Genomic DNA, 54,517 nt, shown 5'->3' with positions numbered 1-54,517 from the left:
CTCGGCTTCGCGCCACAGGGGCCGGGCCAGCTCCGGAGCCAGGCGCGGCGCCGGGCCCGGGCGGCCCCCTTCGCGCCACGGGGCGTAGGCCCAATGGTCAGGAATTTCCGCCAGTTCTCCAGGGCCCAGCGGGCCCATGGCATGGGTCAGGGAATGGCTGCCGACCTCGAACAACTCGAGGTCGGCCAGTTCGCGCAACTCCGCACCCGAAAGCCAGGCCGAGCGGTCGCCACTCAGGGTGAAGGCCCGGTGGGCGGCGTCGGCGACGACCTCGCCCTGGTGGCAGGGGGTGTCGTCCGCGCGCAGGCGGTTGTTGATGACGAAAACCGTCCCGCGCAGGCCGAGCTGTGCGAACAGTGGCGCCACGCGGGTGTACAGGTCGCAGAAGCCGTCGTCGAAGGTCAGGCAGACCGCCGGGCCGGGCAGCGGCTCCCCGGCCAGCACACGGCGCAGCTCCGCCAGCGTCAGCGCCCGCACCCCGCTGGCCGCCAGCCAGCGCATCTGCTGCGTAAACGCCGCCAGGGGCACGCCGTTGCCGCCGATGTTGTGGTAGCAGAGCACCGGCACGCTGCTGCGGCCCAGCCACTCAGCCCAGGGCATGCAGGCGCGCCTCCAGGTCGCGCGCGGCATCGGCCAGGGCCTGCCCGCGCAGGGCTCCGTCGGCGGACACGGCATACGGCTCGCCGAAAATCACGCGGCAGGTGGAAAACGGCAGGGGCAGCTCGAAGCGGTCCCAGGCCTTGCGGAAGACGAAGGCCCGCGAGCAGCGCACCCGCGCGGGCACGAGCACGGCCCCGGCCTTGGCCGCCAGCAGCAGCACCCCGTCCTTGACCTCGTGGCGCGGGCCGCGCGGGCCGTCCACGGTAACGAAGCCGTTGACGCGCCCGCCGCCCTCGCGCATGGCGCGCACGGCCTGGCGCAGGGCCGCCAGCCCCCGGCGCGAGCTGGACCCCCGCGCGGTGCCGATGCCCAGGCGCTCCAGCACGCGGGCCAGTATCTCGCCGTCCTTGCTGGCCGAAACGATGGCCACCCAGTGCGTGTCTTCGCGCAGGGCCGGGAAGCAGAACAACTCGTTGTGCCAGCAGGCGACCACCGTGGGCCGCCCCGCGGCCCACGGCTCACGCAGGGCCTCGCTGTTCTCCACGCGGATGCGCAGGGTGCCGAGCAGCAGGCGATAGAGCACCGTCAGCAGCAGCGTCACCAGCCCCACGGGCAGGGGCAGCCTCACGCGGTCTCCAGTTCGCAGCCCGCCGGGGCGCCCTGGCCGGGCTCCTCGCGGAACTGCATGCTGTGCAGCCGGGCATAGAGCGGGCAGGAAGCCAGCAACTCGGCATGGGAGCCCGTGGCCACCACGCGGCCGCGCTCCATGACCACGATCACGTCGGCCCCGACCACCGTGGACAGGCGGTGGGCGATGACGATGCTCGTGCGGTTCTGCATCAGGTTCTCCAACGCCGCCTGGACCTTGCGCTCGGATTCGGTGTCCAAGGCGCTGGTGGCCTCGTCGAGGATGAGCAGCGGCGGGTTCTTGAACAGGGCCCGGGCGATGGTCAGGCGCTGTTTCTGGCCGCCGGAAATCTTGACCCCGCGTTCGCCGAGCACCGTGTCGTAGCCCCCGGGCATCTGGGTCACGAACTCGTGGGCGTAGGCCGCCCGCGCGCAGGATTCGATGCGCTCGGGGTCGGCGGCCTCGCCCTCGGCGCCGTAGGCGATGTTGTCGCGCACGGTGGTGTCGAAGAGAAACGCGTCCTGCGAGACGATGCCGATGCTGCGGCGCAGGGTGGCCAGGGTGTAGTCCTCCACTGGCCGACCGTTGAGCACCACCCGCCCGGCCTGGGGCACGTAGAAGCGCGGCAGCAGGTTGACCAGGGTCGTCTTGCCCGAGCCCGAGGGGCCGACCAGGGCCACACGCTGCCCGGCGCGCACGGTAAGGCTCACGCCGTCCAGCGCCGGGCGGGCGCAGCCCGGATAGGTGAAGGTCACGCCTTCCAGGCGCAGTTCCTCGAAGGGCCCGGAGAACTCCGTCCGCCCGCCCTCTTCCTCCACGATCTCGGGGGCGTCGAGAATCTCGAAAACGCGTTCGGCGCCCGCCAGGGCGCGCTGCACGTCCATGTTGTAGCTGTTGAAACGCTTGATGGGCTCGTAGATCAGCCCGGCGGCGGCCACGAAGGAGATGAACATGCCCTGGGTGATCTCGCCGTCCATGACCTGCTGCCCGCAGTACCACATGACCACGGCGATGCCCAGGGCGCCGACCATGTCCATGATCGGCGAGGACATCTCGCTGAAGATCACTTCCTTGCGGGCGATATCCACCAGACGGCGGTTTTCCACGGCGAAGCGCGCGTTCTCGTGGCGCTCGGTGGCGAAGGCCTTGACCACGCGGATGCCCGAGAAGGCCTCGTTGAGGATCACCGAGATGTCGGAGATCTTGCTCTGGTTCCTGCGGCCTATCTTCCTGAGTTTTTTCCCGAAATAAATGATGGGATACACGGCCAGGGGCAGCACGAACACCGCCAGGGTCGCCAGGCGGGGGTTCATGTAGAAGGCCACGCCGAGCAGGCCGACCACCTCCAGGCAACTGCGCACGAGCATGACCACGGCGGGCAGGCTGTTGCGAATCATGTTCACGTCCATGATGATCCGCGACTGGAGCATGCCCACCTGGGTGTCGTCGAAGAAGTTCATGGGCAGGCGCAGGATCTTCTCGTGCAGCTCGTTGCGCAGCCGCTCAAGCACGCGCAGGCCGCACATGCGCATCAGGTAGTTCTGCGCGTAGCGGAACACGCCCTTGACGGCGAAGACCAGGACCATGAGCAGCGGATAGAACACCAGCTTGGTCCGGTCGTGCTCGGCGAAGATGGAGTCCCACGCGGGCTGGAAGAGATAGGCCGAGGCCGAGGAACTGACGGCCACGATGCCCATGGAGATGACGGCCAGGGTGATGGGGCCCTTGTAGGGCGCGAAATAGCCCACGCAGCGCTTGAGCAGCGGCAGGCTGTGCAAATGGTCCTTTTTGGTCGATCCCATGAAATTCCTTGCTTTGCGGCTCGGGGGCGCCGGTGCGCCCCGTGACGCGCACTGGATACGCCAAGCGGCTCCGGAAATCCAGCCCGGCCCGGGCCGGGCGCGGGGGCCGCCCGGGAGCCGATGGATCGCGCGCCGAACCATCGAATTTTGCGATTTGACCCCGGGCGGCTCCAGAGGCTTCACTGGGACATCGTCAGCACAAAGGAGCGCCCCATGAGCAATTCCCCGTCCGGCCCCGTTCTCGACTGCGCGGGGCTGGCCTGCCCGCAGCCCGTCTTACAATGCAAACAGTGCGTTGACAACGATTCCCCCGCCGTGCTGGAGGTCGTCGTGGACAACGAGGCCGCCCGGGAAAACGTCACCCGCTACCTGGGCACCCGGGGCTACGCCGTCGCGGCCCAGGCCCGGGGCGGCACCTGGCGCCTGACCGCCCGGCGCGAAGGCGCCCCGGCCCAGGCCGCCCCCGCCGCAGCGCCCGCGCCCCGGGCCGCCGCGCCCCAGGAGCGGAAAGTCTGCGTGTTCCTGCCCTCGGAGTTCGTGGGCAGCGGCGACGACACCCTGGGCGCCAAGCTCATGGTCGCCTTCCTGGGCACCCTGCCCGAACTGGGCGACGAGCTGTGGCGCCTCGTGCTGGTCAACAGCGCGGTGAAAATGACCGTGCCCGGGCACCCGGCCTTCGACAAGCTCAAGGCCCTGGCCGACGCCGGAGTGTCCATCCTCGTTTGCGGCACCTGCCTGGACTTCTTCGGCCTTCTGGACCGCAAGGCTCTGGGCGACACCACCAACATGCTCGACGTGGTGACCAGCCTGCAGCTTGCCAGCAAGGTCGTTCGCGTCTAGTTTCGCGGCATGACGCCACGCACACGCCCCGGGCGGGAGCCGCAGGCCCCCGCCCCTTCTGTCACGTCCGGCCCTTCTGTCACGTCCGGCCCGGGCGCCGGTTCCGGCCCCGGCGCCCTGGTGCGCATCAACAAGGCCCTGGCCGATGCCGGGGTCTGCTCGCGCCGGGCGGCGGACGAACTGGTGGCCGCCGGGGCCGTCACCGTCAACGGCCAACCCGTGGCCAGCCCCGGGCTGCGCATCGACCCCGTGCGGGACGCGGTGGCCGTTCACGGGCGGGCGGTGGCCGTGCCCGTGCCCGGCGCGCGGGCCCACACGCTGGTCATGCTCAACAAGCCGCCCGAGGTGGTCACCACCGCCAGCGACCCCCAGGGCCGCAGGACGGTGCTCGACCTGCTGGGCCAGGATTTCGGCGCGGCGCGGCTCTACCCCGTCGGGCGGCTGGACTATTTCTCCCAGGGCCTGCTGCTGCTCACGGACCACGGCGAGCTGGCCAACCGCCTGACCCACCCGCGCTGGCACCTGCCGAAGGTCTACCATGTCCTGGTGCGCGAGGCGGTGCCTGCGGCGACGCTGGCCCTGTTCTCCCGGGGCATGATCCTGGACGACGACGGCCAGGCCCTGGCCCCGGCGCCCACACGGGTGCTGCCCGCCGCGCCCCGGCCCGGCGCCGCCCGGGGCACGCTGCTGGAAATGACCCTGACCCAGGGCGTGAACCGCCAGATCCGGCGCATGTGCCAGCAGGCGGGGCTCACGGTGCTGCGCCTGACGCGCGTGGCCCAGGGGCCGCTGGCGCTGGGCGACCTGCCCGAGGGCCGGGCCCGGGCGCTGACGCCCGGCGAGGCCGCCGCCTTGCTGCGCGCCGTGGGCCTGGAGCCCGGGGAGGGGGGAAAAACATCCTCGCAAGCGCCCGCCCCCGGTTCCCGGCCCGGCGCCATGCGCAGCCAAGGGCCCGGAGCCGGACCGGGCGCCAAATCAGGCGGCAAACCGAGCCTCAAGCCGGGCGGCACGCCGCGCTCCGGCTCCGGCCCGCAGGTCGGCCCCAAGCCCGGAAAAGCTTCAGGCTCCGGCTCCGAACCCGCCGCCACGCCGGGCCGCGGGGCCAAGGGCACCGCCCCGGGCGGGGCCAGGCGCCGGGGCTGACCCCCCGGGGCGTTCAAGCACCTGCCACCCCACTCCGCCGCACCGCGCGGGCCTCGACGCCCGGAACGGCTGCATCGAAGCCCCTCTTCGCCCGGCCAGCGGCTACTGGCCCAGGTTTTCCACGCCCTGGGCGCCCTTGTCGCGGTTGTCGAACACGTCGGCGCCCTTGGGCGGGCTGAAGGCGAACACGTCCGCCGGAAGCTCCACGTCGAAGGCCAGATTTTCCAGGGTCACGGCGTTGATGTTGCCGAAGAAGTCCACCAGTTCCATGCGCGTCATGACCATGCGTTGCGGGTCCACCCACACCGTGGCCTCGACCAGGGACGGCTCGGCCTTGCGCGGGATGAGGTGCAGGCGGCGCAGGCCCGCGTCCTCGCCCTGGTCCTCGACCCAGAAATCCTCGTCCAGCCGGGCCTTGCCCGCGATGAAGCGCAGCATGGTCCGCGAGTCGAGCACCTGCTCCACGGTGTAGCGGTAGGCGGTCTGCTCCAGCTCGTACCACGCCCAGACTTCATTCTGCCCGACCACCAGCAGTTCCGGCTCGGGGGTCATGGTCTGCCAGCGGATGAGCGAAGGCCGCTTGAAGCGCACGGTGCCCGTGCGCGTGCCGCGTTCGCCGCTGGCGGCGTTGACCAGGGTCTGGGTGAAGGCGGCCTCGAAGCTGTCCAGGGTTTCGTAGCGCCGCTGCATGGCCGCCGTGAGGGCCGCCGTGTCCTCCGCCAGGGCGGCCGGGGCGGCGTGGGCGGCGCCGGGGCCGTGCGGAGGCAGGGGTGCGGCCAGGATGGCCGCCAGAAGGAACAGGGTCATGAAACGGAACAGGGGCATAGGGCCTCCGGAGGGTGCATGGTTGCTCTTGCTGCCCGGAGGGTATATGCAGGCCCTGCCCCAGGCAAGGGGTTTGCGCGCCCCGGCGCCCGGCTCGCCGGGCCCGGCCCGCAGGCCCAAACGCCGCGTCGCCACCCGCCCCCGCACCCAGGAGCCGCTCATGACCACCACGCCCCCCGCCTGCGCCCCGGCCATCACCCAGTTCCAGCAGCGGCGCATCGAGGCCGAAATCCTGGCCGAAGTCCACGCCGTGCTGTGCGAGGACATGCCCGGGCCCGAGGCTGTGGCGGTCATTGCCCGGGCCACGGCCCGCGCGGCCCACGCCGCCGGGGCCGCCTTTGCCGCCGCCGCGCCCGGGGGCCCGACCCTGGAGCATTTCGCGGGGGTTGTCGCCCTGTGGCGCGCCGGAGGCGCGTTGGACGTGGAAGACGTGGCCCTGGAAGGCCGGGCCCTGCGCCTGAGCGTGACCCGCTGCGCCTACGCCGACCTGTACATCCGGGAGATGGGCCTCGCGCCGGAGCTGGCCCGGGCCCTGTCCTGCTCGCGCGACGAGGCCTTCGCCCGGGGCTATTCGCCCCGCCTGCGCATGGAGCGGCCCCGAACCATCGCCCAGGGCGCCCCGCGCTGCGACTTCCTCTACCGCTGGGGCGATTAAAGGTCCGGAGCCTGGGCATCCCGGGCCACGGCCCGGGCCAGGTCCGCGTCCGTCCGCCCGTCGGCGTCGGCCGCCGTCGCCTGCCCCGGCGCCACGCGCGGAAACAGCCTGCGCAGGGTGCCGTCCACCTCCTCCAGCCAGCGCGCGCGCTGCTGCGCGTCGGACAGGCAGACCACCCCGAAGGTCCGGCGGTGCACATCCTCCACGCCGCACAGGCCGAAGACGCAGTTCTTCCACAGCGTGTCCAGCGGGTCGCCGAACACGGCGGCCTCGCGCTCCTGCGGGGTGTTCGAGGTGTTGAAGACCACGGCCCGCCGCGCGCGCAAGAGCCCCTCGGGCACGCCCTCGCCCCCGTCCCCGGCCACGAAGCGGTAGGCCACGTCCACGCGCACCACGCGGTCTATCCAGCCCTTGAGCACTGCGGGCGGCATGCCCCACCAGTTGGGATGCACGACGACGATGCCCTCGGCGGCCACCAGGTCGGCGCAATGGGAGCTCACTTCGGGCGGCAGCTCCGCCCCGCGCGCGCTCTCCCCGTCCGGCAGCAGGGGGTCGAAGCCTTCGGCGCAGAGGTCGTGAAAGGTCACGGCGTGGCCCTCGGCTTCCAGGGCGGCAACGGCGGCGGCGGCGATGGCGTGGTTCAGGCTGCCCGGCGCGGGGTGGGCCAGAATGACCAGCATGTTCATGGAGCGCTCCTTGCGTCGGGGTGTGAGCGGGGCGTGTGCATGGGGCGGCATGCCCGGCAACGCCCGGGAAAGGATGAAAGAAAGGACCCCGGGCAACGCCGGAACCCGGGGCGCGTCAGCCCTTGAGCACCGTGCGGGGCTTGGCGCCGTCCGCCGGGCCGATGACGCCGTCCTGCTCCATCTGCTCCACGAAGCGCGCGGCGCGATTGAAGCCGATGCGGAAACGGCGCTGGATGAGGGAGATGGAGGCCTTGCCCTGCTCCATGACGAAGGCCACGGCCTCGGGGTAGACCGGATCGTCGGGGATGCCCTCCCCGCCTCCGGAGCCGCCTTCGATGCCCGCGTCCTGGGCGTCCTGGCTTTCGCGCGACCATTCGCCGAAGTCCAGCCCGTACTGCGGCTCGGCCCGGGCCTTCCAGAACTCGATGACCCGCCCGATCTCCTCCTCGTCCACCAGGGCGCCGTGCAGGCGCACGGTCTTGCCGCCGCCGGGCTTGAAGAGCATGTCGCCCTTGCCCAGCAGATGGTTGGCGCCCACGGTGTCCAGGATGGTCCGCGAGTCCTGCGGGGAGGTCACGGTGAAGGCGATGCGGCTGGGGAAGTTGGCCTTGATCAGCCCGGTGACCACGTCCACCGACGGGCGCTGGGTGGCGATGATCATGTGGATGCCCGCCGCGCGCGCAAGCTGCGCCAGGCGCACGATGGAGGTCTCCACCTCCTTGCGCGCCGTGAGCATCAGGTCGGCCAGCTCGTCGATGACGATGACCAGCAGCGGCAGGGGCACGAGGTCCGCGAATTCCGCGGCCTGTTCGGTGGACAGGCCCGCAAGCTTGCGGTTGAAGCCCTCGATATTGCGCACGCCCAGGCGGGCCATGGCGTCGTAGCGCTTCTCCATCTCGTACACGGCCCAGTCCAGGGCATTCTTGGCCAGGGCCATGTCCGTGACCACGGGATGCACCAGATGCGGAATGTCCGCATAGACCGACAGCTCGATGCGCTTGGGGTCCACCAGCAGGAGTTTCACCTGCTCCGGGGTGGCTTTGTAAAGGAAAGACAGCAGGATGGAGTTGAGGCAGACGCTCTTGCCCTGGCCCGTGGCGCCCGCCACGAGCAGGTGCGGCATGCGCGCGAGGTCGGCCACGTGGGGCCGGCCGTGGATGTCCTTGCCCAGGGCCAGGGTCAGCAGGGACTCCGAGCCCGTGAACGCGGCGGACTGCATGATCTCGCGCAGGTAGACCGTCTGGCGCCGGGCGTTGGGGATTTCCACGCCCACGGTGTCGCGCCCGGCCAGGGGCGCCTCGATGCGCACCGCCGAGGCCTTGAGGGCCAGGGCCAGGTCGTCGGACAGGCCCGCGATGCGGCTGATCTTGACCCCCGGGGCGGGCTTGTACTCGAACATGGTCACCACCGGGCCGGGCACCACGTCCTGCACCTCGCCCTGGATGCCGAAATCGTTCAGGCACGATTCCAGGCTGCGGGCCTGGGTATCCAGGGTTTCCTTGGGAATGGCCGGGCCGTCGGCGGGCGGCTGGCGCAGGAAGTCGATGGGCGGCGGCCCGGCCGCGCGGGCGGCCTCCGCCGGGGCCGGGGCCGGAGGCTGCGCGGGCAGGGCTTTCGCAGGCCGGGAGCGCTTGCGCAGCACGGGCATGGCCTCGTCGGGGTCCGCCGCCAGGGCCTCGCGGGCCGGGGCGCGGCCCGCGCCGGTTTCGCTCCGGCGCTGGCGGCGGCTGCGCCGCTCGGCGAGCTTGTGCCCCAGGTCGAGCAGGCCGCCGCGCAGGCGCTTGAACAGGCCGCCCCAGGTCAGGCCGACCAGCAGTTGCAGCGCCGCCACCAGGGCAAAGGCGCCCAGCAGCCCGGCGCCCACGGGCCGCAGGTAGAACAGGGTCTGGGTGTGCAGCACCTCGCCCAGCAGCCCCCCGCCGGATACGGCGCCCAGGTGCGGGGGTGCCCCGGCCCACTGCCCGGCGCAAAGCCCCGTCACGCACAGCAAAAGCAGCAGCAGCCCCACCCAGCGCCACCACGGGGCGAACAGCCGGGGCACGAAGTTGCCCACGGCCAGCATGGCGAAGGCCACAGGCACGAGGAAGGCCCCCAGGCCGAAGAGCACCACGAGCAGGTCCGCCGAATAGGCCCCCAGCAGGCCCACGGCGTTGACCACCCGGTAGCCCCGGCTCACGGCGTTGTTGAAGCTCGGATCGGCGGGGCTGTACGTCGCCAGGGACGCCAGCAGCGCCACGGCCCAGAACAGCAGGGCCATAGCCGCGATCTCGCGCAGCAGCTTGGGGGTATTCGTCGTCCTGTCCTCCCTGGGGGGCGGCGCGGGCCGCAGGGGCCCGCGCCGGTGGCGCCCGGGGGCGCTATTTCTCGCGGCTGATGTAGGAGGCGGTGCGCGTGTCGACCTTGATGCGCTCGCCCTGCTCCACGAACAACGGCACCTGGACCACGACCCCCGAGGACAGCTTGGCGGGCTTGGTGGCGCCGCTCACGGTGTCGCCCTTGATCCCGGGCTCGCACTCGGTGATCTCCATGACCACCGAAGCCGGGATGTCCAGGTCCAGGGGCGAGCCGTTGTACAGCAGCACCTTGACCTCGGAGCTCTCGACCAGGAAGCCGCCCTTGGAGCCGCACACCGAGGCCGGGATCTCGGTCTGTTCGTAGGTGCTCATGTCCATGAACACATAGGCGTCCCCGGCCTGATAAAGATACTGCATGGTCCGGGTTTCCAGGTCGGGCTTGTTGACCTTCTCGCCGGAGCGCATGGTGTTGTCGATAACCCGGCCGTTGAGCAGGTTGCGCAGCCGGGTGCGCATCATGGCGCCGCCCTTGCCGGGCTTGTGGTGCTGGTGTTCGAGGATTTCATACGGCACGCCGTCGATCTCGATCTTCATGCCGTTCTTGAACTCGCTGGTGGTGATCATTGCCATGGACTATCCTCCGGAACGTGGTGTCTTCAGGTGGTTGAGGTTTTGTGCAGATGGCGCACCAGGGCGGCCACGCCCAGGGCGTAGGAATCGATGCCGAACCCGGCGATGACCCCGACCACGCAACGGGCCATGTGGCTCTCGTGGCGCACGGCCTCGGGCCGGGCCCAGACGTTGGAGACGTGCACCTCCACGGCGGGCACGCCGATCCAGGCCAGGCAGTCGGCCAGGGCCAGACTGGTGTGGGTGTAGGCCCCCGCGTTGAGCACCACGCCGTGGACCCCGTCGGCCCTGGCCTGCTCCAGGCGGTCGATGAGCTGGCCCTCGCCGTTTTTCTGGTCGAAGGTCAGGGCCACCTCGTCGGCCTGGGGCCCGAGCAGCGCGCGCACCAGCCCGGGCACGGCGTCCATGCCCTGGCGGCCGTAGATCTCCGGCTGGCGCTGGCCCAGGTGGCCGAGGTTCGGGCCGTTGAGCACCAGGATGTGGTATCTGGCCATGGGTCGTCCTGTGGGGTTTGGGCGGGCGGGCCGCCGGGTTGCACCCCTGTGTATATGTTTCGCGCACGGTTGGCAAACACGGCGATGCTGTGCATACTGCCCCGCACGGCGCCGCCGCCCGGCGCGCCGCACCAGACACCGGAGCCCCCCGTGACCCGACCGACCCTGGAACTGGAACGTACCGTCTACCTGCTCGACCAGCTCGCCCCCCTGCCCGCGCCGCAGATCGCCCTGGCCGGGCGCTCCAACGTGGGCAAATCCTCCCTGGTCAACGCCCTGGCCGGGCGGCGCAAGCTGGCCAAGATCAGCGCCACCCCCGGCAAGACCCAGAGCCTGAACTTCTACCGCGTGGTGCCCTCGGGCTTTTATCTGGTGGACCTGCCCGGCTACGGCTACGCGCGGGTCAGCAAGGCCGAGCGCGCCAAATGGGCCCGGCTGGTGGACGCCTACATCGAGCGCAACCCCTGGCTGCGCGCCGTGGCCGTGCTGCTCGACGCGCGCCACCCCCCGCAGAAGAACGACATGGACCTCATCGGCTACATTCAGGGCAAGGGCGTGGCCGTGCTGCCCGTGCTGACCAAGGCCGACAAGACCAAGCAGCGCGACCGCGAGACCGTGCGCAGGCAGTGGGCGCTGCTGCTCGACAGCGACAAGCCCCTGGCCACCTCCAGCCAGACGGGCCTGGGCATGGACGCCCTGTGGGCCGTGCTGCGCGAGGTCGCCCTGGGGCCCGAGGCCCGGGAGCCGGAAGAGGAGGAAAAAACAGACGCAGCCGGGAACTCCCCCGAAGCCGCACCCGACACCGCGCCCGGAGCCGAAACGCCCGGCAAGCCCTGAGCCGTACCGTCGCCGGGCGCCAAAGCGCAGCCCTCGCGGCCGCGAGGCCGGGGCCGCGCTACGGCGCCGTCGCCCCGGGCCGGTGGGGCCAGGCCGTCCAGGCCAGCCGCCCGGCCGCCAGGGTGTAGAAGACGAGATTGCCCAGCCACGCGCCCATCCAGGGCGGCAGGATGCCTTTCTGGCCCAGGGTCACCCCGACCATGAACACCGCGTAGTAGGCGAAGGTGACCACCAGGGACAGGGCCACGTTCAGGTACACGTTCTCGAACAGGGTGACCATGGCCAGGGCGATGAGGCCCATGGCCAGCACGCTGAAGGCGTAGGCCCATTTCATATGCCACGAGGTCAGCAGGCGCTCGACGTTGGAGCCCGAGGCGTCCAGCTCGCCGATGACCCGCGAGAGCGTCCACAAGGGCAGGCGCGAGGGATCTGTTGCGGAGTCCACCAGCAGGAAGGTCGCCGGGTCCTGCTGGAAGGGCAGCACGAGGTCCTTCATGGGCGTGACGCTGAAGTCCCCGGGGTGCATCTCCTGCACGCCGAGCAGCCGCCAGCGGCCCGGGGCGGCCTGGGCGCGCTGGGCGGTGAGGATGCGCGTCAGCGCCTGACGGTCGGGGGTCATTTCGAACACCGTGACGCCCGTGGCCAGGCCGCGCGCGGGCCACAACTGCCCCAGCTCCACCACGCTGTCCCCGTCCTTGAACCAGACGTTGGCCAGGACCTTCCTCTCGGCCAGGTTGCCGCGCACCTGCTCGGACCAGATGCGCGCGGCCTCGCGCTCGCCGTACACGCCCACGAACTGCGAAAACACGAGCTGCCCCAGACACCAGAAGATGGAATACAAAACCACGAACCACGTCAGCGACGCCAGGGACACCCCCCCCGAGCGCAGGGCCAGCAGCTCACGGCTGCGGGCCATGAGGCAAAGCTGCACCACCACCGAGACCAGGAACACGGCGGGCATGATCTGCGAGATGATCAGCGGGATCTTCACCGCGAAATAGCGCAGGGCCGTGGCCATTCCCAACCCGGCTTCCATGAAGTCGTCCAGGCGGTCGAACAGGTCGCTCATGAGATAGAGCGCCGTGCCCACGGCCAGGGTGGTCAGCAGGTAGAAGAGATTCTGGCGCAGCAGGTAGCGGGAGAGGACCCTAGCGCGCACGGCCGCCCTCCTCCGCCGTCGGGCGGCGGCGCAGCAGGTGGCCCAGGCGCCCGACGATGTCCACCCCGCGCTCGCGCGCGGCCTGCACCAGCCCGGTCACCCCCGCCGCGAGGAACAGCGCGTTGGGCAGCCACAGGCCGACCACCGGCGCCAGCACCCCGGCCTCGCCCAAAGACAGGCCCAGGGACAGCAGCGTGTAATAAAAGAGGAAAAAGCCCAGGGCCAGCATGAGCCCCCAGTGGCGGTGCAGCCCGCCGAAGCTGGCGGCCATGGGCAGGGCGAACAGCCCGAGCACGAAGCACGCCGCGGGCAGGGCCATACGCTTTTGGATCTCGACCTCCACCTTGCGCAGGGTCCGGCCGCTTTCGTCCTGGACGGTTTCGGGCGCGTCGCGCAGTTCGTGCAGCCGCTCCCAGCTCATTTCCTTGGGCCGCACGCTGCCCAGGTCGTAGTCCGACAGCAACCGTGAGAGGTCCATGCGCACGGCGTAGGTGTCGAAGCCGACCACGGACAGGCCCGAGGCCTCCTGGCGGTAGATGCGGCCGTTTTGCAGGCGGAAGATGATCTCGCCCCGGTCGGTGTCGGTATTCACGTGGCCCGTGGGCGCCAGGATGGTGGCCGTGACGCCCTCGTGAGTGCGGTCCTGCACGAAGACGGTGCGCAGGTCGCCCCGGGCGGGGTCGGCCTGCTGGGCGTAGATGGTCAGACCCGGGAAATCGCGATTGAAGACGCCACCCTGGAGCACGAGCTGGGTCCGGGTCCGCGCCATGTCCAGCACCGTGGCCCGGAAGTTCTCCATGCCCCAGGCCACCCCCCAGAAGGACACCGCGCACGCGGCGGCGGTGCACAGGGCGCAGAACACCAGCGGCGCGGGCAGCATCTGGTACAGGCTGACCCCCGAGGCGCGCAGCGCCACGGACTCCAGGTCCGTGCCCATCCTCAAAAAGGTCAGGAACACCGCGAGCATGCAGGCGATGGGAATGAGCAGCAGCAGGAAGAACGGCGAGAGATAGGCGAACATGCAGAGCATGTCCCAGAAGGTCAGGTTCTGGGACAGCAGCAGCTCGCGCAACTGGAGCATGCGCCCGATGAGCAGCAGCGTCAGCAGCGAGCCCGCGCACAGGACGAACACGCTGAGCAGTTCCAGGAAAATCTGCCTGTGCAACAGGCGGGGCACAAGGCTAGGCAGGACCGTCCCCCTGGGGGGGCCGCTGGCGGAAGAAGCGCGTCAGCGCCTCCTGGTCCAGGGGGCCGAGGTTGAAGCGCACGGCGGCCTCGTCGATGATCCGGGGCGTCGGGGCGGCGTTCTCGCCGCTCTGCTCGCAGATCCACGCGACGGCGCGGCGCAGCAGCTCGCCCTCGGGCATGATGGTGGACATGGGGCCTCCTTGGGGGGCCCGGCGCGCGGCCTGCGCCCCGGGTGAGGGCCTTTCTCTACACCATGGGCCCGGCAGTGGCAACCGCGCAGCGCCGGGCGCGGCGCGGCGCGGGCCGCGCGGTGGCCGGAGGGCGCCGCCGGGCCGGGCCTCCCGCCCCTTGCCCCGGCGGGCCAAACCGCGCATACTGCGCCGGTTCCGCCGCCCGGCCGGGCGGCCCCACCGCAACCAAGGACGCCCGCAGCCCATGGATTCCCTGCTCACCGCGCTCATCCTCGGCCTCGTCGAGGGCCTGACCGAGTTCCTGCCCGTCTCCTCCACCGGCCACCTGATCCTGGCCGGGCACCTGCTGGGCTTCACCGGCGAAAAGGCCGCCACCTTCGAGGTCGTCATCCAGCTCGGGGCCATCCTGGCCGTGGTGGTGCTCTATTTCGACCGCTTCACGGGCCTGCTGCGCACGGACCCGGCCCGGGCCTTCTCCGGGCCCCGGGGCCTGTGGCTGCTGTTCCTGACCAGCCTGCCCGCCAGCGTGGCCGGGCTGCTGCTGCACGGGTTCATCAAGGAGCACCTTTTCGGCCCGCAGACCGTGGCCTGGGCCCTGGCCGGGGGCGCCCTGGCCATCTTCGCCGTGGAGGCCCTGCCCCGGCGCGCGCGCGTGGAGCGGCTGGACCAGATGACCCCGACCCTGGCCCTGGGCATCGGCATGTTCCAGTGTCTGGCGCTGTGGCCGGGCTTCTCGCGTTCGGCGGCGACGATCATGGGCGGCATGATCCTCGGCGCGCGGCGCGGCGTGGCCGCCGAATACTCGTTCATCGCCGCCGTGCCGATCATGGTCGCCGCCACGGGCTACGACCTGCTCAAGAGCCACGGCCTGTTCACCCTGGCCGACCTGCCCTTCCTGACCGTGGGCTTCGCGGTCTCGTTCCTGTCGGCCTGGGCGGCGGTGCGCCTGTTCATCGGCCTGCTGGCGCGCACGACCCTGCGGCCCTTCGCGGTCTACCGGCTGGCGCTGGCGGCCATGGTCCTGGTATTGCTGGTGGATTGACCCCGGCCCCGCCCGCTCCGGGCCCGGAAAAAAGTGCTCCCGGCCCCTTGCAATTTACGGCCGAAGCCCTTATAAGCCTGTCTCCCCGACGCGGGAACCACGTGGCGAGGTAGCTCAGTCGGTTAGAGCATGCGGCTCATATCCGCAGTGTCGGAGGTTCAAGTCCTCTCCTCGCTACCAAGAAAAGCATAACCCCCTGTTGACGCAGGGGGTTTTTCTTATGGAAACGCAGGGCCCGGTCCAATGGCCGGGCCCTGCGTTCTTTCAAGGCCGGTTTGCCGATCTCCGCAGCGGCGGCGGCGATCAGGCGGGTTTTTTCCGCGCGATATCGAGCCGGAACGTCCCGCCGCTTGTCCGCAGTTCGCGGCTGTGGACGCAGGCGAAACCGCTTTGCAGCATGGTTTCGGCGATGAGCCCGTCGGGCATGGCCATCGGCCTGCCGTAAACCAGGCCGATGGCCATGCATTCGAGGGGATACGCCGCGATGTCCCGCCCGTCCGAAAGGCAGGACCGGGTTTCGCCCGCAAAAGCGGGCGGCGCGTCGTGCAGGCTGACGCAATACCCGCCGGGCACGAGGGCCGCGTGCAGCTTGTCCATGACGAGCGCTGTGGAGGCGTCCGGCAGGGTGAAGTTCAGCGTGCAACTGGCGAGGGCGACATCGTAGCCGCCGGGTAGCCTGTCGCGGACATAGTCGCCCGGCACGGTCCGGACCCTGTCCGCGAAACCCCATTCGGCGATGTATCCGGCCGCGCTCCGCAGCGACGCGGGCAGGTCGTAAACGTCGACATCCAACGCGGGCAGCGCCTCGGCGGCATACAGGGAAAACACCCCGTGCCCGCCGCCAAGGTCGAGCATGCGCCGGAACGTCTCCGCCCCCGGCAGGGCCGCCAGGATGGCGGCGACCTGCCCGGCGACGCCCCGGAACGCCCAGCAGGCGCTGCCCTCCACGCCGCCGGTCCCCTCGTCGGACGCGCCCCGCTCCGCCGGGGCGGCAGGAGGGGGCGGCGTCCCCGGTCCCTCCCGCAGGATACGCCTCAGGTCCTGCATGGGCAGCAGCACGCCTTCGGCCATCTCCCGCACCAGGGGGGCGATGTCGGCACAGGCGCCGTCGCCGAGCAGTTCCTGCGTGCTTACGGCATTGCGGTATGCATCGGCATTCCGGCACACGACACCGCAGAATTCCAGAAGGTCGAGAAACCGCTTCGTGCTTTCGGGGTGCAGTCGCAGGCGCGACGCCACGTCCTGCGCCGTCCGCCAGTCCGAAAGCTGGGAGAACACGCCGCAGTCCACCGCGGCGGCCAGGGCATTGGCGGCGACGGCGTTGCGCATGAGGGCGAAGACGCCGTTGGTGCCCGAAAGGGCGCGGGGCAGCTTTTTCATGACATTCTCCTGGGTGGCGCCGGAGCCGCCGCGCGGGCATCGGCCCCGGCGCCGCCGCTGCTAGAAATGATAGCACACCGTCGTGCCGACCACCCGCCCCGGCGTGGCAACGCCATACGTACCGCCGAAGGCGTTCACGTAGTCGTGCCGCTCATCGAAAACGTTGTCGGCGAAAAGATACACGTCCAGATTGCCGAACTCCCAGCCGATCTTGGTGTTGACCGTGGCATAGGCCGGGATGTTTCCGTCGTTCCTGCTGTCCAGGTATGTCCTGGACGCGCCCAGTATCTCGGCCCGGGCGAAGAAGCCGGACCCGTGCCGGTATTGCGTTCCCAGGCTGCACGTCCACTCCGGCACGTACGGAATGCTGTTGCCCGAATGGTCGCCCGTGGCGTCCGTAAAATCGTCGAACCGCATATGGGTATAGCCGACGGAGCCGAACAGCTCCAGCCCGGCGAGGGGCATGACCGTCAGCTCCACTTCGCCGCCCAGCCCTTGCGGATCGCCGACGTTCTCGATGCTCGGCATGGGGCTGAACACGGTGGTGTAGTAGCTTTCAAGCTGCATGTTCTTGAACTTGTGATAGAAAAGCGCCGCGTTGAGCCGGGCCTTGCCGTCCCACAGGGTATTTTTCGACCCGACCTCGACGGCCCAGAGCTCCTCTTCGTCGAACTCGTACTTGCCGGGGCTGCCCTGGTAGGCGTCGAACCCGGCGGCCCGGAAGCCGCGCGAGCCGCTGACGTACACGAGATTGTCGTCGGTAACGGCATATTCCAGCGCGAGCTTCGGCGAGAAGCTGTTCCATGAGCCGGACGCGCTGTAGCCCGTCTCCTCTTCCTGAAACTTCGAGTCGTAGTAATCGAGGCGCGCGCCCGCCGTCACGGCCCATTTGTCCCAGAACGGCACCTTGAGCTGCCCGAAGGCGGCGTACTGGTTGGTCTTGTCCGTGGCGTGGTGCTTCGTGCCCATGTTATAGTAGGTGTACCGTATCTTCTTGTCGTTCCTGTTGTATGTAAGCCCGAAGACGCCGGAAACGCCGTCCTGCTCGTAGTTGAGCCGAACCTCCTGGCCGATGTCCATGTACCTGTCGTATTTATGCACCTCGTACATGGGCATGGTGGAGAAATCGTAGTCCATCGTATAGTTCAGGTCCGATTCCTTGCGCGTCGTCACGGAAGTGAGCTTCCACAACGACGACAGGTCGTACCCGACGGTCAGCGACTGGTCGTTGAAGGCGCTGCGGTTCCTGCCGGGGTCGTTGGAGTCCGTGTGGCGTTCCTCCGACATGCTTTGCAGGTTGTACATGCCGAACGATCCCTCGTCGTATTTGACCATGCCGTAGGCGAAGTTCACCTCAAGGTCGTCCGTCGGCGTATACCGCAGGCGCCCCCTTCCGGAATACTCCTTCTTGTCGTCCACCGGGTTGGCCCCGGAGTCGTTCTCCACCCAGCCCTGCTGCGTGAAGTACTGCATGGCCAGCCCCGCGAAAAGGGTGTCTTCCACCATCTCGCCGGAAAGGGCTCCCGTCGTCCGCCCCAGCTCCTTGCTGCCCCCGGTGAGGCTCAGGCGACCGGTGGTTTCGCGGTCGGGCTTTTTCGTGGTCACCTTGATGACGCCCCCTTCGGCGTTGCGCCCGTAGAGGGTGCCCTGCGGCCCGCGCAGCACCTCCACGCTCTCGACATCGAAAAGCTGGGCGATGTACCCCGCGTTGGTCGTCACGGGCACGTCGTCGATGTACATGGTCACGGCGGGCGTGTTGCTGTGCGGGTCGGAGCGCACCCCGCGCATGGACGTGAGGTTGATCATGCCCATGCCGCCGGTGGAGAACGACAGGTTGGGAACGCGCAGCCCGAGCTTGTCGACGCTGGTGACCCTGGCGTCGTCCACCTGCCGGGCGGTGATGGCGGTAACGCTTTGCGGAATCTTCTGCGGATCCTCCTCCTGCTTGTTGGCCGTCACCAGAACCACCGGCAGCATAACGGAGGATTCCGTTTCCTGCGCGTGGGCGCAGGAAACGGAAAAACACAACACGGCACACAGTGCCCAAAGGCTGGTTTCCATCTTCATGGGGATCTCCTGAATGAGCATGAATTTCATTGGCGGAGACCGTACATGAAGCCGGAAGCAGGCGCGCACCCGTTCCGGTCAAAAACCGACCCGTCCGGGCGCCCTAGCGGATTTTTTTCGGCGGATGCCCGAAATGCCGGGCAAAGGCCCGGGCGAAATGCCCGGGGGTGGCATAGCCCACGCGGAAGGCGACCTCGGAGACATTGCCGTCGCCACGGGCCAGCATGGCCCGGGCCGCCTCCATGCGCCGCGCCTGGAACCAGCCGAAGATGGACATGCCGTAAACGTCCCTGAAAGCCCGCTTGAGGGTCGATTCGCTCAAATGCACGTGGCGGGCAAGCTCCGCAACGGTCAGCGGCGCCTCAAGATTGGCGGACAGGAGCCCGGCGGCCTCGCGCACCTGCCTCGCGTGGCCCCGCCCCGCAGCCGCGGCGGGCCGCTTCATGAAAAGCTGCTCGATCTCCTCGACCAGGAGTTCGAGCGCCTTGCTTTCCAGATAGCAGGAGGCAAGCGTCCCGGTAAACGGATTGGCCAGCATCTGCCCGGCGATGACCCGGGCCTTGGCGCCCGGTTTCCTGCCGAAGGCGAACGGCGCATCGCCGACGAACATGGCCCGGCGCAGGGCCGTATCGACGCGCAACTCGTTCTCGTCGAGAATCGGCTCCAGCATCTCGCGCCGCACGCCGATCTCCAGCCAGGCATGGCGGCCTTTTTCCAGGGTCACGACGACCGGCGCGCCCGTCTGCCGCCACATTCCCGCGCAATCGCCGCGCACGCGGTTGCGGAAACGCGCCGTGGACACAACGCATTCGAGATCGCCCTGAAGGCAGAAATTGTAGCCGATCGCCGGGCATCCGTCCTCGACCACGAAGGTTTCCCGGCAATCCGCCTCGCAGGCCACATGCCGGATACGCAGGCCATGGCTGGACCGCTGGTCGAAAGCAACCGCAACGCGTGGCATATCGCCCTCCTTCTCGCATGATATTGATTTTCGTTATCAAGTTCATACGGCAAGGGCAACGGAAAATCCGGCCCGTCGGCGTCCGCCCTACCCCAGGCTCCCGGCCAACAGAGTGATGCCCAGGGCCAGGACGGCCAGGGCGCCGAGGATGGACAGGGCGCGGTCCAGGGCGGCGGTGCGACGGGAGCGCGGGGCGGCCAGGGCCGCGACGCGCTGGCGGCACAGGGCGGCCAGCACCGCCGCCGTGGCGATGGTCGCGCCCATGCCCAGGGCCATGGCGGCCACGGCGCCCAGGCCGATGCCCGGCGCGCCCAGGGCCAGCGCGAAAAGCAGCACGATGGCCGCGCCCGGGCAGGGCACCAGCCCCGTGGCCAGCCCGGTGGCCACCAGCCCCCGGTCCGCCGCGCCCCGGGCGCCCTCCTCCTCGTCGCCGCGCACGGCACGAACCAGCAGCCACAGAGCGATGGCGCAGACCAGGGCGTAGCTCGCTCGCTCCAGCCAGAGGCCCTGGGCCGTGAAGCGGGCCATGAGCGAGCGCTCCAGGATCAGGTACAACCCCAGGACCAGGGCCACGGCGCTGGCCGCGTGGGCCGCTCCCATGATGGCCCCGAGCAGCGCCGCCCGCCCCGGGCCCTCGCGCCGGGCCAGGACGTAGGACACGGCCACGGCCTTGCCGTGCCCGGGCCCGGCGGCATGCAGGGCGCCGTAGGCCAGGGCCAGGGCCAGGAAGGCCAGAAGCCCCGAAACCGAGGCACCGTCGCGCAGCTCGCGCACGCGGTCCGAGAGGCCCTGGCGCAGTTCGCGCTGGGTCTGGGCCAGGGCCGCCAGCAGGCCGCCGCCCGGCCCGGGCACGGCAAGGGCCGCCCCGGCGCCCTCCCCGCCATCAGGGCCGGACGCGGAGCCCGGGGCGCCGGTGAAGGGGCTGGCGGACGGCAGCCCCCCCGGGCCGCCGGGACCGCCGGGAACGGGCGCCCCGCTGAACGGGTCGACGGCTCCGGCCGGGAGCCCGCCCTGCGCGCCGCCCGCGTCGTCGGCAGCCGGGCCGGGCGCGGCCGGGGCGGCCCCGGCGCCGGAATCCGGCCCCCCGGTGAACGGATTGGCCGCCCGGGCCGGGGCGGCGCAGGCCGAAAGCAGCAGCAGGGCCGCGAAAACGGAAAAAATCAGGGCGCGCATCCTATCTCCGCCTGAAGGTCAGATGGATTTCCGGCAGCCATGCCTCGAAGGGCGAATAGGTCCGCTCGGGGTTCAGGGCCACGGAGGTCCGCACCTCGAAGGCTCCGGCGTTCTCCAGCTCCGGGGCCTTGTCCTCGGGGGAATACACGTCGGCGTAGTACTCCGGGTCGTGCACCGAGAGCAGCACCCGGCGCTCCCCGGCCCCGGCGGGCACGGGACACGGCACGTAGAACTCGTAGATCAGCCGCCCGGCGCTGATGCGCGCCGAGAAGTCGTCGACCTGCACGGTCCGGCGCGCGGCGCCGTCGATCCACACGAACGTGAACCAGTCCGAATGGCGCAGGTAGTCGAACACCTCGGCCTTGAGCACGGCCAGCTCCCCGGGGCTGAATTGCCCGTCGCCGTCGCGGTCGTAGTCCTGGATGATGGTGGTGCCGAACATGTCGTCGAACAGCCAGGACAGCCGGAACCCGGCCAGACCCTGCCCGTCGAAGACGAACGTGGTCAGATTGTCCATGAACACGTGCGGATGCGCCGGAGCCGGGCGCGGCGCGGCCAGCAGCACGGCCGACAACACGGCCAGGGCCAGCAGCGCCTGGCGCAGAAGCGTTTGCGGCGCGCGAAAGCCTGACCTGGGTGCGGGGAAAGACGCGACGGAAAGCATGGCGGGGGGCGAACCTCGGGACGAACCCGGGGCACGGGCCGCAAGGCGCGGGCCCGGCCACGGGGATGGCGACAGGAGATCAATGCGCCGCGCGCGGGTTCCGCCCCGCAGGCCACGAACGCTCCGGGGCCTGCCTACCATCCCCGGGCGCCGAGGCCAAGGGAAAAGCGCCCTGCTCCGGCGGGCTGCCCCGCTCATGCCGGGTCGGCCGCCGCTCCGGGCCGCCGCGCCGCCCCAAAAAACAAGCCCCCGCCCAGGGGCGAGGGCCGTTCGCTTCCCGGGGAGAAGTCGGGGGCGTGCCGGGTTCGTCCGGGGCGCCCCGGTGGTTTCCCAGGGCCGCCCCGGGCCCCCCGGGCATCCGGCGCCGGACCATCCGGCGCCGGGGAGTGCTACTTCATATCCATTACTTCATGTCCACGGCCTTGACCCAGATCACGGCGTCCTGGGACAGTTCCTTGCCGTTATACTCGGTCTGCGGGCCGACGCCCAGGGCCGCGAAGCCCCACCACCCGGCCTTGGGGATGCCGAAGGTGATGTAGCCGTCGGCGTCGGTGAAGATGGTCTGGGTGACGAACGCATCGTGCGGGTATTCGACGATGCCTTCCTTGGCCACGGCGTTGGCCTTGTAGTCGGGCATGTGGTTCAGGAACTCGACCTCGACCTCGGCGCCGGGCACGGGCTTGCCGTCGGAAAGCACCTGGGCCTTGAAGACGTTGCCGGTCCACAGGCCGTAGGGCTTGATGAGCGGCACGATCTCGCAAGGCAGCCCGGCGGGTTCGGCCCAGTTGCCCGGGATGCCGCCCACGTTGGCCACGAGCTTGGTGATCTGCTGCATGTACACGCCCTCTTCCTCCTCGAAATAGAACCCGGGGACGAAGACGAAGGTGTAGTCGCCCATGGAGCGGACTTCCTTCTTGGGAATCAGGGCCGAGTAGCCTTTGCCCTTGGACTCGGGGTTGGCCCAGCCGATTTCCTTCAGGTAGCCCTTGAGGTCGGTTTTCACGGGCTCGGCGTCACCGCGCTGATAGAGGACGTAGAAGTCCTGCACACCGCCCATGTCCATGATGTGCCCGGCCTCGGCCGGGTGGGTGAAGACGATGCGGAAGTCCATGTCGTCGCCCTTTTCGTTGGCGATCTCGGGGGTGTGCATCATCATGAAGTGCGCGCCGGCCGGGCCGGCCAGGGTCAACACCGCCAGCAGGGCCAGGGCCCAGGTCATTTTCTTCATCGGATCCTCCGTGGTTTGAAATTGCCGTTGCGTCGTATGAACAAAGTTACCGAAGGGGCCCGCGCGGCTACTGGACGATATTCTCGCCCTTGATGACCACGCCGTGGCCCTCGCCCGCGTCGAAGGTCACGGAGTACGCGCCTTCGGGCTTGGGGAAGGTGAACTCGCTGTTGGCGTCCATCTTGCCTTCCTGGATCACGGCGCCGCCGCCGTCCTTGACGGTCATGGCCACGCCCGCGGCCGAGGAGCCGTCGGAGAAGCCGCCTTCGCAGGTGATGGTGTTGTCGCCGTTGTCGAAGCAGTCGCACAGGGCCGAATGGGCGAAGGCCGAGGACGACACGAGGCAGAACGCCACGAGCAGCAGCAGGTGTTTGATGAATTTCATGATGCCAGACCCTCCTTGGGTTGTTTTGTTTGTGGTCCGGAAAGCTCCCGGGCCGATTTCTCCGGAATGAGGGCCATGCCCACCGTGGCGGCGACGCACAGCCCGTAGAACGCCCACATGGCCTGGAAGCCCGTCAGCCCCAGCGTCTGCCCGCCCGTGAAGACCAGGGTGGCCACGAACAGGCCGAGCAGCGTCTGGTAGCCGATGGAAAACAGCATCCACTTGCTGGAGTTGGACTGCATGCGGACCATGATCGAGGCCGGGATGCAGGGCGGATACAGGGCCATGAAGAGCATCAGCGCCAGGGCGTGCAGGGGCGTGAAGCCCTCCTCCCCGGCCTGCATGCTCTGCTCCACCGAGCCGCCCTCGCCTTCCGAGCCGTCCAGCCCGTAGATGGCGCCCAGGGTGGCGGCGCTGTTCTCCTTGGCCGCGAAGGCCGAAAGCAGCGCGATGTTGATGCGCCAGTTGAACCCGGCCCACTGGGTCAGCGGCTCCAGGGCCCGGCCCGCGACGCCCAGGAAACTGGCCTCGAAGCGCTCGGCGCGCATGGTCCGGCGCAGTTCCTTGCGCGTGTTGGCCACGCCCTTGAGGGCCCGGTTCAGCGTCTTGCCGTCCTTGCCCTCGCGGCTGGCGATGGCATAAAAAACCGGGTTCTGCCCGGCGAAGCGCGCGTTGATGGCGTCGGCCTGGGCCTGGTCCGTCACGCCGCGCTTGGCGTTCTTCATGTCCTCCTCGAAGAGCACCAGGGCGGTCACGTCTTCGGGAGTGAGCTGGTCCTTGTAGGCGGTCTTTTCGACCTCGGCCATGAAGGCGGCCGTGGCGGCGTCCTGCCGGGCGGCGTAGTCCGCCAGGCGCTCGCGGCCCAGGTTGGGGAAGTTGATGAGCATGAACACGATGACCGCCACGGCCACCACGACGGTGACGATCTTCTTCACGAACAGCCAGACGCGCTCCAGGGCCCGGCGCAGCACCCCGCCCACGGTGGGCAGGTGGTACGGCGGCATCTCCATGATGAACGGCGCGCTCTCGCGGCGGCGCAACACGGTCAGCGACAGGGCCTTGGCCACGGGCAGGGCCATGAACAGCGTCACCGTGGCGATGAAGAACATGGCCAGCCCGGCCTGATCGGCGAAGTAGGCGCCGATCAGGATGAGGTACAACGGCACCTTGGCCAGGCAGTTCATCATCGGGGCCACGAGGATGGTCGCCAGCCGGGCGCGTTCGTCGGGGATGGCCTTGGTGGCCATGACCGCCGGAATGGCGCAGCCGCCCACGTACACCCCGCCCAGAATCAGCGGCAGCGTGGACTGGCCGTGCAGCCCGAAACGGCGGAAGAGCCGGTCCAGGATGAAGGCCATGCGCGGCATGTAGCCGCTGTCCTCCAGGATGGCGATGAGCGCGAAGAGCAGGAAGAAGATGGGCAGATAGTTGAGGATGGCCGTGACGCTCTTGACCGTCCACATGCCCAGGGAACGCAGCAGGGGATCGTCCAGGAACCCGGCGGCGGGCAGGACCCCTTCGGTAAAGCTCTCCAGCGAACCCCACACCGGCCAGACCTGCGCGGCCACCCAGCCGCCGAAGACGATGGAAATCTGATACAGCGCCAGCAGGATGCACAGCAGGATCACCGGCCCGGCGAAGCGGTGGCAGACGACGGCGTCGGCCTTGTCCGACAAGGTGCGGCGCTTTTCGCCCGGAACGGTGACGAAACGGCGGAAGATGTCCGCGCAGACCCGGTGGCGGGTGAAGGCGATGTGCCGGTCCGCGGACAGGCCCGCGCCAAGCTCGAACTCCGCGCGCAGAGCCTGGACCCGCGCGGCGATGTCCCCGGCTCCGGGGTGCTGGCGCGCGAGCAGTGCCCCGGCCTCGGTGTCGCCCTCCAGAAGCTTGATGGCCAGCCAGCGCGTGGGGTAGGCCTGCGCGACCTGCTCGTCCGTGCCCAGCAGGTCGCCGAGCACGGCGATGGAAGGCTCCAGGGGCCCGTAGTCCACGGCGAACGGCGCGCCGGGGGCGGCCCCGGCCAGGGCGGCAACGGCGGCCTTGAGCTGCGGGCCGCCAGCGCCCTTCTTGCCCACGGTGGGCACCACCGGGGCGCCGAAGTAACCCGCCAGACCCTGCACGTCCACGCCGATGCCGCGCCGCTCGGCCACGTCCATCATGTTCAGGTTGAGCACCACGGGGGTGCCCATCTCGAAGAGTTGCAGGGTCAGGTAGAGATTGCGCTTGAGGTTGGAGGCGTCGGCCACGTTGATGATGGCCCGGGGCTTCTCGTAGAGAATGAAATCGCGCGCCACGCGCTCCTCGAGGGAGTAGGACGTGAGGCTGTAGGTGCCGGGCAGGTCCACCAGTTCCACGGGGTGGCCCTCGGCGGAAAAGCGCCCGCTTTTCTTCTCCACGGTGACGCCGGGGTAGTTGGCCACGTGCTGACGGGCCCCGGTAAGCATGTTGAAGACGGTGGTCTTGCCGCAGTTGGGCTGCCCGGCCAGGGCGACCAGAAGCTTGTCCTGACTCACTTACTCCACCTCCACATGGGCGGCCTCGTCGTGGCGGATGCTCATGTGGTATCCGTCAACCTCCAGTTCCACCGGGTCCACCAGGGGCGCGTTGCGCACGACCTGGATCACGGCCCCCGGGAAGAAGCCCAAGTCCATAAGCCGCTGCCCCAGGGCTCCACCCGTGTTCAGGGCCTTCACGGCGCGGGCCTCCCCGGGCCGCATTTCGTTGATCGTCATCGATTTCCCCTCGAAAACATGTTTGCCGCGCCCGGCGGGCTCAGGCCACCAGAACCCTGCTGGCAATCCCGGCCTCGACCATCACGCGCCCCTGGCCCACGGAAACGAGCATCGGCCCGCCGCCGTTGGCCAGAACGTCCACCTCCACCCCGGGCAGAAGCCCGAGGGACTCCAGGCGCGACTGCACCTTGCATCCGGCGTCGATGCCCACGATGAAGGCCTTTTCCCCGGCGAGCACGGTCTTGAGCGTTCTTGGGCCAGTCATGGCTTGCCTGCTCCTTTCCCTTGCGCGGCGCCGCGGGGCCCCGCCCCGCGCCGACTGCGCACCCCAATTGAGGTTGATAATGAAAGTCAAGTTCCTCTTTAGGCGGCGCCCGGAGATGCGTCAAGGATAAAAACAAAAGAGCAGGCCGCGCATGGGCTTTGGCCCGGCGGGCGGGAACGGAGACGGCCCGTCGGGGCCGCTGTCAGACGGATCGGAAACGCCGCAACGGAAGGAAGACGAAACCCGGCCCGGGGTGCCGGAGCCGCTCCGCTCTCCTCCCGCCGGGAACAACACGTATTCCCCGTGAATTCCCAGAGAAGAGCTTCCGCCGTCCGGCCGTGGCCGCCACGGTTCACCCCGGCGCGAGGATCGCGCCGTCGTGCAGGCAGACCGTCCTGGTGGCGACCCGGGCGAGGAATGCGTGATCGTGGGACACGAGCACCAGGGCAAGCCCTCCCGTCACGAGGATTTCCTCAAGCCGGGCCACGCCTCGCGCGTCCAGGTCGTTGGTGGGTTCGTCCAGCAGCACGGCCCGGGGCCGCATGGCCAGCACGGTGGCCAGGGCCACGATGCGCTTCTGTCCGCCGGACAGGGTGTGCGTCGGCGCGTGGGCCAGCCCGGCCGCGCCCAGGGTGCCCAGGGTTTCCACGGCCCGCGCCCGGGCCTCCTCCTGGCCGCAGCCCAGGTTCAACGGCCCGAAGGCCACGTCCTCCAGCACCGTGGGCAGGAACAACTGGTCGTCCGCATTCTGGAAGACGATGCCCACATCCCGGCGCAACCGCCGCAACTGCTCCCGCAAGACGACCTGCCGGCCACCGTGGAGCAGCCGCCCCGAGGCCAGGGGCCGCAGCCCGGCAAGGGCCAGCAGGAGCGTGGTTTTCCCGCTGCCGTTGTCGCCCGCCAGCCCCACGCGCTCGCCCGAACGTACGGCGAAATCCACGGCGCGGAGCGCGGCGTCCGGGCGCCCCGGGTAGCGCACGACGGCCTGTTCCAGAGCCGTTATGGCCGTCATGGCAGCCAGCCCCGGTCCAGCAGCGTCAGGCCGAGGCCGAGGGCAAACAGCAGCCCGACGACCGCGGGCCCGGTCGACGAGGGTGCGGCTTCGGGTTCCAAGGTGCGGAAATGGCCGTCGAAGCCGCGCGCCACCATGGCATCCTGGATGCGCCCGGCCCGGTGCAGGCTGCCCGCGAGGGTCTGGGCAAGCAGGTTCGCGATGGTCCGGTAGGTGTGCAGGTTCATGCCCGGCTCGAAGCAGCGCGCCGTGCAGGCCAGGCGCAACCGCTCGAACTCGCCCGCCGTGATCCAGATCTGCCGGTAGGAAAAGGCCAGGAGCAGCACGAACTTGCGCGGCAGCCCCAAACGCTGGAGCCCCTGGGTCACCGAGGCCGCGGTGCAGGTGCCGACCAGGGCCAGCAGGACGCAGAACATGGCGTTGCCCTTCACGATGATCCGCAGGCCGAGCAGCAGGCCGTCCTGGCTCACGGCGGGCCACAAGGGCCAGGGGCGCCCGGGGTACGTCAGGGCAAGGGCGGCCAGCATGAACGCGAAGAACCCGTTGGGCGGGACCAGACGCCGCAACACGCCGCGCAGGGGCACGCGCCCGGCCGCGAGCAGCGCCAGCCCCAGCCCCAGGGCCGCGAAAGCGGCGCCCTGCGTCCGCAGGGGGGCCATGGCACAGGTCAGCCCCGCGGCGCCCAGGAGCTTGTGACGGACATCCAGACGCGCCAGGGGGCCGGAGGTGGGCAGCGGCACGTCGCGGAGCATCACCCGACGGAGTCCTTGCGGCGCCGCCGGGTGTCCGCCAGGGCCGCCACCCCGGCCAGGCCGAAGATGTAGCCGATGCCGCCGAGGATGGCGCTCAGGTCCGGGCCGGTCCTGGCCTGGGCCGTCAGTTCGCGGCGCAAGGGCTTCATCTCCTCGCGCACGGCTTCGCGCATCAGGGCCTTGAGGTCCTCGGGGGCGAAGCCGGAGGCGGCGGCAAGGGCCGCTCCGCTCTCTTCGCCCTTCCCCGCTTCGACGGCGGAATCGGGCCCGGGCGCGGCGGGCACCGCCCCGGCGAACTCGTCGATGGGCACCATCGCTTCGGCCTGATGTCCGGCGCCCGCGTTGCCGACCACACGCAGGTCGTTGCCGCGCGCAAGGGCCGCACCCGGCACCTCCGCCTCGAAGAATCCCGCCTTGTCCGCGACTCCGGACAAGATCTCCTCGCCCGTGGTGCCGTCCAGGACCGTGATCTTGGCTCCGCTGCCCGCGCTGCCGTCGCTGAACCCGATTTCCGCCACGACCATGGCGCCCTCGGCCCAGGCGTTGAGCAGAACCTTGTGCGCGCTGGCGGGCAACGCGGAAACCGTAACCAGCAAGACGGCGAGCAGCACGCGGATCAGCATGGCGTGACCTCCTTGGAAGCGGCAGGCCGGAATCCGTCGCCCAGCCCCAGAATGGTTGGATGGGTCCTGGCCAGGGCACCTACGGCGAACATGGTCACAAAGCCCTCGATGAGCATGACCGGGACGTGTGCGACGACGATGAGCCTGGCCGCGTCGGCAAACCCCTCGTCCGTGAAGGCGACCGAAAGCGCGGCCATGAGCGCCGTGCCCAACACGGCGCCCGCCCCGCCCAGGAACCCCGCCACGGCGGCCCGCCGCCCTCCGGCCCGGACGTGCCCCGCCAAAAGGAACCGGCACAGGAGGGCCGGGACGGCCACGTTCATGGTGTTCACGCCGAGCACCGTGATGCCGCCGAACTGAAAAAGCAGCGCCTGGAGCAGCAAGGCCACCAGGATGCAGGGGAAAGCGGCCCAGCCGAGGATCATTCCCAGCAACCCGTTGAGCAGCAGGTGAACGCTGCTGGGGCCGAGGGGCACATGGACGAGCGAACCGACGAAGAAGGCCGAAGCCAGGGTGGCCGCAGTAATCAGGTGGTCGTAATCCAGCCGCCTGAGGCCGACCCACGTGCCGAGCAGAGAAACGCCGCCGCCCGCGAGCAGCACCGGGGCGGACAAAACGCCTTCGGAGATATGCATGGCCTATGCTCCCTGCGTGGCAGGCTGCGGCGCCACGGCCCGATATGTCGTTTCCAGATGCTCCAGCCACAGGGCGCGGTACGGGCCGTGCTCCATGGTGCCGGTCATGCAGGTTCGCACGTCCAGCCCGGCGGCGGTCATGCGGCTTTTCCAGGAATGCGGGCCGTCCCCGGCGATGTCCACGCGTACATGGTGGCCCGGGGCGCTCATGAAGGGCAGCAGCCAGACCCGCCGCGCCCCCGCCGCCCGGACCCGCCGGATCACGGCCTCGCAGCCCGGCTCGCCCATGAGCGTGCCCATGAACAGCAACGGGTCGTCGCGGCGGGCCAGGGCCTCGAAGTCCAGGTAGCGCCGGTGCCCTTCGTGGTAGGTGCCGTGGCCCACGAGGACCAGAGCATCGCCCGGGCCGCGCTCCGGGGGCGGGTATCCTGCCAGGGCGGCCAGGGCGGCGGCCAGGTCCGCCCCGGCCATGAGCATCGGGCCGCCGACCTCCACCTCGAGGAAGCCCTTGCGCGGGTGGCGGAAGACATGCGCCTGGTCCCGGGTCCAGTGGTATTCCACGCCGGGCACCGTATGCAGCGACTGCACGGCCAGGTGCGTCACGCCCTCGTCGTGCAGCCGCGAGAGGGCCACGGCCACGGAATCGTTCTCGAAGCCCCGGGCGGCGAGCTTGCGGCGGATCTTGTGCGCCGTGTAGGCCCAGCGCACGGGCACCCCGGGGAAGCGCCCGCGCACCTCGCGCTCCATGGCCTCGTAGCCCGCGCGGGCGTCGGGCAGGGCCACGCCGAAGGCCGCCAGCAGAATGCCGGGGCGTGCCGGGCGCGGGCGATGGTGGTGGTGACCGTGATCGTGGCCGTGACAACAGTGGTCGTGATGGTCGTGACCGTGGGCATGGCCATGCTCGTCACGGCCGGGGTCGTGATGGTCGTGGTCGTGGTCGTGGTGGTGGATATGGCCATGGTCGTGGCCATGCTCGTGGTCGTGGTCGGCGTGGGACATGCCCCCTCCTCGTGGGTTCCCATGGCACCGCCGACGGGGCGAGGAGGAGCGGCCCGCAGGGCGCCGCCCTGCCGTGACCAGCCCCCCGCCGCAAAGACCCGTTGCGGTGCTCGGGAGATTCGGACGGCAGGTCTTCTGGCTCCCCGGACGGCGCCCGGCCTTCCCGCCCCGGCAAGGGGCAGTGGCATCGTGGGGCGCCGCGGCCTCCCGCGCAAGGCGCGCGGGCCGGGTCACAGCGGCGGGTCCGCTCCGGTTTCACACCGGATTCCCTTTTCATCTCCTTGCGGAGAACCATCCGCCGGAAGGCTAGCCGCTGGTGCCATGCGCTGTCAAAACCTAAAGTCGTGCTCCCCGCGCGCCAAAGGGCCCGCAACCGGCCGCGGCTCGCCCGCCCGCGTGGTTCTTGCCGGAATTCCGGGGCATGGGCATGCAGCCCAAAAAGAACAAGGGCACGCGACAACGCCGCATGCCCTTGTTCCCATCCCGGCGCGCCCGTTACGGCTTTTGCCGCCAGCGCCGCAAAAGCCGCCCGAAGGCCTCCGCAACGTCGGCATAGCGCGCGTCGGCGTCCGTGCCGAAGGTTTTGGCCTTGCGGCTGGCGAGAATGAGCACGGCATGCAGGCCATGCTCCGCGTAAAAGGGCCGCGCGTAGTACGAACGCACCCCCTGGGGCGCAAAAAGCGCCCAGTCCACGGATTTGACGCTGTTCAGCGTATCCTCCACCAGCAGGGAACCGAGATCGAAGCGCTCGATGTCCTGGGCGATGGTGCCCTCGTAGGCATGGGTCGCGCCCCATTCCAGGCTGGTGAACGCCCGCCCCACGCCGAAGACCGTCACCTTGCCGCTGCCCGCCTGGATGTGCGAAAGCATGAGGCCGTCCACTTCCGGGCCGCATGCGTTCCAGAGGTTTTCCAGGGCCGGTTGCAGGTCGCCGGGGCGCAGGGCTTCGTCCCTGGCGGTGTCGAAGGGCCGCAGCAGCGTTTTCGCCTCCACGCAGACCAGGGCCACGCGCACCACCCGGTCTTCCGGCCCGCCCCAGGGCGTCAGCCGCACATGCGCCGAAAACAGACCGCGCTCCGCATTGCCGAGCATGAGCTTGCCCGACCACGCGTCGCTTCGCACGGCCTGGCGCGCGGCGTTCATAAGCTGCGCCCCCAGATGCTGCGGCGCCACGTCCGCCATGGACAGGCGACCGGCATCGTCCGCCCGGCGCATGAAAAGACCGTCGGCCGCCGCGTTGGCCTCCCTGATGGCGCAGCCTTCCAGGTCGATGGTGAACACGGGGTAGTCCGCATCGCCCACGCGCATGCTGAGCTGGGCGTTGTAGCATTCCGAACCGTAGCCGCCGGGAAGGAAGGCCCCTTTCAGAAAACCGCTGTACACCTCCTCGCCGGGCTCGGGCCAGCCCTGGAGCATCAGCGGCTTGCGGCCCGCGTCGGCCCGCAGCCGGAAAATGGCCGCCGCCGGGCGCGCGGCGTGGATCATGTCCCAGAACTCCACCAGCAGGGGATAATCCTCCGGCATGACCGCCTGTTTGCGATAGCCGGCATTCTTGAGCAACAGGGAAACGTCCACGCCGTCCACCTGCCACCGCGTGAACAGCTTCAGACGCGACTCCCGCCGCCAGATGCTCCACAACAAGCCCGGAAACCCGTTCCGCCACTGCGAAAAACGCGGCATGCAAACTCCTTTGTCCCCGTCGGACGCCCCCGGCTCCGGCTGGCTGACCTGGCCCTAGATTAGATGCCCACCCGGGGCAAGCCTTTTTACTTCAAAATTGGCTATACCAATCTGGTTAACTCGCAATCAAAAACAGAATAAAAGCAGTATCAGGCCCGCGAAACAGTCGCAACAGGCAGGTTCAAGATTCTTTGGTCATACCAAATTGCAAAACGTTTTCTTTTAATATCAAAGTGTTAAAACCATTTCAAAGCACTAACATAGAAATATTGCCACACTATTGGCCAATGTGCAGAATCATTTCGTAACAAATTTGTAGGGGAAAGCCATGACCACACCCGCCAACACGGAACGCCGCCTGGAACAAGCCCTTCTCAAGGGCCGCTGGAGCCTGTTCGAGCGGCTGCCCGCCGAGCGCCTGCTGGCCGACGAGCTGGGAGTAAGCCGCCCGACCCTGCGCACCGCCCTGCGAACCCTGGTGGGACGGGGCATCCTCGAAACGCGGCGCGGCAGCGGAACCTTCGTGCGCGCCCTGCCCTGCCGCGCCGACAACGCGAGCCTCGCGGACAGCCTGCGGGCTTTTCGCATCGTCATGCCGCACCTGCTCACGGCGGCGCAGCCGTCCTTCGCGCCGTCGGTCATGCTGACGCTGGAACGGCAGTTGCCCTCGACGGGCATGGCCCTGCACGCGGGCGACATGCACCTGTTCGCCCAGAACCATCTGCAATTTTTCTCCATCCTGCTGCAGGCCACAGGCAACGCCCGGCTGGCCCAAGCCGGGGCCGCCACCCTGCCGGATGTCCACGCGCTCACGCGGCTGCTGCTGGACTGCCCGCCCGCGCGCCTCGAAGAACTGTTCAAGCATCTTGCCCGAACGCTGCACGGCCTGCGCCACGCGGATCCGCAGTCAGCGTCGGCCGCCGTGGCCGCATATGCAACCTGCCTTTTGCAATGCATGGGAGAAGAGACATGACCACGTTCAGCCGGAGGAATTTCCTGCGTGGGGCATGGCACGCCCCGCCTTCCCCCGTTGCGGGCGAAACGCTTTTTCCGCAGGCCGGGCAGGGGGCGTCCTGCGCCCTCGCCGCCCTGCCGCCGGAATTTTCGCCCGCCATGTTGCGCCTGGAGGGGCGGCGCCTGGGGCTGCCCGTGGAAGCGATGCATGAGGAAGAACTGGCCCGGGCCGTTTTACGGGCCATGCGCGCCGGAGCACGACGCGCAAGCCCCGCAGCGGCCCATAACCTCAGAGGAGGACAAGATGGCTGATCACGACATCCCCTATCTCGAGGAGCGCAAGCTCATCAAGCGTTGGCGCGGCCCCCTGCCGATGTTGGCCAACCTGGCCCTGACCCTGGTCATCTTTGCCGTAACATGGTGGATTTTCCAGGATCCGCGCGGCGTCATGCGTTTCTACACGCCCTATGTGGGCTACAACTACTGCCGCTGGTGGCTGATCATCCTGATCTGGATGGCCTACATCTTCGACTTCTGGCCGTTCAGGAAGGACTGGGTGCGCAACGCCCACCCCGTGCAGAAGGGCATCGTGCTGACCCTGGTTTCCGTGGGCGTCATGATCCTCATGATCCACGGCTTCTTTGAAGGCGTGCTCGGCAACACGGCGTTTGCCTACTTCAACCCGGAGCAGTTGCAGAAGCTGCCCGGAATCACCGAATTCTATGCCGTGGAATACGCCGCCCAGGCCAGCATGATGTTCGCGGTCATCGCCTCGTGGATCAGCCCGGCCTGGATCGTGGCCCTGGAAGGCCGCCCGTGGGAGAACCAGAAGCAGCCCGTCAAGGGCTTCAGCATCTGGCTCGGAACATTCTGCCTGAGCCTGGTCATCTACTTCATGACCATGCACAACCACATGGGCATCCTGTACTACCCCTGGCAGTACTTCACCGCCATCACCCCGCCCTACTGGGAGAACTTCGCCCATACCGTGTCGGCCAACTTCCACGTGGCCTGGATCATGTGCTGCACGGTTGTGGTCTGGTTCATGGAGGGCGTCTGGGAGCGCTATCCGTTCTGCCTCATCAAGACCCCGTGGTTGCGGCGTTTTGCCATGTTCTTCGGCATCATCGCCATCTCCGTGTCCCTGTGCTTCTTCTTCTGGTACATGCAGGAACTGGTGTGGGGCGACGCCATCCGTGGGCACCGCCGCGACGCCGCGCCCGACTGGCGCTGGCTGCACGTGGGCGAAACGGCCATCTTCTTCCTGGTTCCGGCCCTGTTCCTGCAATTCTACGGCGGCAACTGGCCCAACAAGTTCAGCACGCCGGTGAACGTGCTCATCCGCACGCTCATCGTCATCGCGGGCGGCATCGCCGTGTATTGCCTGTACTACAAGTACGCCCACTTCCTGCTCGGCACGCAGAAGGGCTTCTCGCACCCGCAGCAGTTCCCCATGATCCCCATGATCTGGCTCATCGACATCTGGCTCATCAACTGGTGGTTCATGGACGGCTGGCCGGGCTGGCGGTGCGAGCTGCGCAGCGCAGAGGAAGTCCGGGCCCAGGAGCACGCCATCCAGGTGCGCGACACCTGGACCCCCGCCATGGCCCCGGGCCTCGTCGTGGGCATCCTCGTGGGCGTGGTCGTGTACTTTGCCATCGTGGCGGCGCTGCCCTGGTTCAGCGCGCACTTCACCCTGGTCCAATAGGGGGACGACATGAACAGACGCGAATTCATCAAGGGCGCGGCCCTGGGTGTCGGCGTGGGCGCCATCGGCGCCATGGGCGTGTATTCCTACTCGCCCATGCGCCGGGCCTTCCTCAAGGAAGTCAAGCGCGGCACGGCGGACATCGGCACGTGCAAGGCCGTGCGCATCACCAACATCTCGGAAACGAGCTGGTTCGACAACGGCATCTTCATGCAGGACGTGACCGGCGCGGGCGGCCTGCTCGTCGACCAGTACACCTTCAACTGGCCGCCCTTCGGCAACGGCAAGGGCGTGGGCAAGGGCAGCTATGCCGACGGCATCAAGCAGATCAAGCACCTGCTGCCCGGCAATCTGGAAGAGGCCTGGGCCATCGCCAAGGAAAAGAGCGTGCACGCCGACAACGCCGGAGGCTTTTCCTGTCTCGTGGAAATCGAGGACCTGGAGGGCAACGTCACCAAGTACCTCTTCGACACCGGCTGGAACTACGCATGGATGGATACCTGCTACAAGCGCGAAGGTATCGACACCATGCTGGCCAACAACGAAATCAAGGCCATGATCCAGACCCACGAGCACATGGATCACTTCTGGGGGCTGCCCGCCGTCACCAAGTACAACCCCAACATCAACATCTACACCCCCAGCACCTTCTACCCCGAGGGCAAGCAGTACATCAAGGACTGCGGCCATGTGGGCCAGGTCACCGAAGTGCCCAAGGGCCTGCACAAGATTCAGGACGGCGTGGCCCTCTACGGCTTCGACTGCCCGATCATCTTCAGGGTCTTCGGCGAGATCTCCATGTACTGCAACGTCAAGGACGTGGGGCTCGTGAGCATCACGGGCTGTTGCCACCAGGGCATCATCCTCTTCGCCGATACGGCCTACAAGGAGCTGGCCTATGAAAAGGACCAGTTCTACGGCCTCTACGGCGGCCTGCACATCTCGCCCTTCGACGACTGGGATCCGAAGTACGACGACCTCGTCATCGGCCTGAAGAAGTGGGACCTGCAAAAGGTGGGCTGCAACCACTGCACCGGGCTCATCACGGCCCAGAAGTTCGTCGACGCTGGTTACCCCGTGGTCCAGGGCTCGGCGCGCTTCCGCTCCAAGACCAAGAACTACCTCGGCAACGGCGACGTCATCAAGTTCCCCTCCTGATCGCAACCTCCGCCCCGGGGCCGTGCCGCCACGGCCCCGGGGCGGGAAACCGGGCGGCGCGGCGCCGCGCCCGCAGCCCGGGGAGCCGCCATGCGTCTGCACACCCTGCTGCCGCGCCCGCTGGACCCCACGACGAGCCCGGAAAGCCCCTCCATCCTGACGGCCCTGCTTTCGGGCATCCACCTCGACCGCAGGCAGGCCCGCGCCCTGGGCTGGCGCGGTGTCCGCCCCTCGGCGCTGTACGGTCCGGCCTGGACCTGCCGCGTGGCGCCCCTGGCCCATGTCTTCGGGTTGGTTTTCCTGGATGAACACGTGGACAATGACGCCCTGCGCGGAACTTTTGCGGCCTCTGTGTTCCCCGCCGCGCAGAGCGACCTTCTGGACAGCTTCCCCCTGCGGGCGCTGGAAATCGCCCTGGGGCCGGACTACGCCGATGCCGTGCGCGAGCTTTCGGCGCATGCCGAGGCCCTGGCCCCCTTCTGCCTGGGGCATCTGGACCTTGCCGCCGCGCTGGACGGCTCGTGGCTGTCCCTGCGCCTGTCGGCCCCGGCGCGGCTGCGGGTGGTGTCGGCGGCGGGCATCCCCATTCCGCCGGAAGCGGACGGCGGCGGCAGCGGCGCCCAGGCCGTGCCGCAATGGCTGGTGCCCCCGGGCGGCCTGGAGTGCGACGTGCCCGCCTTCCGTTTGCTGCTGCGCCTTTTCGCCGCCCTGGCGGGCACGGCAGCCCATCTGCTGGATGCTGAGCCGGACGTGCGCCTGCACCGGACAGCCCTGGCGGCCCAGGAAGGCCCCCAGGCGCCGGAGCCGGGCTGGCGGATGCACATCGCGGCCGTTTTCGGCGGCGCCCCGCACAGCGCCGCCGCCCCCGGCAAGAAGCTCTCCCGGCTGCCGGGGCGCTATGCCCCCCGCCCGGACGAACTGTCCAGCCTGCCCGTCATGCACGTGCTCACGGGGTTCCTCGGCTCGGGCAAGACGACCTTTCTGCGCCGCTGGCTCGACTTTCTCAACGGGCGCGAGCGCTATGCCGCCGTGATCCAGAACGAATTCGGACAGATCGGCCTGGACGCCGCCCTGACCCGCAGCGAAACGCGGGTCGAAGCGCTCGACGAAGGCTGCGTCTGCTGCTCCCTGGCCGACACCCTGCGCCCCGGCCTGCAACGGCTGCTGGCCGCGGCCCCGGCGGAGCAGGTCATCCTGGAAACCACGGGGCTGGCCAACCCCGCCAACATACTGCGCTCCCTGGGCGACCTCGCGGAGTTCGTCCAGCCGGGGCTGGTCGTCACCGTGGTCGATGCCCTGGAATGGCGGCGCGGCGGGTATGCGGCGCGGGGCGTTTCCGGGGTGCGTCTGGCGCAGGTCGAGCAGGCGGACGTCATCATCGCCAACAAGGCCGACGCCGTGGCGGAAAGCGACTTCGGGGACATCCTGCGTGCCTTGCGCGCCTGCAACGCCAAGGCCTGCATCCTGCCCGCCGTGCAGGGCAACATCGCCTTCGCCCGGCTGGACGCCTTCCTGGCGGACTGGCAGGACGCGCGAACGCGCCCGCCGTCGCGCCAGCCCCGGCTCCACACCCTGGCGCAGGCTCAAGACGGCCTGGGCACCCATGTGGAGGAAGGGTTCACCTCGCACACCATCCCCATGCGGACCCCGGTGGATGAAAACGGGCTGCGGCAGATGCTGGACGCCGCCGGGCCCGGGCTGTGCCGGGCCAAGGGCATCGTGAACTTGCTGCACGACGGGCGCGTTGTGCCCGCCGTGGTGCAATACGCGGCGGGCCAATTGGAATTCGAAGCGGCCCCGGAAGACGAGAACTCGCGGTATCTGGTTTTCATCGGCATCGATCTGGCGCCCCGCGAGGCGCTGGCGGACGCCCTGGCCGGGGCGGACCCGAGCGGCCCCGCGGCCTGACGGAACCGGATGCCGGAGCATGTCCGGACCGCCCGGCGACGGCCCGGATCACCCACCTGACAGCGGAGAAAGACAGATGAATCTCATGACTCTTGGGGGCTGGATGATGTGGCCGCTGCTGGCGGTCTCCATCATGGCGCTGGCCGTGATCGTGGAACGCGCCCTGGCCTTTGCCGCCTGCCCCCTGCCGGACGAGGCCCTGGACAGGCAGCTCCAGGCCGCCCTGCGCCAGGGCGACATCGCCCCCGTGGCGGAGCGCATGCGCGCCGTGCCGCTTTTGCAGAACTTTGCCGGAATCATGGCCGCGCCCGCGCTGCCAAAGCGCGAGGCCGCCCTGCGCCTGGCCGGGGAGCAGACCCTGGGCCAACTCGAGCGCAGGCTTTCGCTGCTGGCCACCCTGGCGCGGCTGGCTCCGCTCATGGGCCTTCTGGGAACCATCACGGGCATGATCGGCACCTTTTCCCATATCGCCAGCGCCACGGCGGGCGTGGACATGACCCTGCTGGCGGCAGGCATCTGGCAGGCGCTCATCACCACGGCGGCGGGCCTGTGCATCGCCATCCCGGCGCAGTTTTCCCTGTCCGTTTTCTCCGGACGCGCGCGGCGCGTGGCGCGGATGCTCGACGCGGCGGGCAATACCGCCCTGATGGTCGAGGCCGGTGCCGCCGCGCCCGGCCCGGAGCGGGAAGGAGCCTGACATGCTGCGCCTGTCCCAGCGCGCGGCCGAAGCGCCGGATGAAAGCGCCCTCACGCCGCTCATCGACATGGTCTTCATCCTGCTCATCTTTTTCGTTCTGGCTGCGGCCTTCACCGTGCGCGGGCTGGAGGTGGAGCTGCCCGCCGCCCGCAGCAGCCAGCCCCTTTCCGGCCGCGTGGTCGAGCTGCGCCTGCTCGAAGACGGCGGCATCACCTGCGAGGGCGTCGCCCTGCCCCGGGACATGGTCCGCGACAAGCTGCGCGACCTGGTCACGGGTTTCCGCGAAAAGCCCGGCAGGCTGGTGCTCATCGCCGCACCCAAGGCTCCGGTGGAGGCGCTCATTTTCCTGGTGGACGAGGTGCGCATGCAGGGCGGCGAGAAGATGCTCATCGCCACCTCCAGCCCGGCGGACGCGGTGCGGCCGTGACGGACCGGGAACGGCTCTGCGCCGGGCTGGTCCTCTCCTGCTTCCTGCACTGGGGCGCGGCGCAGCTCGCCCTCGGCCTTGTGCAGCAAAACGGGGAGGGCACGGAGTATCTGGCGCAGATCGACATGGATTCACTGGCGCTGGCGCCCATGGACGGGCAGACAGGCAGCATCGGCATGGAGGCCCCGCCTCCGGGCTATGTGGAGCAAAGCCGCGCGGCCGACCGACGGCGGCGGGCCTTCTTCGACTATCTCGACGCGGTGGAGGCCGCCGTGCACGCCCGCAGGCTGGACGGCGGCGAGGAGAATCTCATCGGCGTGGCCACTTTCGCCTTCGTAAGCTTTGCCGACGGCACCTTCAGCCCCCCCACCCTGCGCCAAAGCTCCGGCTCCGCGCCCCTCGACGCCGCCGCGCGCCGGGCCATCGCGGCCGCCAGCGGCGTGGTGCGCCGCCCAGCCCTCCTCGGCACGGGCGACATCCCGATCCTCCTGCAGGTCAAATACCAGTACGGGCTCCGCTGAGGCGCGGCCGGGCGCCGCTTCGGCCCGCCGTTCCGGGTCGCCGGCCCGGCCCGATGGCCGCGGGCCGGGTGAAGCGCGGGGCCAGGGCCGATTTACACTTATACGAAGAACTTTTCCCACGACGCAAGTTGGAAAATACAGTTCTCTGCTTCCTGCTCCATCCGAAAGAAGAGGGGGGCAGGCAGAGTAAGCGTCATGATATCGTCCCGGAAACGTCTGTGCATGACCTCTCGACCATCGCTCCCCAGCATGCCCAGCACCGCCCTGGGAGCCGCGAGTTCCGCCTCGGCATAGGCAAAAGCCGCGATGCTGCAACAGTCGGTGCCCTGGGGAGCCCGGAGGGGATCGGTTCCGCGCATGACCGACCCCGCGAGCGTCACAAGGCCGGCCAACTCAACCGGATTGACCGGGAAGATGACGGCCCGGATATTTTCATCATCAGAGGTGAGGTTCATCGGCTTGAACAGAACATACCTATACCCTATGTCGTAGCGCGGAAATTCACGAAGAATCCACTCTCTGGCCAATTCCGTCGTACAGTGCCTGCGCTCGCCATACTCGTACATACTGCGCCAGTTTTTTGGCGCAGCCTCTATTTGTAATTGATAGGCGGTCAGGTTGTTTGTGGATTGAAGCCCCTTGCTGAACAGGGCGGCATGCAGATCCAACTGCTCGTCCGATATATCGAAATCGCACCCAAAGCCCAAAGCCGCGCGACCTCCGGTGCAGGTGATGCTCTCACGGCTAGCGCCCGCAATTCTGCCGTCTACGCTTGCCGCTGCGAATAAATAGAGGACACACCCGAATTTGCCTTTTTTGAACTGAAATGCATCCGCAGGCAGGGTGTCGCTCCAAACAACAGCCACCGGATCAAACTCCGGGCGGAGTTTTTTGGCGATCAAACTTTCCATAGTAGCTCCTTTTATAAAATACTTACAGTGTGTATTCAATGGCCGACATTTTTTGAGAACATATTTATGATCACAACTCCGGTCATTATCATTACAATTCCTATTATTGCTGGAATATCAGGATGCTGATCAAACAGGATTGCCCCGATTATGACAATGAGCGATATCCCAACTCCTGACCATATTGCATAGGCAACACCTACTGGTATTGTCTTAAGCACGAGAGACAACATATATAGCGATACTCCATAAGCTACAATTGCAATAATTCCAGGGCGTAACCTGGTGAATCCTTGCGAAGCGTGCAAAGCGCTGGTTCCGACCACTTCTGTAACGATTGCCAGGGAAAGATACAGATACCCCATGCATTCTCCTGTTTGACGATTGTGCGCTGAGAGTATCGATGATATGGCACAATTGGTAGGACCATAAACGAAAATTCAATTGGGCCATTATGAGGCACGGGGCATGCGACAGGCCGCTGATATCGAGATCGCCTTAACGCCAAGGCGGGAAGGGATGACGCTTCAACGGTGGCTGTATGATGAGATTCGCACAGCCATCCTTTCGGGCAGGCTTGTGCCGGGTTCCCGCCTGCCTGCCACCCGCGACCTGGCACTGCGATTGAAGATATCCCGCGGCACGGTGCTGGCGGTGTATGACCAGTTGGGCGCGGAAGGATACATCCGGGGAGCAACGGGACAGGGCAGCTTTGTTGCCCCGGAATTGCCGGACCTGCCTCCCAGGCCGCTCGCACCAAAAGGCGGTGTGGCGGAACCGACAAACATGGTGCCAAGCGAGGCGCCGACCGCGGCCTTGTCCGCCCGGGGCAAGAAGCTGTCCATGACGCCGTTCAGCGTCGCCGGGCGCTCTTTTCCGGCAAAGGCATTCCGCACCAACCAACCGGATGTCACAGCATTTCCCATTGAGCTGTGGACGCGCATTGCCTCAAGCAAATCCCGTCGGCTGCGGCCGGAGCTCCTTATGGATGGTGACGCTCGCGGCTACAAGCCGTTGCGCGAGGCGATCGCTGGTTACCTCCGTTCCAGCCGTGGGATATCCTGCTCCGCCGAGCAGGTGGTGTTGGTGGGGAGCGTCCAGCAGATACTTGATATCAGCGCCCGGCTCTTGCTTGATCCGGGAGACGAAGTATGGGTCGAGGACCCCGGATATCCCGCCGCCCACTTGATATTCGCCGCCGCAGGCGCAAAAATCGTGGACATTCCGGTGGATTCCAATGGCATGGATGTGGCTTTCGCTCGCAATCAGGCTCCCAATGCACGCTTGGCATACGTCACGGCCGGGAGGCAATCTCCCCTGGGCTCCGTGCTGGCGCTGGATCGGCGCCTCGCCCTGCTGAACTGGGCCTGTCGGCACGATGCCATCGTGATTGAAGACGACTACGACAGTGAGTACCGCTACGAAGGCGCGCCGCTCTCCGCCATGAAGGGCCTGGATGAAGCGGGGCGAGTGATCTATTGCGGGACTTTCAGCAAACTGCTCTTCCCCTCTCTCCGTATTTCCTATGCCGTGTTGCCCGATCAATTGATTGCCCCGTTCACCGCGGCCTTGTCCCTGACCGCCCGCCACGTCGCCCTTATGGCCCAAAGCACGTTGCACGAATTCATTGCCGAAGGCCATTTAGGCCGCCATGTGCGGCGCATGCGGCTGCTCTATGCCGAACGCGCCCAGGCCTTGCGGCAAGCTGCAGATGTCTATCTGCCAGGGCTGCTTGATATTCCGAAAATCACCATGGGACTGGACACGCCGACATTTCTTCCTGGCGACAGGGACGACAAGAGTGTCGCCCTCCTGGCGGCCCAGGCAGGAATCGAAAGCCTCCCCCTGTCGATTTATGCCAGGACGCACCCCGTGAAACCGGGATTGCTGCTCGGATTTGCCGCTGTTGGCCCGGAGGCGATTGCATCCGGCGTGCGTACGCTCGCCCGGGTGTTGGAGGCCTGAAAGCCACAATCGAGCGATTGAGCGACTGCCGCCGTCTTCGCGTGTTGATGCCGAACGGTGATTCCGGGTGCTTTGACCCACCACTTTGCCCCGGGGGCAAATCACACCGAAAGAAGACGGTCGCGTATATTGCCGGATAAAAAAGAAAAAGGGTTCCGGCAGTAAGCCGGAACCCTTTGATTTTCTGGTGCCGAAGGGGAGACTCGAACTCCCACGACCGTGAGGTCACCACCCCCTCAAGATGGCGTGTCTACCAGTTCCACCACTTCGGCGCAGGAATCGCCCGGGCGCCTACTGGGCGGGCGCGTCGGTTTTCGGCGCGTCGGCCTTGGGCTCTTCGGCCTTGGGCGCGTCGGCCTTGGGCTCTTCCTCGACCTGGATGCTGTCGAAGGGCTTGGCGGGCGCCTCGGGCGCGGGCACGACCTCTTCCACGGCGGGCTGGCCGATGATGACCGAACCGCCCTGGTCGTCGGCCTTGGAGCCGGTCAGGATGTTGTAGAGCAGCGAGGTCACGAGGAAGACCACGGCCAGGAAGGCGGTCAGCTTGGTCAGCAGGCCACCGGCGCCGGAGCCGCCGAACATGGACGACGAACCGCCGCCGAAGATCACGCCCATGCCTTCCTTGCCGGATTGCAGGAGCACGAGAACGACGAGAATGATGCACGCCAGGACGTGCAGGGTCAAAACCAGGGCTTCCAAGTAAGTTCCTCCTGAGGGCGCTCTTGCGGTTCCCGGCGCGTCAATCGGCCAGGACTATGCGGCTGAAACTGTCGGCCCGCAAGCTTGCGCCTCCTACCAGCACGCCGTCCACGTTGTCAAGGTGAATAATCTCGGAGGCGTTCTCGGGCTTGACGCTGCCGCCGTACTGGATGCGCATTTCATGCCCGGCGTCGCCGAAGGCGCGCACCAGCTCCTGGCGCACGAAGCCATGGGCGTGGACGATCTCCTTCGGCCCGGCGACCTCGCCGGTGCCGATGGCCCACACGGGCTCATAGGCGACCACCAGCCGCCCGGGGGCCACGTCGCGCGGCACCCCGGCCAGGCCCTTCTCCAACTGGATGCGCAGCAATTCCTCGACCTGCCCGGCCCGGCGCTCCTCGATGCGTTCGCCGACGCACAGAATCACGCCCAGCCCCTTTTCCAGGCCGAAGGCCACCTTGCGCCCGACCATCTCGTCGGCCTCGCCCATGACGTGGCGGCGCTCGGAGTGCCCGGCCAGGGCGAAGGCGCAGCCCACGTCCAGCAGCATGGCCGGGGAGATTTCGCCGGTGAAGGCGCCCTCCTCCTCGGGGTAGAAGTTCTGCCCGCCCAGCAGGAAGTCCGGGTTGCCCGCCAGGGCCTGCCCGGTGCGGCGCAGGGCCGTGAACGGCGGGATGACCAGCACCTCGCGGTCGTCGGGCAGGGCGGCCCCGCACAGGGCCACCAGCTCGGCGGCGGTGTCGAAAGCCTCCTCGGCGGTCTTGTACATCTTCCAGTTGGCGGCCATGAGCTTCTTCACGGGCTAGACCTCCAGGGCCTTGAAGGCGGGCATGTCCTTGCCCTCCATGAGTTCCAGGAACGAGCCCCCGCCGGTGGAGACGAAGGACACCTTGTCGGCCAGTCCGGCCACGGTCAGGGCCGCGCCGGTGTCGCCGCCGCCGATGATGGTCAGGGCGCCGGATTCCACCACGGCCCGGGCCAGCCCGGTGGAACCCGCCGCGAAGGCCGGGTTCTCGAACAGGCCCACGGGGCCGTTCCAGACCACGGTGCCCGCCCCGGCCAGGGCCTTGGCCCAGCGCGCCACGGAGGCCGGGCCCGCGTCGAGAATCATCTGGCCCTCGGGCACGGCGTCCACGGGAACGGTGGCCCCGGCGGCCGGGGCGTCGGGCCCGGAGCCGAGCACGCAGTCCACGGGCAGCAGGAGCTCCACCCCGCGCCGGGCGGCCTCGTCCAGCACGGCCCGGGCCTCGCCCACGAGGTCGGGCTCCACCAGCGAGGTGCCCACCCCGTGGCCCTGGGCCAGGAAGAACGTGTTGGCCATGGCCCCGCCGACGATGAGCTTGTCCACCTTGGACAGCAGGTTGCGCAGGATGCCCAGCTTGGTGGAGACCTTGGCCCCGCCGGAGATGGCCACGTAGGGCCGCGCAGGGTCGGCCAGGGCCTGGCCGAGGTATTTCCATTCCTTGATGAGCAGCAGGCCCGCGCACTTTTCGCGGACATGGGCCGGGATGGCGGTCATGGAGGCGTGGGCGCGGTGGGCCGTGCCGAAGGCGTCGCAGCAGTACACGTCGCACAGGGCGGCCATGGCCGCGCCGAAGGCGTCGTCGCCGGCCTCCTCCTCCTTGTGAAAGCGCAGGTTTTCGAGCATCAGGATGCCGCCGGGGCCGAGCATGGCCGCCATGCGTTCGACCTCGGGGCCCACGCAGTCCGGCGCCATGGCCACCTCGCGACCCAGCAGCCCGGCCAGATATTCGGCCACGGGCTTGAGGGAGAACTCGGGGCGCACCTGCCCCTTGGGCTTGCCCAGGTGCGAGCACAGGATGAGCGCGGCGCCGCGCTCCAGGGCCAGGCGCAGGGTCGGCAGGCTGGCCCGGATGCGGTTGTCGTCGACGATGGCCCCGTCCTTCAGGGGCACGTTGAAGTCCACCCGCACGAGCAGCTTTTTGCCCTTGAGATCCATTTCGTCGATGCAGCGGATCATGGCGTTTCTCCTTGAGGATTGGGCCGCGCGGGGCAACGGGGCCCCGGGTCGGGTCATGCTGCGGCCTTGTGTTCAGTCACGGCAGGCCGCACGCGGCGGCCCGTACGATGCTGTACTACGCGGCGCCGGAATTATCCAGGCCTTCGGCGGCCCCCGGCGCGCCCCGGCCCCGGGGCGGGGCGGGCAGCTCCAGGCTCATGAGCACGGCGTCCTCGCCGGTATCGGCATAATACCCCCGGCGCAGCCCGGTCCGGACGAAGCCGAAACGGGCGTAGAGCGCCAGGGCCGGGGCGTTGCCCGTGCGCACTTCCAGCGCGGCCACGCGCACGCCCATTTCCGCGCAGATGCCCAGGGCCAGCCCCAGCAGCCGCGCCCCCAGGCCCCGGCGGCGCAATTCCGGGCGCACGGCGATGTTCAGGATTTCCATCTCGTCGGCCACGTGGTGGAAGGACACGTAAGCCGCCAGCCCCCCGGGCCCGAAGAGCCCGAAGACCTTGAACACCCGCCCTTCCAGCCCCAGGCGGAACTCGCGCTCGCCCCAGGGCATGGAAAAACAGCGCCGCTCCAGGGCCACCAGTTCGGGCAGGTCGTCCGGCCCCAGGCGGGCGAAACGGTAGTCCCCGGCGGCGGGAGCGCCGGGAGCGGCAGCGGATGCGGCCCCGGTCTCACCGGCGGCGGTGTCGCGCGCGTCGTCCATGCCCCTCCCCCGTTGCGGCCCCCCGGGGCCTTTGCTAGTGTGCGCGGCGATGCAGCGCGCCATGTCCAGACACTCCCGCACCATAGCCCAGCCCCCGGACGCCGTCGAGATCGTCGATGGGCAGGACCGGCCCCTGGGCGTCATGCCCCTGGCCGAAGCCCGGCGCCAGGCGCTGTTCCACCGCACGGTGCTGGTGCTGGTCTACGACGCGGCGGGGCGGGTCTTCCTGCAAAAACGCGCCCGGACCAAGGCCCTGTACCCCGGGCGCTGGGACCTTTCGGCCGCCGGGCCGGTGCTGGCCGGAGAAGCCTGCAAGGACGCGGCCCTGCGCGGCCTGCGCCAGGAACTGGGCCTGGGCGGGGCGAACCTGACGCGGCTGGCCCAGGCTGTCGCCTGCCCCGAGACGGGTTACGGCTTCACCACGCTCTTCTCCGCCGGGGTCTGCCCCGGCCCGCTGCTGCCCGACCCCGCCGAAATCGAGGACGGCCTGTTCGTGGACCGCGACGAACTCGACGCCATGGTCGCCAATTTCCGTGAAATGCTGACACCCTCGCTGGTCAGTTTCTGGGAACGCGACCTGGTGTTCCGCCCGGAGCGCCCCGGGCGGCCCGCCCCCCCCACCCCCGGGAAACAAGGCGGCGACGCGCCGGACGACGAACCAGATGAGGAGCCCGACGAGGCACCGGACGACGAGGAGCCCTGACCCGCTGGCGCTACGGATCGCCGTTTCGGGGGGCCCGCTACGCCAAATCCGGCCCGTCGCCAAGCACCAGGGCGGCCATGGCCTCGTGGACCCGGCCGTTGGAGGCCAGGATGCTCGGGGCGCCCGGGGTGTAGGGGCTGCGGGGGTCGAAGCGCGTGACGCGCCCGCCCGCCTCCTCCACCAGCAGCCAGCCCGCCGTGGTGTCCCACGGCTTCAGGCGGATTTCGTAAAAGGCGTCCAGCCGCCCGCAGGCCACGTAGGCAAGGTCCGCCGCCGCGGCGCCCATGCGCCGCAGCCCACGCGTTGCGGGCAGCACCCGGCCCATGGGGCCCATGATGAACTCCATGTCCTCGGCCACGGAATACGGAAAGCCCGTGGCCACCAGGGCGTCCATGGGCTCGGCTGTCTCGCTCACGCGGATGGGCGCGCCGTTGAGGAAGGCGCCCTGCCCGCGCACGGCGTGGAAGGTCTCGCCCAGGGCGGGCACGGCCACGATGCCCAGCACGGGCTCCCCCGCGCGCCACAGGCCCACGGACACGGCCACCACGGGCAGCCCGTGGGCGAAGTTGGTCGTGCCGTCCAGGGGGTCGATGATCCAGGTCAGTTCGCCGGGCACGCGGCTGGCCGCGCTCTCCTCGGCCATGAACCCCGCCCCGGGCAGCAGCGGCCCCAGGCGCTCCTTGAGCAGGGCTTCCGAGGCCAGGTCCGTTTCGGTGACCAGATCGATGCGCCCCTTGTGGCGGATGGTGCGCGGGCGGGTCCGGGCGTCGAGGATGCACTGCCCGGCCTCGTGTACGGCGGCCAGGGCGGCCCCCAGCAGCACTGGGGTGACGAAGGCGTTCATTGGCGGCTCCCTGGGGCCCCGCCGCGCGCCGGGCAGCAAAAGGGCGGCCCGAGGCCGCCCCTTGCGCCGCAGCAATGCGGACCGGGCCCGGTTCGGCTAGTTGATCCAGACCTTGGAAAAGCGCTTGTCCTCGGCGAGGCTGCGGCCCGTGCCGCGCACCACGGTGGTCAGCGGGTCGTCGTCCACGATGACCGAGAGGTTGGTCTCCTGGCTGATGAGCCGGTCCAGCCCCTTGAGCAGCGCGCCGCCGCCCGCGAGCAACAGGCCGTTGCGGGCGATGTCGCCCACCAGTTCGGGCGGCGTCTTTTCCAGGGCGCGCTTGACGGCCATGACGATGGCCGCCACGGGCTCGCGGATGGCCTCGCGCACCTGGGCGTCGGTGATCTCGATGCTGCGCGGGGTGCCGTCCACGATGTTCTTGCCCGACACCTCGCCCACCAGCGTCTCTTCCAGCGGCGCGGCGCTGCCCAGCAGCATCTTGACCTTCTCGGACATGTTCTCGCCGATGAGCAGTTGATAGCGGTCCTGGAAATAGCGCTGGATGGCCTCGTTCATCTCGTCGCCCGCAACGCGCACGGACTCGGCGTAAGCCACGGCGGACAGGGATATGACGGCCACCTCGGTGGTGCCGCCGCCGATGTCCACGACCATGTTGCCGATGGGCTCCTCGATGGCCAGCCCGGCGCCGATGGCCGCGGCCATGGGCTCCTCGATGAGCTTGACCTCGCGCGCCCCGGCCTGGAGCCCGCTTTCGATGACCGCGCGCTTCTCCACCTGGGTGATGCCCGTGGGCACGCAGATGACGATGCGCGGCTTGACCAGCGACATGCCCCGGATGACCTTGCGGATGAAGAAGGCGATCATCTCCTTGGTGACCTCGAAGTCGGCGATGACGCCGTCCTTCATGGGCCGGATGGCGCGGATGCGCTCGGGCGTGCGCCCGAGGAAGTCCTTGGCCTCCTTGCCCACGGCGATGACGTTGCCGGTCTTGGTGTCGATGGCCACCACGGAGGGCTCGTTGAGCACGATGCCTTCCTTGGGCGTATACAACAGGGTGTTGGCCGTGCCGAGGTCCATGGCCAGGTCTTTGCCCAGCATCCCCAGGAGGCGCTTCAAAAACATAGGAGAACCCCTTGTGCGGGTTGTCGTGCCGTGACACAGAAAAAGTCTAGAGTATTTCTACCCGCTCTGGAATTTATATCCGAAGCGGACCCGGACGGCAATGGGCGCGCAGAGAAATTTCAGGACCCGGGGGCGAGGCTGGCCAGTCGGGATTGCAGGTAGAGATTTTCGAGAAAAAGCGAGAGGTTGGCCGTGGCCTGCCCCAGGAAGGTGCGCATGGCGGGGGTCACGCCGACCACCCCGGGGGCGCACAGGGTCAGCACGCCCCGGGTCTTGCGCCCGAAGACCACGGGCAGCAGCACGAAGCTGCCCAGGTCCGGCGCGGGAACGTCCTTGCCGAAGAGCGAGCGCCCCGCCGGGCAGCAGCTCCGGTCGCCGGAAAACACGGCCTGCCCGGAGTTGAACACATAGCCCACCAGCCCGCTCTTGATGGGCACCATGCCCGGATGGGGCACATGGGACGGGAAGAACCCGGCGGGCACGCCCTCCAGGAAGTAGTTGGCGCCGTTCTCGTCACGCGCGGCCAGGAAGCAATGCGCGAAGCCCGTGGCCTGGGCCAGCAGCTCCAGAAACGCCCCCAGGTAGGCCGACCAGCGCGGGGAGCGTGTGCGCAGGTCCAGCATGTGTTGCAGGGTGCGGTAGAAACGGCTCTCCTCCACGGCCTGGCCGATGAGGAACTCGTTGCTCTGGATGTCGCAGGCCAGGCGGGCCAGCAGGTCGAGGATCTTCTGGTCCTTGTCGCTGAAGGAATACTGGCGGCGGCTGTCCACGCACAGGGCCCCGCCGCCCTGCACCGGGCAGCCCATGAAGGCCTTGATCTGGCTTTCGTCCTGGGGCGTGTAGTAGCCCAGGTGGCTGCGCTTCTGGTCGAAGTTGTTGATCAGCAGCGGCTGCTTGTTGCGCAGAATCCAGCCCACCAGCCCCTGGCCGGGCATGATGCGCGTTGCATCGTCGATGCCGTCGCCCAGGCTGAACTTGCCGGCGATGCAAAAGCCCTCGCCCGTGACGGCGGGCAGAAAGAGCACGGCCGAATAGGCGTCGTACACGCTGCCGACGACGTTCAGAAACTTGATGAGACTGTCCGTGCCCATGGTTCTCGCTGCGGGTCTGCCCGTGGGGGCGTGCGCGTGGAACCGCCGGGCGCGCCGGGGCCCCGGGGGACCCATCGGCGCCATCCGGCGGGAAGGCCTGAAATTACGACAGGCCCGCAAAAAACAAAACCGCTTTTTCCGGCCCGGCGCCCCGGGCCCGCTTCGGCCCGACTCCCGAACATAGCGCAGGGCCACGCGCCGGGCAAGGCCCCTGCGTCCGGATGCCTTCCGGACGCAACGCGACGCAGCCCCCGGCCGCGGCGATGCGGAACTGGACAAATAGCAACACAGCACTGAAAAATAAACAACGCACAACCGCCGTGCCACGACAATACAGGCTAAAAACTAGAGACGTGCAACAGCGAAAAGGACACAACGCAGTCACTCGCCCTGTGTACCGCAATTGCATGAAGAAAACGCCGTCGCAACCCTTCCGGCAGGGCACGCCCGAAGCCCGGCGGAGGCAAAGGATTTTCCGTTCCGCCCCGCGCCGCCCTTCCGGGCCGCCAAGGCCGGAAGAAACCCCGCCACTGGCAACGATACATTTTCCCGCATAAAATTTTACGTTTTTTGTATTGTCAATCCGTCCTTGTGCCGCTAAAATTACAAAGAATGCGAAACACTGCGGGTTCGGGCGCTCTGCCCGCCGCCCCGAGACAACGGCGAAAACGGCATGGCATTTTCCTGGGAGCAGGCGTTCGGCAAGGTCCGCGAGTTCCCCCTGACGGCAGGGGACGACGGGCCCGTGCCGTTGCAGGTCGACAGCATCCCGCGCCTGAAGCGCTTCCTGGACTGGGTGCAGATCAAGCACTGCCTGCTGCGGCCCTATTTCGAGCAGCCCGACTACCCGCTGGTGGAGTCGCGCGAGCTTCTGCCCTCCTTCGAGGCCGACCCCTTCGAGTACTCCAACCTGCCGGGCTTCTCCATGGTCGCCCTGGCCCGGCCGTTGTCCTACTTCTCCGAGGTCTTCCAGTTCGACATCCTGCACGACCTGCTGGGCGACGCCGACCTGGGCCTGGAAAACGCCTGCCCCCTGGAGCGCGCCGTACAGGTGCGCAACCGCCAGACCTGCCTGAACCGCCTGCCCAAGCGCTGCCACGAGGCCTTCCGCAAGGAATTCCTGCGCAAGGACCTGACGGCCCTGGAGCACTACCCGGACATCCTGCCCTTCCTGCTCCAGATGGACCGCGCCCACGTGCTGGCCAAGGACCGGGGCGGCGGCTTCCATCTGGCCGGGGTCTACGGCTCCTTCCCGTCGGACCTGGACACCGAGATCAAGCGCTTCGGCGTGCGCATCGGCAAATTCTCCACGGGCGACAACGCGCGCTACGAGCGCAACCGCCTGTTCGTCTACCAGTTCCTCATGGAACTGTACGGCTTCCCCATCGTCTCCGAACGGCGGACCTCCAGCGCGCTCTTCTCGCGCCGCCTGCAACGCATGGGCGAGGATTTCATGGTCCGCGTGCTCGGCCAGTCCGACCGGACCATCACCACCCTGTACGCCCACCCGCTGACCCGGCGCTACCCGCGCGTGGAAAAAACCGCCCTGGTGCAGGTGGACAGCGAACAGAAGGATGTGTTGCGCAAGCTGGCCCAGGGCCGCTATTTCGTGGACCGCGCCCGGCGCGTGGTCATCCTGCGCGTGACCTACCGCCAGCACAAGTTCAGCCGCGACAACGTCCGCCAGGACCGCGCGCTGTCCGTCGTCCGCCAGGAGGTCATCCACCCCCTTTCGGGCCGCGTCAACGCCATGGTCAACATCATCAAGGACGCCTCGAACATGTTCCTGCGCCTGAACGACATCGCCCGGGGCGAATACAACGGGCGCATCGTCTACAAGCGCACCGAGGTGGTGGAAAACACCGACACCCACGAAAAGCGCCTGAAGTTCCTCTACGCATGGCTCTCCAAGCACCAGCGCAGGATCATCGGCTACTCCGGCGAGTTCTACTCCAACGTCACCAAGGTGCTGGACACCTACCTGCGCAACCCGGACTACTACGAAACATTCAACGCCATGCACGACCTGCACCAGGAGGTCTGGGCCAAATACAGCTACATCCAGCAGGCCCGCAAGGTGCAGGCCCTGGAAGACATGAGCCGCCGCGCCCACAAGGGCGGGCGCCTGGGCCACCTGGAGGCCCTGGAACAGGCCAACACCCTGCTGAACGACCTCAAGTACGAAATCGTCAACTACTTCGACGAACTGGTGGAAAGCGTCATCATCCTTGGCGAAAACATGCTCCAGGACGCCTACCTCATCCGGACCTACATCCGCAGGCGCGACGAGGACCTGACGGCCTACGGCCGCGAGGTGCGCAGGCAATACGGGCGGCTGGTGGCCCACCTCGACGAGTTCAAGGCCATCCGGAAAACCCGGGCGGAATCAGGTGACAAGCCCCTGGAATATGCTGTATAGCCCGGGCTTGCCCGTTGCCTAATTCCTTATTATTTCCACCCGTGCGCGAGGTGAATTCGTTGTCCGAGCTATTCAAGACCCCCCTGCATTCCTGGCACGTGAGCCACGGCGCCAGGATGGTCCCCTTTGCCGGATGGGACATGCCCGTCCAGTACTCCGGCGGCATTCTTGAAGAACACCAGCATACCCGCACCAAGGCCTCGGTCTTCGACATCTGCCACATGGGCGAGTTCAAGCTGCGCGGCGCCAAGGCCCGCGACGCCCTCTCGCGCATCGTGACCCACAACCTGGCCACCCTGGGCCCCCGGCGCTGCCGCTACGGCTTCCTGCTCAACGAAAACGGCGGCATCATCGACGACTGCATCGTCTACTGCATGGCCGACGACGAGTACATGCTCGTGGTCAACGGCGCGCGCATCGACGTGGACTACGCCTGGATCAAATCGCGCCTGCCCAAGGACATGTTCTTCGAGAACATCTCGGAGATGACCGCCAAGATCGACCTCCAGGGCCCGGAGTCCTGCCGCGTGCTCAGCGAGGCCACCGGCCTCGACTGGTCGTTCCTGACCTATTTCTCCTGCAAGCTCACCGAGTTCGGCGACGATCCCATGGTCGTCAGCCGCACGGGCTACACCGGCGAACTGGGCTACGAGCTGTACCTGCGCGAGGACAAGGCCCACGCCCTGTGGGAGCTGCTGCTGGAAAACCCGCTGGTCAAGCCCGCCGGGCTGGGCGCGCGCGACACCTTGCGCCTGGAGCTGGGCATGGCCCTCTACGGCCAGGACCTCGACGAGGCCCACACCCCCGCCGAGGCGGGCATGGCCGCGTTCCTCAAGTCCGACGCCGACTACATCGGCAAGGCCAAAGCCTTCGACGTGCGCGAGTCGCTCATCCCCCTGGCGCTCGAAGGCCGCCGCGCCGCGCGCCATGACGACCCCGTGCTGCTGCCCTCGGGCGAGACGGTCGGCCGCGTGACCAGCGGCTCCTTCGCCCCCAGCCTCGGCCACGCCGTGGCCCTGGCCTACGTGGATGCCAGGCACGCCGAGGCCACCGATTTCCTGGTGGGCAAGGGCGCCAAGCCCCTGACCGCCGTCCGGGGAACCCTGCCCTTCTACACCCAGGGCACGGCCCGCGTGAAACTCTAGGCCGACCGCGAACGAAACCGCCCCGGCCCGCCCTGTGCGGTCCGGGGCGGTTTTTGTTTCAGGCCGACCGGTTGCACCCGCCCGGGCGCCCGGCGGAGGCAAGCGCCGGGGCCGTTGTCCAGCGCTGTTGCACCCGGCCCCGGCCCGCGCTAAGAGCATCGCCATGAAGACCTTCCTCCTCGACCCCCGGCACTGGCACGAACCCTTCGTCCTCGACGGACCCGAGGCCCACCACCTGGGCCGCGTGTTGCGCACGGCACCGGGTGAAACCCTGCGCGGGCTCGACGGCGCGGGCCGCACGGGCCTGTTCCGCGTGCTGGCTGTGGACCGGCGGACCCTGACCCTGGAGCTGCTGGAAGAGCACACGGCCCCCGCGCCCCGGGGCCGAACCATCCTGGCCGTGGGCTGGGCCAAGTCCGCCCGGCGCGGCTGGCTGCTGGAAAAGGCCGTAGAGCTGGGCGCCAGGGAAATCTGGTTCTGGCAGGCCGCCCACAGCCAGGGCCGCGTGCCCGACCAGCCCAAGGACACCTGGACCGCCGCCCTGGCCGCCGCGGCCAAACAATGCGCCAACCCCCGGCTGCCCGGGCTGCGCACCCTGCCCTCCCTGGACGCCCTGCTGGCGGCCGGAGCGGACGCGCCCCGGCGCTACCTGCTGTGGGAAGACCAGGAGCGCCCGCGCCTGCTGGGGCCCGCCGAGGTCACGGCGGACGGCGGCGACGTGCTCTGCGTGCTGGGGCCCGAGGGCGGGCTGACCCCGCGCGAGGTGGACGCCCTGGCGGCGGCGGGGTTCGCGGCCGTCAGCCTGGGCCCCTCGGTGCTGCGCTTCGAGACCGCCGCCCTGGCGGCCCTGACCCTGTTCTGGTGGGGCGGCGCCCATGCTTGAGAACCCGCGCAATCCCGCTCCCGGCGACCCCGATTCTCCCGACCATGGCGGAGACGCCCCGGCCCACGGCGCCGGGCAGCCTCTGGCCGACCGCATCCGGCCCCGGACCTTCGACGAATTCATCGGCCAGGGCCACATCCGGGCCAAGGTCGAGGCCATGGCCCGCGGGCCGCGCCTGCCCTCGCAGCTTTTCTTCGGCCCCCCGGGGTGCGGCAAGTCCACCCTGGCGGTGCTCCTGGCCCGGCTCTCGGGCCTGCCCTTCGTGCGCGTCAGCGCCCCGGAAGCCGGGCTGGCCGACCTGCGCAAGCGCATCAAGGGCCAGCGGGTGCTCATCCTCGACGAACTGCACCGCTTCTCCAAGGCCCAGCAGGACTTCTTCCTGCCCATCCTGGAATCCGGCGAAATCGCCCTGCTGGCCACCACCACCGAGAACCCCTCGTTCTCGGTGACGCGCCAGCTTTTGTCGCGGCTGCACGTCCACCGGCTGCGGGCCCTCTCGCGCCAGGACCTGCGCGAGGTCGCCGCGCGGGGCATGGCCGCCCTGGAACAGCAATTGCCCGAGGCCAGCCTGGACGTGCTGGCCGCCGTGGCCCAGGGCGACGCGCGGACCCTGCTGAACCTCGTGGAATACACCGCCGCCCTGCCCGAGGCCGAGCGCGGCCCCGAGGGCCTGAAGGCCGTGCTGCCCGACGTGGTGCTGCGCGGCGACCGCGACGGCGACTCGCACTACGAGCTGGCCTCGGCGCTCATCAAATCCATCCGCGGCAGCGACCCCGATGCGGCGCTCTACTACCTGGCCTGCCTGCTGGAAAGCGGCGAGGACCCGCGCTTCGTCACCCGGCGGCTGATCCTCTCCGCCGGGGAGGACGTGGGCCTGGCCGACCCCCGCGCCCTGCCCCTGGCCGTGGCCTGCCAGCAGGCCGTGGAGTTCGTGGGCATGCCCGAGGGCTTCATCCCCCTGGCCGAGACGGTGGTCTACCTCGCCCTGGCGAAAAAGAGCAATTCCAGCTACATGGCCTATCACATGGCCGCGCGCGAGGTCCGCGAGAATGGCATGCGCCCCGTGCCGCTGCACCTGCGCAACGCCTCGACCCGCCTGCAAAAGCAGTGGGGC

The 54,517-nt window shown here is 68.6% G+C and carries 55 protein-coding genes, 2 tRNA genes and 1 riboswitch (2 of these 58 running past the window's edge); of the genes, 20 read left to right on the top strand and 37 right to left on the bottom strand.

Annotation, left to right across the window (positions count from 1 at the left end; translation table 11 throughout):
• The 3 genes in view from ACZ5KV_RS15920 to ACZ5KV_RS15910 are tightly spaced (each overlapping or abutting the next) and all read right to left on the bottom strand, a layout consistent with a single transcriptional unit that may run on beyond the window.
• Window positions 1-600 carry the 5' portion of a polysaccharide deacetylase family protein gene (locus tag ACZ5KV_RS15920; RefSeq protein WP_464240267.1) on the bottom strand. 333 nt of this gene lie to the left of the window's left edge, so only the first 600 of its 933 coding nucleotides appear in the window; the start codon lies at window positions 598-600; its stop codon lies beyond the left edge, outside the window.
• Window positions 587-1,228 (bottom strand): lysophospholipid acyltransferase family protein, encoded by a 642-nt coding sequence (locus ACZ5KV_RS15915; protein ID WP_464240266.1) that lies wholly within the window; start codon window positions 1,226-1,228, stop codon window positions 587-589. Before ACZ5KV_RS15915 ends, ACZ5KV_RS15920 begins: the two co-directional genes overlap by 14 nt.
• Window positions 1,225-3,030 (bottom strand): ABC transporter ATP-binding protein, encoded by a 1,806-nt coding sequence (locus tag ACZ5KV_RS15910; protein WP_464240265.1) that lies wholly within the window; start codon window positions 3,028-3,030, stop codon window positions 1,225-1,227. The genes ACZ5KV_RS15915 and ACZ5KV_RS15910 overlap by 4 nt, the downstream gene beginning before the upstream one ends.
• A gap of 213 nt (window positions 3,031-3,243) precedes the next feature.
• On the opposite strand from ACZ5KV_RS15910, the gene yedF reads away from it, so the two are divergent.
• Together yedF and ACZ5KV_RS15900 are read left to right on the top strand one after the other, a co-directional pair.
• Window positions 3,244-3,870, top strand: coding sequence for a sulfurtransferase-like selenium metabolism protein YedF (gene yedF / locus ACZ5KV_RS15905; protein ID WP_464240264.1), 627 nt, complete (start codon window positions 3,244-3,246; stop codon window positions 3,868-3,870).
• 120 nt (window positions 3,871-3,990) lie between these two features.
• Window positions 3,991-5,013 (top strand): pseudouridine synthase, encoded by a 1,023-nt coding sequence (locus ACZ5KV_RS15900; protein ID WP_464240263.1) that lies wholly within the window; start codon window positions 3,991-3,993, stop codon window positions 5,011-5,013.
• A gap of 102 nt (window positions 5,014-5,115) precedes the next feature.
• Here ACZ5KV_RS15900 and lolA read toward each other — a convergent pair whose 3' ends face one another.
• The gene (gene lolA, locus ACZ5KV_RS15895) at window positions 5,116-5,838 is read right to left on the bottom strand and encodes an outer membrane lipoprotein periplasmic chaperone LolA (protein WP_464240262.1); all 723 of its coding nucleotides are present in this window, start codon (window positions 5,836-5,838) and stop codon (window positions 5,116-5,118) included.
• A gap of 160 nt (window positions 5,839-5,998) precedes the next feature.
• On the opposite strand from lolA, the gene ACZ5KV_RS15890 reads away from it, so the two are divergent.
• On the top strand, window positions 5,999-6,493 hold the full coding sequence (locus ACZ5KV_RS15890) for an L-2-amino-thiazoline-4-carboxylic acid hydrolase (RefSeq protein WP_464240261.1): 495 nt from the start codon (window positions 5,999-6,001) through the stop codon (window positions 6,491-6,493).
• Here ACZ5KV_RS15890 and ACZ5KV_RS15885 read toward each other — a convergent pair.
• The 4 genes from ACZ5KV_RS15885 to ACZ5KV_RS15870 all read right to left on the bottom strand — a co-directional run bounded on the left by ACZ5KV_RS15885 (window position 6,490) and on the right by ACZ5KV_RS15870 (window position 10,597).
• Window positions 6,490-7,179, bottom strand: a complete 690-nt coding sequence (locus tag ACZ5KV_RS15885; protein ID WP_464240260.1) for an NAD(P)H-dependent oxidoreductase — start codon at window positions 7,177-7,179, stop codon at window positions 6,490-6,492. The two genes, ACZ5KV_RS15890 and ACZ5KV_RS15885, sit on opposite strands and share 4 nt — an antisense overlap.
• Window positions 7,180-7,294: 115 nt before the next feature.
• Entirely contained in the window at window positions 7,295-9,436 is a 2,142-nt protein-coding gene (locus ACZ5KV_RS15880) for a DNA translocase FtsK (RefSeq protein ID WP_464240259.1), read from the bottom strand.
• Window positions 9,437-9,536: 100 nt separating this feature from the next.
• A complete protein-coding gene (gene efp / locus ACZ5KV_RS15875; protein WP_464241853.1) occupies window positions 9,537-10,097 on the bottom strand; it encodes an elongation factor P in 561 nt (186 codons plus the stop codon).
• A gap of 32 nt (window positions 10,098-10,129) precedes the next feature.
• Window positions 10,130-10,597: a type II 3-dehydroquinate dehydratase gene (locus ACZ5KV_RS15870; protein WP_464240258.1), complete on the bottom strand. Its 468-nt coding sequence runs from the start codon at window positions 10,595-10,597 to the stop codon at window positions 10,130-10,132.
• A 150-nt stretch (window positions 10,598-10,747) separates the two neighbouring features.
• On the opposite strand from ACZ5KV_RS15870, the gene yihA reads away from it, so the two are divergent.
• Window positions 10,748-11,434: a ribosome biogenesis GTP-binding protein YihA/YsxC gene (gene yihA, locus ACZ5KV_RS15865; protein WP_464240257.1), complete on the top strand. Its 687-nt coding sequence runs from the start codon at window positions 10,748-10,750 to the stop codon at window positions 11,432-11,434.
• A 58-nt stretch (window positions 11,435-11,492) separates the two neighbouring features.
• Here the strand turns inward: yihA and ACZ5KV_RS15860 are convergent, their stop codons facing one another.
• The 3 genes from ACZ5KV_RS15860 to ACZ5KV_RS15850 are packed head-to-tail and all read right to left on the bottom strand — an operon-like array spanning window position 11,493 to window position 13,972.
• A complete protein-coding gene (locus tag ACZ5KV_RS15860) occupies window positions 11,493-12,593 on the bottom strand; it encodes an LptF/LptG family permease (RefSeq protein ID WP_464240256.1) in 1,101 nt (366 codons plus the stop codon).
• Window positions 12,583-13,758: an LPS export ABC transporter permease LptF gene (lptF, locus tag ACZ5KV_RS15855; protein WP_464240255.1), complete on the bottom strand. Its 1,176-nt coding sequence runs from the start codon at window positions 13,756-13,758 to the stop codon at window positions 12,583-12,585. The genes ACZ5KV_RS15860 and lptF overlap by 11 nt, the downstream gene beginning before the upstream one ends.
• A gap of 16 nt (window positions 13,759-13,774) precedes the next feature.
• Window positions 13,775-13,972 (bottom strand): hypothetical protein, encoded by a 198-nt coding sequence (locus ACZ5KV_RS15850; protein ID WP_464240254.1) that lies wholly within the window; start codon window positions 13,970-13,972, stop codon window positions 13,775-13,777.
• Window positions 13,973-14,216: 244 nt separating this feature from the next.
• Here ACZ5KV_RS15850 and ACZ5KV_RS15845 point away from each other — a divergent pair, with 244 nt between their 5' ends.
• A complete protein-coding gene (locus ACZ5KV_RS15845) occupies window positions 14,217-15,014 on the top strand; it encodes an undecaprenyl-diphosphate phosphatase (RefSeq protein ID WP_464240253.1) in 798 nt (265 codons plus the stop codon).
• Between the two features lie 103 nt (window positions 15,015-15,117).
• Window positions 15,118-15,194 (top strand) — tRNA-Met (locus tag ACZ5KV_RS15840).
• Between the two features lie 123 nt (window positions 15,195-15,317).
• Here the strand turns inward: ACZ5KV_RS15840 and ACZ5KV_RS15835 are convergent.
• The 16 genes from ACZ5KV_RS15835 to ACZ5KV_RS15760 all read right to left on the bottom strand — a co-directional run bounded on the left by ACZ5KV_RS15835 (window position 15,318) and on the right by ACZ5KV_RS15760 (window position 31,570).
• Window positions 15,318-16,394: an SAM-dependent methyltransferase gene (locus tag ACZ5KV_RS15835; protein ID WP_464240252.1), complete on the bottom strand. Its 1,077-nt coding sequence runs from the start codon at window positions 16,392-16,394 to the stop codon at window positions 15,318-15,320.
• A 60-nt stretch (window positions 16,395-16,454) separates the two neighbouring features.
• Window positions 16,455-18,371 (bottom strand): TonB-dependent receptor, encoded by a 1,917-nt coding sequence (locus ACZ5KV_RS15830; RefSeq protein ID WP_464240251.1) that lies wholly within the window; start codon window positions 18,369-18,371, stop codon window positions 16,455-16,457.
• Window positions 18,372-18,564: 193 nt separating this feature from the next.
• A complete protein-coding gene (locus tag ACZ5KV_RS15825) occupies window positions 18,565-19,422 on the bottom strand; it encodes a helix-turn-helix transcriptional regulator (RefSeq protein WP_464240250.1) in 858 nt (285 codons plus the stop codon).
• 87 nt (window positions 19,423-19,509) lie between these two features.
• Entirely contained in the window at window positions 19,510-20,595 is a 1,086-nt protein-coding gene (locus tag ACZ5KV_RS15820; protein WP_464240249.1) for a nickel/cobalt transporter, read from the bottom strand.
• A gap of 1 nt (window position 20,596) precedes the next feature.
• Window positions 20,597-21,259 (bottom strand): DUF1007 family protein, encoded by a 663-nt coding sequence (locus ACZ5KV_RS15815; RefSeq protein ID WP_464240248.1) that lies wholly within the window; start codon window positions 21,257-21,259, stop codon window positions 20,597-20,599.
• A gap of 403 nt (window positions 21,260-21,662) precedes the next feature.
• Window positions 21,663-22,487 carry a DUF4198 domain-containing protein gene (locus tag ACZ5KV_RS15810; protein ID WP_464240247.1) on the bottom strand — a complete coding sequence of 275 codons (825 nt, stop codon included), beginning with the start codon at window positions 22,485-22,487 and terminating at the stop codon, window positions 21,663-21,665.
• Window positions 22,488-22,554: 67 nt separating this feature from the next.
• Window positions 22,555-22,872 (bottom strand): hypothetical protein, encoded by a 318-nt coding sequence (locus ACZ5KV_RS15805; protein WP_464240246.1) that lies wholly within the window; start codon window positions 22,870-22,872, stop codon window positions 22,555-22,557.
• Window positions 22,869-25,385, bottom strand: a complete 2,517-nt coding sequence (gene feoB, locus ACZ5KV_RS15800; RefSeq protein ID WP_464240245.1) for a ferrous iron transport protein B — start codon at window positions 25,383-25,385, stop codon at window positions 22,869-22,871. Before feoB ends, ACZ5KV_RS15805 begins: the two co-directional genes overlap by 4 nt.
• Complete coding sequence (locus ACZ5KV_RS15795; RefSeq protein ID WP_464240244.1) at window positions 25,386-25,604, bottom strand: FeoA family protein; 219 nt, start codon at window positions 25,602-25,604, stop codon at window positions 25,386-25,388.
• A gap of 40 nt (window positions 25,605-25,644) precedes the next feature.
• Window positions 25,645-25,869, bottom strand: coding sequence for a FeoA family protein (locus tag ACZ5KV_RS15790; RefSeq protein WP_464240243.1), 225 nt, complete (start codon window positions 25,867-25,869; stop codon window positions 25,645-25,647).
• 352 nt (window positions 25,870-26,221) lie between these two features.
• Window positions 26,222-26,881, bottom strand: a complete 660-nt coding sequence (locus ACZ5KV_RS15785) for an energy-coupling factor ABC transporter ATP-binding protein (protein WP_464240242.1) — start codon at window positions 26,879-26,881, stop codon at window positions 26,222-26,224.
• Entirely contained in the window at window positions 26,878-27,633 is a 756-nt protein-coding gene (locus ACZ5KV_RS15780) for an energy-coupling factor transporter transmembrane component T family protein (protein ID WP_464241852.1), read from the bottom strand. Before ACZ5KV_RS15780 ends, ACZ5KV_RS15785 begins: the two co-directional genes overlap by 4 nt.
• Window positions 27,633-28,256 carry a hypothetical protein gene (locus ACZ5KV_RS15775; protein ID WP_464240241.1) on the bottom strand — a complete coding sequence of 208 codons (624 nt, stop codon included), beginning with the start codon at window positions 28,254-28,256 and terminating at the stop codon, window positions 27,633-27,635. Before ACZ5KV_RS15775 ends, ACZ5KV_RS15780 begins: the two co-directional genes overlap by 1 nt.
• The gene (gene cbiM / locus ACZ5KV_RS15770) at window positions 28,250-28,891 is read right to left on the bottom strand and encodes a cobalt transporter CbiM (protein ID WP_464240240.1); all 642 of its coding nucleotides are present in this window, start codon (window positions 28,889-28,891) and stop codon (window positions 28,250-28,252) included. Before cbiM ends, ACZ5KV_RS15775 begins: the two co-directional genes overlap by 7 nt.
• Before the next feature lie 3 nt (window positions 28,892-28,894).
• The gene (locus ACZ5KV_RS15765) at window positions 28,895-29,890 is read right to left on the bottom strand and encodes a sirohydrochlorin cobaltochelatase (RefSeq protein ID WP_464240239.1); all 996 of its coding nucleotides are present in this window, start codon (window positions 29,888-29,890) and stop codon (window positions 28,895-28,897) included.
• A 108-nt stretch (window positions 29,891-29,998) separates the two neighbouring features.
• Window positions 29,999-30,201, bottom strand: a riboswitch (cobalamin riboswitch).
• 184 nt (window positions 30,202-30,385) lie between these two features.
• Window positions 30,386-31,570, bottom strand: a complete 1,185-nt coding sequence (locus tag ACZ5KV_RS15760; RefSeq protein WP_464240238.1) for a PAS domain-containing protein — start codon at window positions 31,568-31,570, stop codon at window positions 30,386-30,388.
• Between the two features lie 328 nt (window positions 31,571-31,898).
• Between ACZ5KV_RS15760 and ACZ5KV_RS15755 the strand changes: the two genes are divergently transcribed.
• The 8 genes from ACZ5KV_RS15755 (at window position 31,899) to ACZ5KV_RS15720 (ending at window position 38,943) form a co-directional block, all read left to right on the top strand.
• Window positions 31,899-32,543: a FadR/GntR family transcriptional regulator gene (locus tag ACZ5KV_RS15755; RefSeq protein ID WP_464240237.1), complete on the top strand. Its 645-nt coding sequence runs from the start codon at window positions 31,899-31,901 to the stop codon at window positions 32,541-32,543.
• Window positions 32,540-32,836: a hypothetical protein gene (locus tag ACZ5KV_RS15750; protein ID WP_464240236.1), complete on the top strand. Its 297-nt coding sequence runs from the start codon at window positions 32,540-32,542 to the stop codon at window positions 32,834-32,836. Before ACZ5KV_RS15755 ends, ACZ5KV_RS15750 begins: the two co-directional genes overlap by 4 nt.
• Window positions 32,829-34,232 carry a hypothetical protein gene (locus tag ACZ5KV_RS15745; protein ID WP_464240235.1) on the top strand — a complete coding sequence of 468 codons (1,404 nt, stop codon included), beginning with the start codon at window positions 32,829-32,831 and terminating at the stop codon, window positions 34,230-34,232. Before ACZ5KV_RS15750 ends, ACZ5KV_RS15745 begins: the two co-directional genes overlap by 8 nt.
• Window positions 34,233-34,241: 9 nt before the next feature.
• Window positions 34,242-35,390 carry an MBL fold metallo-hydrolase gene (locus ACZ5KV_RS15740; protein ID WP_464240234.1) on the top strand — a complete coding sequence of 383 codons (1,149 nt, stop codon included), beginning with the start codon at window positions 34,242-34,244 and terminating at the stop codon, window positions 35,388-35,390.
• A gap of 90 nt (window positions 35,391-35,480) precedes the next feature.
• Entirely contained in the window at window positions 35,481-37,298 is a 1,818-nt protein-coding gene (locus ACZ5KV_RS15735; protein WP_464240233.1) for a GTP-binding protein, read from the top strand.
• Between the two features lie 76 nt (window positions 37,299-37,374).
• Window positions 37,375-37,995: a MotA/TolQ/ExbB proton channel family protein gene (locus ACZ5KV_RS15730; RefSeq protein ID WP_464240232.1), complete on the top strand. Its 621-nt coding sequence runs from the start codon at window positions 37,375-37,377 to the stop codon at window positions 37,993-37,995.
• 1 nt (window position 37,996) lies between these two features.
• Window positions 37,997-38,422: an ExbD/TolR family protein gene (locus ACZ5KV_RS15725; protein WP_464240231.1), complete on the top strand. Its 426-nt coding sequence runs from the start codon at window positions 37,997-37,999 to the stop codon at window positions 38,420-38,422.
• Window positions 38,419-38,943: an energy transducer TonB gene (locus ACZ5KV_RS15720; protein ID WP_464240230.1), complete on the top strand. Its 525-nt coding sequence runs from the start codon at window positions 38,419-38,421 to the stop codon at window positions 38,941-38,943. Before ACZ5KV_RS15725 ends, ACZ5KV_RS15720 begins: the two co-directional genes overlap by 4 nt.
• A 98-nt stretch (window positions 38,944-39,041) precedes the next feature.
• On the opposite strand, the gene ACZ5KV_RS15715 is transcribed toward ACZ5KV_RS15720, so the two are convergent.
• Window positions 39,042-39,854, bottom strand: a complete 813-nt coding sequence (locus tag ACZ5KV_RS15715) for a DUF169 domain-containing protein (protein WP_464240229.1) — start codon at window positions 39,852-39,854, stop codon at window positions 39,042-39,044.
• Between the two features lie 35 nt (window positions 39,855-39,889).
• Window positions 39,890-40,219: a DMT family transporter gene (locus ACZ5KV_RS15710; RefSeq protein WP_464240228.1), complete on the bottom strand. Its 330-nt coding sequence runs from the start codon at window positions 40,217-40,219 to the stop codon at window positions 39,890-39,892.
• A gap of 103 nt (window positions 40,220-40,322) precedes the next feature.
• Here ACZ5KV_RS15710 and pdxR point away from each other — a divergent pair, with 103 nt between their 5' ends.
• Complete coding sequence (gene pdxR, locus ACZ5KV_RS15705; protein ID WP_464240227.1) at window positions 40,323-41,819, top strand: MocR-like pyridoxine biosynthesis transcription factor PdxR; 1,497 nt, start codon at window positions 40,323-40,325, stop codon at window positions 41,817-41,819.
• 185 nt (window positions 41,820-42,004) lie between these two features.
• Here pdxR and ACZ5KV_RS15700 read toward each other — a convergent pair.
• From ACZ5KV_RS15700 to rimI, 5 genes are all read right to left on the bottom strand, one after another.
• Window positions 42,005-42,091 (bottom strand) — tRNA-Leu (locus ACZ5KV_RS15700).
• A gap of 19 nt (window positions 42,092-42,110) precedes the next feature.
• Window positions 42,111-42,518 carry a preprotein translocase subunit SecG gene (secG, locus tag ACZ5KV_RS15695; protein ID WP_464240226.1) on the bottom strand — a complete coding sequence of 136 codons (408 nt, stop codon included), beginning with the start codon at window positions 42,516-42,518 and terminating at the stop codon, window positions 42,111-42,113.
• Between the two features lie 40 nt (window positions 42,519-42,558).
• Complete coding sequence (gene tpiA / locus ACZ5KV_RS15690) at window positions 42,559-43,317, bottom strand: triose-phosphate isomerase (protein ID WP_464240225.1); 759 nt, start codon at window positions 43,315-43,317, stop codon at window positions 42,559-42,561.
• A gap of 3 nt (window positions 43,318-43,320) precedes the next feature.
• Window positions 43,321-44,499, bottom strand: coding sequence for a phosphoglycerate kinase (locus ACZ5KV_RS15685; RefSeq protein WP_464240224.1), 1,179 nt, complete (start codon window positions 44,497-44,499; stop codon window positions 43,321-43,323).
• Window positions 44,500-44,614: 115 nt separating this feature from the next.
• On the bottom strand, window positions 44,615-45,196 hold the full coding sequence (gene rimI / locus ACZ5KV_RS15680) for a ribosomal protein S18-alanine N-acetyltransferase (RefSeq protein ID WP_464240223.1): 582 nt from the start codon (window positions 45,194-45,196) through the stop codon (window positions 44,615-44,617).
• Between the two features lie 61 nt (window positions 45,197-45,257).
• On the opposite strand from rimI, the gene ACZ5KV_RS15675 reads away from it, so the two are divergent.
• A complete protein-coding gene (locus tag ACZ5KV_RS15675; protein WP_464240222.1) occupies window positions 45,258-45,899 on the top strand; it encodes an NUDIX hydrolase in 642 nt (213 codons plus the stop codon).
• Window positions 45,900-45,936: 37 nt separating this feature from the next.
• On the opposite strand, the gene ACZ5KV_RS15670 is transcribed toward ACZ5KV_RS15675, so the two are convergent.
• The 3 genes from ACZ5KV_RS15670 to ACZ5KV_RS15660 all read right to left on the bottom strand — a co-directional run bounded on the left by ACZ5KV_RS15670 (window position 45,937) and on the right by ACZ5KV_RS15660 (window position 48,956).
• Complete coding sequence (locus tag ACZ5KV_RS15670; protein WP_464240221.1) at window positions 45,937-46,743, bottom strand: inositol monophosphatase family protein; 807 nt, start codon at window positions 46,741-46,743, stop codon at window positions 45,937-45,939.
• A 96-nt stretch (window positions 46,744-46,839) separates the two neighbouring features.
• On the bottom strand, window positions 46,840-47,865 hold the full coding sequence (mreB, locus tag ACZ5KV_RS15665) for a rod shape-determining protein MreB (RefSeq protein WP_464240220.1): 1,026 nt from the start codon (window positions 47,863-47,865) through the stop codon (window positions 46,840-46,842).
• 119 nt (window positions 47,866-47,984) lie between these two features.
• Window positions 47,985-48,956: a GAF domain-containing protein gene (locus tag ACZ5KV_RS15660; RefSeq protein ID WP_464240219.1), complete on the bottom strand. Its 972-nt coding sequence runs from the start codon at window positions 48,954-48,956 to the stop codon at window positions 47,985-47,987.
• Between the two features lie 673 nt (window positions 48,957-49,629).
• Here ACZ5KV_RS15660 and ACZ5KV_RS15655 point away from each other — a divergent pair.
• The 4 genes from ACZ5KV_RS15655 to ACZ5KV_RS15640 form a co-directional block, all read left to right on the top strand.
• On the top strand, window positions 49,630-51,375 hold the full coding sequence (locus ACZ5KV_RS15655) for a hypothetical protein (RefSeq protein ID WP_464240218.1): 1,746 nt from the start codon (window positions 49,630-49,632) through the stop codon (window positions 51,373-51,375).
• Between the two features lie 59 nt (window positions 51,376-51,434).
• Window positions 51,435-52,520, top strand: coding sequence for a glycine cleavage system aminomethyltransferase GcvT (gene gcvT / locus ACZ5KV_RS15650; protein WP_464240217.1), 1,086 nt, complete (start codon window positions 51,435-51,437; stop codon window positions 52,518-52,520).
• Window positions 52,521-52,683: 163 nt separating this feature from the next.
• Window positions 52,684-53,403 carry a 16S rRNA (uracil(1498)-N(3))-methyltransferase gene (locus tag ACZ5KV_RS15645; protein ID WP_464240216.1) on the top strand — a complete coding sequence of 240 codons (720 nt, stop codon included), beginning with the start codon at window positions 52,684-52,686 and terminating at the stop codon, window positions 53,401-53,403.
• Window positions 53,396-54,517, top strand: the 5' portion of a protein-coding gene (locus ACZ5KV_RS15640) for a replication-associated recombination protein A (RefSeq protein ID WP_464240215.1). Its footprint extends 255 nt past the window's final position; the window shows 1,122 of its 1,377 coding nt (coding positions 1-1,122); its start codon is at window positions 53,396-53,398; its stop codon lies off the right edge, out of view. Before ACZ5KV_RS15645 ends, ACZ5KV_RS15640 begins: the two co-directional genes overlap by 8 nt.

This window comes from Desulfocurvus thunnarius, assembly GCF_055390965.1.
This window is presented reverse-complemented; position numbering and strand designations above follow the sequence as displayed.

Coding starts and splice junctions, on each gene's coding strand:
- ACZ5KV_RS15910 (WP_464240265.1), bottom strand. CDS start 3,030: ATGGGATCGACCAAAAAGGACCATTTGCACAGCCTGCCGCTGCTCAAG.
- yedF (WP_464240264.1), top strand. CDS start 3,244: ATGAGCAATTCCCCGTCCGGCCCCGTTCTCGACTGCGCGGGGCTGGCC.
- lolA (WP_464240262.1), bottom strand. CDS start 5,838: ATGCCCCTGTTCCGTTTCATGACCCTGTTCCTTCTGGCGGCCATCCTG.
- ACZ5KV_RS15890 (WP_464240261.1), top strand. CDS start 5,999: ATGACCACCACGCCCCCCGCCTGCGCCCCGGCCATCACCCAGTTCCAG.
- ACZ5KV_RS15885 (WP_464240260.1), bottom strand. CDS start 7,179: ATGAACATGCTGGTCATTCTGGCCCACCCCGCGCCGGGCAGCCTGAAC.
- ACZ5KV_RS15880 (WP_464240259.1), bottom strand. CDS start 9,436: ATGGCCCTGCTGTTCTGGGCCGTGGCGCTGCTGGCGTCCCTGGCGACG.
- efp (WP_464241853.1), bottom strand. CDS start 10,097: ATGATCACCACCAGCGAGTTCAAGAACGGCATGAAGATCGAGATCGAC.
- ACZ5KV_RS15870 (WP_464240258.1), bottom strand. CDS start 10,597: ATGGCCAGATACCACATCCTGGTGCTCAACGGCCCGAACCTCGGCCAC.
- ACZ5KV_RS15850 (WP_464240254.1), bottom strand. CDS start 13,972: ATGTCCACCATCATGCCCGAGGGCGAGCTGCTGCGCCGCGCCGTCGCG.
- ACZ5KV_RS15845 (WP_464240253.1), top strand. CDS start 14,217: ATGGATTCCCTGCTCACCGCGCTCATCCTCGGCCTCGTCGAGGGCCTG.
- ACZ5KV_RS15835 (WP_464240252.1), bottom strand. CDS start 16,394: ATGAAAAAGCTGCCCCGCGCCCTTTCGGGCACCAACGGCGTCTTCGCC.
- ACZ5KV_RS15830 (WP_464240251.1), bottom strand. CDS start 18,371: ATGCTGCCGGTGGTTCTGGTGACGGCCAACAAGCAGGAGGAGGATCCG.
- ACZ5KV_RS15825 (WP_464240250.1), bottom strand. CDS start 19,422: ATGCCACGCGTTGCGGTTGCTTTCGACCAGCGGTCCAGCCATGGCCTG.
- ACZ5KV_RS15820 (WP_464240249.1), bottom strand. CDS start 20,595: ATGCGCGCCCTGATTTTTTCCGTTTTCGCGGCCCTGCTGCTGCTTTCG.
- ACZ5KV_RS15815 (WP_464240248.1), bottom strand. CDS start 21,259: ATGCTTTCCGTCGCGTCTTTCCCCGCACCCAGGTCAGGCTTTCGCGCG.
- ACZ5KV_RS15810 (WP_464240247.1), bottom strand. CDS start 22,487: ATGAAGAAAATGACCTGGGCCCTGGCCCTGCTGGCGGTGTTGACCCTG.
- ACZ5KV_RS15805 (WP_464240246.1), bottom strand. CDS start 22,872: ATGAAATTCATCAAACACCTGCTGCTGCTCGTGGCGTTCTGCCTCGTG.
- ACZ5KV_RS15795 (WP_464240244.1), bottom strand. CDS start 25,604: ATGACGATCAACGAAATGCGGCCCGGGGAGGCCCGCGCCGTGAAGGCC.
- ACZ5KV_RS15790 (WP_464240243.1), bottom strand. CDS start 25,869: ATGACTGGCCCAAGAACGCTCAAGACCGTGCTCGCCGGGGAAAAGGCC.
- ACZ5KV_RS15785 (WP_464240242.1), bottom strand. CDS start 26,881: ATGACGGCCATAACGGCTCTGGAACAGGCCGTCGTGCGCTACCCGGGG.
- ACZ5KV_RS15780 (WP_464241852.1), bottom strand. CDS start 27,633: ATGCTCCGCGACGTGCCGCTGCCCACCTCCGGCCCCCTGGCGCGTCTG.
- ACZ5KV_RS15775 (WP_464240241.1), bottom strand. CDS start 28,256: ATGCTGATCCGCGTGCTGCTCGCCGTCTTGCTGGTTACGGTTTCCGCG.
- cbiM (WP_464240240.1), bottom strand. CDS start 28,891: ATGCATATCTCCGAAGGCGTTTTGTCCGCCCCGGTGCTGCTCGCGGGC.
- ACZ5KV_RS15765 (WP_464240239.1), bottom strand. CDS start 29,890: ATGTCCCACGCCGACCACGACCACGAGCATGGCCACGACCATGGCCAT.
- ACZ5KV_RS15760 (WP_464240238.1), bottom strand. CDS start 31,570: ATGCCGCGTTTTTCGCAGTGGCGGAACGGGTTTCCGGGCTTGTTGTGG.
- ACZ5KV_RS15755 (WP_464240237.1), top strand. CDS start 31,899: ATGACCACACCCGCCAACACGGAACGCCGCCTGGAACAAGCCCTTCTC.
- ACZ5KV_RS15750 (WP_464240236.1), top strand. CDS start 32,540: ATGACCACGTTCAGCCGGAGGAATTTCCTGCGTGGGGCATGGCACGCC.
- ACZ5KV_RS15745 (WP_464240235.1), top strand. CDS start 32,829: ATGGCTGATCACGACATCCCCTATCTCGAGGAGCGCAAGCTCATCAAG.
- ACZ5KV_RS15740 (WP_464240234.1), top strand. CDS start 34,242: ATGAACAGACGCGAATTCATCAAGGGCGCGGCCCTGGGTGTCGGCGTG.
- ACZ5KV_RS15735 (WP_464240233.1), top strand. CDS start 35,481: ATGCGTCTGCACACCCTGCTGCCGCGCCCGCTGGACCCCACGACGAGC.
- ACZ5KV_RS15730 (WP_464240232.1), top strand. CDS start 37,375: ATGAATCTCATGACTCTTGGGGGCTGGATGATGTGGCCGCTGCTGGCG.
- ACZ5KV_RS15725 (WP_464240231.1), top strand. CDS start 37,997: ATGCTGCGCCTGTCCCAGCGCGCGGCCGAAGCGCCGGATGAAAGCGCC.
- ACZ5KV_RS15715 (WP_464240229.1), bottom strand. CDS start 39,854: ATGGAAAGTTTGATCGCCAAAAAACTCCGCCCGGAGTTTGATCCGGTG.
- ACZ5KV_RS15710 (WP_464240228.1), bottom strand. CDS start 40,219: ATGGGGTATCTGTATCTTTCCCTGGCAATCGTTACAGAAGTGGTCGGA.
- pdxR (WP_464240227.1), top strand. CDS start 40,323: ATGCGACAGGCCGCTGATATCGAGATCGCCTTAACGCCAAGGCGGGAA.
- ACZ5KV_RS15685 (WP_464240224.1), bottom strand. CDS start 44,499: ATGATCCGCTGCATCGACGAAATGGATCTCAAGGGCAAAAAGCTGCTC.
- rimI (WP_464240223.1), bottom strand. CDS start 45,196: ATGGACGACGCGCGCGACACCGCCGCCGGTGAGACCGGGGCCGCATCC.
- ACZ5KV_RS15675 (WP_464240222.1), top strand. CDS start 45,258: ATGTCCAGACACTCCCGCACCATAGCCCAGCCCCCGGACGCCGTCGAG.
- ACZ5KV_RS15670 (WP_464240221.1), bottom strand. CDS start 46,743: ATGAACGCCTTCGTCACCCCAGTGCTGCTGGGGGCCGCCCTGGCCGCC.
- mreB (WP_464240220.1), bottom strand. CDS start 47,865: ATGTTTTTGAAGCGCCTCCTGGGGATGCTGGGCAAAGACCTGGCCATG.
- ACZ5KV_RS15660 (WP_464240219.1), bottom strand. CDS start 48,956: ATGGGCACGGACAGTCTCATCAAGTTTCTGAACGTCGTCGGCAGCGTG.
- ACZ5KV_RS15655 (WP_464240218.1), top strand. CDS start 49,630: ATGGCATTTTCCTGGGAGCAGGCGTTCGGCAAGGTCCGCGAGTTCCCC.
- ACZ5KV_RS15645 (WP_464240216.1), top strand. CDS start 52,684: ATGAAGACCTTCCTCCTCGACCCCCGGCACTGGCACGAACCCTTCGTC.